General features: G+C 65.7%; 63 protein-coding genes and 3 tRNA genes (1 of these 66 only partly in view). 18 read left to right on the top strand and 48 right to left on the bottom strand.

Annotated elements, in window-relative coordinates:
- The 19 genes from secY to rplC all read right to left on the bottom strand — a co-directional run.
- On the bottom strand, positions 1 to 942 hold the 5' portion of the coding sequence (secY, locus tag QZ186_RS05540) for a preprotein translocase subunit SecY (RefSeq protein ID WP_010314968.1). Its footprint begins 375 nt before the window's first position; only the first 942 of its 1,317 coding nucleotides appear in the window; the start codon lies at positions 940 to 942; the stop codon falls past the left edge of the window.
- A 90-nt stretch (positions 943 to 1,032) separates the two neighbouring features.
- Entirely contained in the window at positions 1,033 to 1,485 is a 453-nt protein-coding gene (gene rplO, locus QZ186_RS05535; protein WP_010314964.1) for a 50S ribosomal protein L15, read from the bottom strand.
- A gap of 8 nt (positions 1,486 to 1,493) precedes the next feature.
- Positions 1,494 to 2,138 carry a 30S ribosomal protein S5 gene (rpsE, locus tag QZ186_RS05530; protein ID WP_010314962.1) on the bottom strand — a complete coding sequence of 215 codons (645 nt, stop codon included), beginning with the start codon at positions 2,136 to 2,138 and terminating at the stop codon, positions 1,494 to 1,496.
- A 14-nt stretch (positions 2,139 to 2,152) separates the two neighbouring features.
- Positions 2,153 to 2,518, bottom strand: a complete 366-nt coding sequence (gene rplR / locus QZ186_RS05525; RefSeq protein ID WP_010314960.1) for a 50S ribosomal protein L18 — start codon at positions 2,516 to 2,518, stop codon at positions 2,153 to 2,155.
- A gap of 32 nt (positions 2,519 to 2,550) precedes the next feature.
- The gene (gene rplF / locus QZ186_RS05520) at positions 2,551 to 3,090 is read right to left on the bottom strand and encodes a 50S ribosomal protein L6 (protein ID WP_010314956.1); all 540 of its coding nucleotides are present in this window, start codon (positions 3,088 to 3,090) and stop codon (positions 2,551 to 2,553) included.
- Between the two features lie 16 nt (positions 3,091 to 3,106).
- Positions 3,107 to 3,508 (bottom strand): 30S ribosomal protein S8, encoded by a 402-nt coding sequence (gene rpsH / locus QZ186_RS05515; protein ID WP_010314954.1) that lies wholly within the window; start codon positions 3,506 to 3,508, stop codon positions 3,107 to 3,109.
- A gap of 20 nt (positions 3,509 to 3,528) precedes the next feature.
- The gene (gene rplE / locus QZ186_RS05510; RefSeq protein WP_010314952.1) at positions 3,529 to 4,068 is read right to left on the bottom strand and encodes a 50S ribosomal protein L5; all 540 of its coding nucleotides are present in this window, start codon (positions 4,066 to 4,068) and stop codon (positions 3,529 to 3,531) included.
- A gap of 64 nt (positions 4,069 to 4,132) precedes the next feature.
- The gene (gene rplX, locus QZ186_RS05505; RefSeq protein ID WP_010314950.1) at positions 4,133 to 4,489 is read right to left on the bottom strand and encodes a 50S ribosomal protein L24; all 357 of its coding nucleotides are present in this window, start codon (positions 4,487 to 4,489) and stop codon (positions 4,133 to 4,135) included.
- Position 4,490: 1 nt separating this feature from the next.
- Complete coding sequence (gene rplN / locus QZ186_RS05500) at positions 4,491 to 4,856, bottom strand: 50S ribosomal protein L14 (RefSeq protein WP_010314948.1); 366 nt, start codon at positions 4,854 to 4,856, stop codon at positions 4,491 to 4,493.
- Between the two features lie 12 nt (positions 4,857 to 4,868).
- Positions 4,869 to 5,120, bottom strand: coding sequence for a 30S ribosomal protein S17 (gene rpsQ, locus QZ186_RS05495; protein ID WP_185186182.1), 252 nt, complete (start codon positions 5,118 to 5,120; stop codon positions 4,869 to 4,871).
- Between the two features lie 17 nt (positions 5,121 to 5,137).
- Positions 5,138 to 5,347: a 50S ribosomal protein L29 gene (gene rpmC, locus QZ186_RS05490; protein WP_010314946.1), complete on the bottom strand. Its 210-nt coding sequence runs from the start codon at positions 5,345 to 5,347 to the stop codon at positions 5,138 to 5,140.
- A gap of 2 nt (positions 5,348 to 5,349) precedes the next feature.
- On the bottom strand, positions 5,350 to 5,814 hold the full coding sequence (gene rplP / locus QZ186_RS05485; protein ID WP_296416106.1) for a 50S ribosomal protein L16: 465 nt from the start codon (positions 5,812 to 5,814) through the stop codon (positions 5,350 to 5,352).
- Between the two features lie 16 nt (positions 5,815 to 5,830).
- Positions 5,831 to 6,559 (bottom strand): 30S ribosomal protein S3, encoded by a 729-nt coding sequence (gene rpsC / locus QZ186_RS05480; RefSeq protein ID WP_010314943.1) that lies wholly within the window; start codon positions 6,557 to 6,559, stop codon positions 5,831 to 5,833.
- Positions 6,560 to 6,578: 19 nt separating this feature from the next.
- Positions 6,579 to 6,932: a 50S ribosomal protein L22 gene (gene rplV / locus QZ186_RS05475; RefSeq protein ID WP_029626117.1), complete on the bottom strand. Its 354-nt coding sequence runs from the start codon at positions 6,930 to 6,932 to the stop codon at positions 6,579 to 6,581.
- A gap of 4 nt (positions 6,933 to 6,936) precedes the next feature.
- Positions 6,937 to 7,212, bottom strand: coding sequence for a 30S ribosomal protein S19 (gene rpsS / locus QZ186_RS05470; RefSeq protein WP_010311665.1), 276 nt, complete (start codon positions 7,210 to 7,212; stop codon positions 6,937 to 6,939).
- 35 nt (positions 7,213 to 7,247) lie between these two features.
- A complete protein-coding gene (gene rplB / locus QZ186_RS05465; protein WP_010314938.1) occupies positions 7,248 to 8,111 on the bottom strand; it encodes a 50S ribosomal protein L2 in 864 nt (287 codons plus the stop codon).
- A gap of 15 nt (positions 8,112 to 8,126) precedes the next feature.
- The gene (locus QZ186_RS05460; protein ID WP_010314935.1) at positions 8,127 to 8,429 is read right to left on the bottom strand and encodes a 50S ribosomal protein L23; all 303 of its coding nucleotides are present in this window, start codon (positions 8,427 to 8,429) and stop codon (positions 8,127 to 8,129) included.
- Entirely contained in the window at positions 8,422 to 9,057 is a 636-nt protein-coding gene (gene rplD / locus QZ186_RS05455; protein ID WP_010314934.1) for a 50S ribosomal protein L4, read from the bottom strand. The genes QZ186_RS05460 and rplD overlap by 8 nt, the downstream gene beginning before the upstream one ends.
- 11 nt (positions 9,058 to 9,068) lie before the next feature.
- The gene (gene rplC, locus QZ186_RS05450; RefSeq protein WP_010314932.1) at positions 9,069 to 9,716 is read right to left on the bottom strand and encodes a 50S ribosomal protein L3; all 648 of its coding nucleotides are present in this window, start codon (positions 9,714 to 9,716) and stop codon (positions 9,069 to 9,071) included.
- A gap of 392 nt (positions 9,717 to 10,108) precedes the next feature.
- On the opposite strand from rplC, the gene QZ186_RS05445 reads away from it, so the two are divergent.
- From QZ186_RS05445 to recA, 6 genes are all read left to right on the top strand, one after another.
- The gene (locus QZ186_RS05445; RefSeq protein ID WP_247479628.1) at positions 10,109 to 10,576 is read left to right on the top strand and encodes an NAD(P)H-quinone oxidoreductase subunit N; all 468 of its coding nucleotides are present in this window, start codon (positions 10,109 to 10,111) and stop codon (positions 10,574 to 10,576) included.
- Positions 10,537 to 11,589: an LdpA C-terminal domain-containing domain gene (locus QZ186_RS05440; protein WP_296416105.1), complete on the top strand. Its 1,053-nt coding sequence runs from the start codon at positions 10,537 to 10,539 to the stop codon at positions 11,587 to 11,589. Before QZ186_RS05445 ends, QZ186_RS05440 begins: the two co-directional genes overlap by 40 nt.
- 16 nt (positions 11,590 to 11,605) lie before the next feature.
- The gene (locus QZ186_RS05435) at positions 11,606 to 13,276 is read left to right on the top strand and encodes an AAA family ATPase (protein WP_296416104.1); all 1,671 of its coding nucleotides are present in this window, start codon (positions 11,606 to 11,608) and stop codon (positions 13,274 to 13,276) included.
- 109 nt (positions 13,277 to 13,385) lie between these two features.
- Positions 13,386 to 13,457 (top strand) — tRNA-Gln (locus tag QZ186_RS05430).
- 40 nt (positions 13,458 to 13,497) lie between these two features.
- Positions 13,498 to 14,247 carry an HAD family hydrolase gene (locus tag QZ186_RS05425; protein WP_296416103.1) on the top strand — a complete coding sequence of 250 codons (750 nt, stop codon included), beginning with the start codon at positions 13,498 to 13,500 and terminating at the stop codon, positions 14,245 to 14,247.
- A gap of 151 nt (positions 14,248 to 14,398) precedes the next feature.
- A complete protein-coding gene (gene recA / locus QZ186_RS05420) occupies positions 14,399 to 15,511 on the top strand; it encodes a recombinase RecA (RefSeq protein ID WP_247479634.1) in 1,113 nt (370 codons plus the stop codon).
- A 65-nt stretch (positions 15,512 to 15,576) separates the two neighbouring features.
- Here recA and QZ186_RS05415 read toward each other — a convergent pair whose 3' ends face one another.
- From QZ186_RS05415 to QZ186_RS05405, 3 genes are all read right to left on the bottom strand, one after another.
- Positions 15,577 to 15,918, bottom strand: coding sequence for a DUF1815 family protein (locus QZ186_RS05415; protein ID WP_010314909.1), 342 nt, complete (start codon positions 15,916 to 15,918; stop codon positions 15,577 to 15,579).
- Between the two features lie 79 nt (positions 15,919 to 15,997).
- On the bottom strand, positions 15,998 to 16,240 hold the full coding sequence (locus QZ186_RS05410) for a DUF2839 domain-containing protein (protein ID WP_296416102.1): 243 nt from the start codon (positions 16,238 to 16,240) through the stop codon (positions 15,998 to 16,000).
- A 46-nt stretch (positions 16,241 to 16,286) separates the two neighbouring features.
- Positions 16,287 to 17,723, bottom strand: a complete 1,437-nt coding sequence (locus QZ186_RS05405; protein WP_296416101.1) for a helicase — start codon at positions 17,721 to 17,723, stop codon at positions 16,287 to 16,289.
- Positions 17,724 to 17,764: 41 nt separating this feature from the next.
- Between QZ186_RS05405 and QZ186_RS05400 the strand changes: the two genes are divergently transcribed.
- Positions 17,765 to 18,619, top strand: coding sequence for a prephenate/arogenate dehydrogenase (locus QZ186_RS05400; protein WP_296416100.1), 855 nt, complete (start codon positions 17,765 to 17,767; stop codon positions 18,617 to 18,619).
- Here the strand turns inward: QZ186_RS05400 and crtD are convergent.
- Positions 18,616 to 20,118 (bottom strand): C-3',4' desaturase CrtD, encoded by a 1,503-nt coding sequence (crtD, locus tag QZ186_RS05395; protein ID WP_296416099.1) that lies wholly within the window; start codon positions 20,116 to 20,118, stop codon positions 18,616 to 18,618. The two genes, QZ186_RS05400 and crtD, sit on opposite strands and share 4 nt — an antisense overlap.
- On the opposite strand from crtD, the gene QZ186_RS05390 reads away from it, so the two are divergent.
- Positions 20,111 to 21,061, top strand: coding sequence for a fructosamine kinase family protein (locus QZ186_RS05390; RefSeq protein ID WP_296416098.1), 951 nt, complete (start codon positions 20,111 to 20,113; stop codon positions 21,059 to 21,061). The genes crtD and QZ186_RS05390 overlap by 8 nt on opposite strands.
- Before the next feature lie 9 nt (positions 21,062 to 21,070).
- Here QZ186_RS05390 and QZ186_RS05385 read toward each other — a convergent pair whose 3' ends face one another.
- Complete coding sequence (locus tag QZ186_RS05385) at positions 21,071 to 21,436, bottom strand: CAAD domain-containing protein (RefSeq protein WP_010314878.1); 366 nt, start codon at positions 21,434 to 21,436, stop codon at positions 21,071 to 21,073.
- 42 nt (positions 21,437 to 21,478) lie between these two features.
- On the opposite strand from QZ186_RS05385, the gene QZ186_RS05380 reads away from it, so the two are divergent.
- Together QZ186_RS05380 and moeB are read left to right on the top strand one after the other, a co-directional pair.
- A complete protein-coding gene (locus tag QZ186_RS05380; protein WP_296416097.1) occupies positions 21,479 to 21,955 on the top strand; it encodes a M67 family metallopeptidase in 477 nt (158 codons plus the stop codon).
- A 25-nt stretch (positions 21,956 to 21,980) separates the two neighbouring features.
- Positions 21,981 to 23,153 (top strand): molybdopterin-synthase adenylyltransferase MoeB, encoded by a 1,173-nt coding sequence (gene moeB, locus QZ186_RS05375; RefSeq protein ID WP_247479653.1) that lies wholly within the window; start codon positions 21,981 to 21,983, stop codon positions 23,151 to 23,153.
- A 50-nt stretch (positions 23,154 to 23,203) separates the two neighbouring features.
- Here moeB and QZ186_RS05370 read toward each other — a convergent pair whose 3' ends face one another.
- Positions 23,204 to 24,403 carry a cob(I)yrinic acid a,c-diamide adenosyltransferase gene (locus QZ186_RS05370; protein WP_010314872.1) on the bottom strand — a complete coding sequence of 400 codons (1,200 nt, stop codon included), beginning with the start codon at positions 24,401 to 24,403 and terminating at the stop codon, positions 23,204 to 23,206.
- An 80-nt stretch (positions 24,404 to 24,483) separates the two neighbouring features.
- Between QZ186_RS05370 and larE the strand changes: the two genes are divergently transcribed.
- On the top strand, positions 24,484 to 25,299 hold the full coding sequence (gene larE / locus QZ186_RS05365; RefSeq protein WP_367268117.1) for an ATP-dependent sacrificial sulfur transferase LarE: 816 nt from the start codon (positions 24,484 to 24,486) through the stop codon (positions 25,297 to 25,299).
- Here larE and QZ186_RS05360 read toward each other — a convergent pair.
- From QZ186_RS05360 to recF, 3 genes are all read right to left on the bottom strand, one after another.
- On the bottom strand, positions 25,289 to 25,558 hold the full coding sequence (locus QZ186_RS05360) for a Rho termination factor N-terminal domain-containing protein (RefSeq protein ID WP_010314868.1): 270 nt from the start codon (positions 25,556 to 25,558) through the stop codon (positions 25,289 to 25,291). The genes larE and QZ186_RS05360 overlap by 11 nt on opposite strands.
- Positions 25,559 to 25,670: 112 nt before the next feature.
- Positions 25,671 to 26,147 carry an adenosylmethionine decarboxylase gene (gene speD / locus QZ186_RS05355; protein ID WP_010314867.1) on the bottom strand — a complete coding sequence of 159 codons (477 nt, stop codon included), beginning with the start codon at positions 26,145 to 26,147 and terminating at the stop codon, positions 25,671 to 25,673.
- A 26-nt stretch (positions 26,148 to 26,173) separates the two neighbouring features.
- The gene (gene recF, locus QZ186_RS05350) at positions 26,174 to 27,352 is read right to left on the bottom strand and encodes a DNA replication/repair protein RecF (protein WP_010314865.1); all 1,179 of its coding nucleotides are present in this window, start codon (positions 27,350 to 27,352) and stop codon (positions 26,174 to 26,176) included.
- 29 nt (positions 27,353 to 27,381) lie between these two features.
- On the opposite strand from recF, the gene QZ186_RS05345 reads away from it, so the two are divergent.
- Positions 27,382 to 27,455 (top strand) — tRNA-Arg (locus tag QZ186_RS05345).
- Positions 27,456 to 27,514: 59 nt separating this feature from the next.
- Here the strand turns inward: QZ186_RS05345 and QZ186_RS05340 are convergent.
- From QZ186_RS05340 to QZ186_RS05305, 8 genes are all read right to left on the bottom strand, one after another.
- On the bottom strand, positions 27,515 to 27,982 hold the full coding sequence (locus tag QZ186_RS05340; protein WP_010314864.1) for a hypothetical protein: 468 nt from the start codon (positions 27,980 to 27,982) through the stop codon (positions 27,515 to 27,517).
- Between the two features lie 12 nt (positions 27,983 to 27,994).
- Positions 27,995 to 30,985: a phosphoenolpyruvate carboxylase gene (gene ppc / locus QZ186_RS05335; RefSeq protein WP_296416120.1), complete on the bottom strand. Its 2,991-nt coding sequence runs from the start codon at positions 30,983 to 30,985 to the stop codon at positions 27,995 to 27,997.
- A 32-nt stretch (positions 30,986 to 31,017) separates the two neighbouring features.
- Positions 31,018 to 32,175 carry a glutamate--cysteine ligase gene (gshA, locus tag QZ186_RS05330; RefSeq protein ID WP_296416096.1) on the bottom strand — a complete coding sequence of 386 codons (1,158 nt, stop codon included), beginning with the start codon at positions 32,173 to 32,175 and terminating at the stop codon, positions 31,018 to 31,020.
- On the bottom strand, positions 32,172 to 33,692 hold the full coding sequence (locus tag QZ186_RS05325) for an anthranilate synthase component I family protein (RefSeq protein ID WP_296416095.1): 1,521 nt from the start codon (positions 33,690 to 33,692) through the stop codon (positions 32,172 to 32,174). The genes gshA and QZ186_RS05325 overlap by 4 nt, the downstream gene beginning before the upstream one ends.
- A 98-nt stretch (positions 33,693 to 33,790) precedes the next feature.
- The gene (locus QZ186_RS05320; RefSeq protein ID WP_185186211.1) at positions 33,791 to 34,213 is read right to left on the bottom strand and encodes a photosystem I reaction center subunit II PsaD; all 423 of its coding nucleotides are present in this window, start codon (positions 34,211 to 34,213) and stop codon (positions 33,791 to 33,793) included.
- Positions 34,214 to 34,334: 121 nt separating this feature from the next.
- Positions 34,335 to 35,687 (bottom strand): sensor histidine kinase, encoded by a 1,353-nt coding sequence (locus tag QZ186_RS05315; protein WP_296416094.1) that lies wholly within the window; start codon positions 35,685 to 35,687, stop codon positions 34,335 to 34,337.
- The gene (gene rodA, locus QZ186_RS05310) at positions 35,687 to 36,973 is read right to left on the bottom strand and encodes a rod shape-determining protein RodA (protein WP_247479663.1); all 1,287 of its coding nucleotides are present in this window, start codon (positions 36,971 to 36,973) and stop codon (positions 35,687 to 35,689) included. The genes QZ186_RS05315 and rodA overlap by 1 nt, the downstream gene beginning before the upstream one ends.
- Positions 36,973 to 38,073: an Mrp/NBP35 family ATP-binding protein gene (locus QZ186_RS05305; RefSeq protein ID WP_296416093.1), complete on the bottom strand. Its 1,101-nt coding sequence runs from the start codon at positions 38,071 to 38,073 to the stop codon at positions 36,973 to 36,975. Before QZ186_RS05305 ends, rodA begins: the two co-directional genes overlap by 1 nt.
- A 161-nt stretch (positions 38,074 to 38,234) precedes the next feature.
- Here QZ186_RS05305 and hemF point away from each other — a divergent pair, with 161 nt between their 5' ends.
- Positions 38,235 to 39,335, top strand: coding sequence for an oxygen-dependent coproporphyrinogen oxidase (gene hemF, locus QZ186_RS05300; RefSeq protein WP_367268116.1), 1,101 nt, complete (start codon positions 38,235 to 38,237; stop codon positions 39,333 to 39,335).
- Here hemF and QZ186_RS05295 read toward each other — a convergent pair.
- From QZ186_RS05295 to QZ186_RS05285, 3 genes are read right to left on the bottom strand one after another with little or no spacing between them, the layout of a single operon-like run.
- Complete coding sequence (locus QZ186_RS05295; RefSeq protein WP_296416092.1) at positions 39,294 to 40,115, bottom strand: dehydrogenase; 822 nt, start codon at positions 40,113 to 40,115, stop codon at positions 39,294 to 39,296. The genes hemF and QZ186_RS05295 overlap by 42 nt on opposite strands.
- Positions 40,116 to 40,129: 14 nt before the next feature.
- The gene (locus QZ186_RS05290) at positions 40,130 to 40,684 is read right to left on the bottom strand and encodes a cofactor assembly of complex C subunit B (protein WP_010314849.1); all 555 of its coding nucleotides are present in this window, start codon (positions 40,682 to 40,684) and stop codon (positions 40,130 to 40,132) included.
- Positions 40,602 to 41,060, bottom strand: a complete 459-nt coding sequence (locus QZ186_RS05285; protein ID WP_363155080.1) for a Pex protein — start codon at positions 41,058 to 41,060, stop codon at positions 40,602 to 40,604. Before QZ186_RS05285 ends, QZ186_RS05290 begins: the two co-directional genes overlap by 83 nt.
- A gap of 140 nt (positions 41,061 to 41,200) precedes the next feature.
- Here QZ186_RS05285 and QZ186_RS05280 point away from each other — a divergent pair, with 140 nt between their 5' ends.
- A complete protein-coding gene (locus QZ186_RS05280; protein WP_247479674.1) occupies positions 41,201 to 41,878 on the top strand; it encodes a ribonuclease D in 678 nt (225 codons plus the stop codon).
- 9 nt (positions 41,879 to 41,887) lie between these two features.
- On the opposite strand, the gene QZ186_RS05275 is transcribed toward QZ186_RS05280, so the two are convergent.
- Both QZ186_RS05275 and QZ186_RS05270 read right to left on the bottom strand, forming a co-directional pair.
- On the bottom strand, positions 41,888 to 42,145 hold the full coding sequence (locus tag QZ186_RS05275) for a hypothetical protein (protein WP_010314843.1): 258 nt from the start codon (positions 42,143 to 42,145) through the stop codon (positions 41,888 to 41,890).
- A 36-nt stretch (positions 42,146 to 42,181) separates the two neighbouring features.
- Positions 42,182 to 43,432 (bottom strand): lipid-A-disaccharide synthase-related protein, encoded by a 1,251-nt coding sequence (locus tag QZ186_RS05270; RefSeq protein ID WP_296416091.1) that lies wholly within the window; start codon positions 43,430 to 43,432, stop codon positions 42,182 to 42,184.
- 43 nt (positions 43,433 to 43,475) lie between these two features.
- On the opposite strand from QZ186_RS05270, the gene QZ186_RS05265 reads away from it, so the two are divergent.
- Positions 43,476 to 43,546: transfer RNA gene (locus QZ186_RS05265), tRNA-Cys, on the top strand.
- Positions 43,547 to 43,564: 18 nt separating this feature from the next.
- Here QZ186_RS05265 and QZ186_RS05260 read toward each other — a convergent pair.
- Both QZ186_RS05260 and QZ186_RS05255 read right to left on the bottom strand, forming a co-directional pair.
- Positions 43,565 to 44,053 (bottom strand): hypothetical protein, encoded by a 489-nt coding sequence (locus tag QZ186_RS05260; protein ID WP_296416090.1) that lies wholly within the window; start codon positions 44,051 to 44,053, stop codon positions 43,565 to 43,567.
- A gap of 2 nt (positions 44,054 to 44,055) precedes the next feature.
- Positions 44,056 to 44,229, bottom strand: a complete 174-nt coding sequence (locus QZ186_RS05255) for a hypothetical protein (RefSeq protein WP_247479684.1) — start codon at positions 44,227 to 44,229, stop codon at positions 44,056 to 44,058.
- A 25-nt stretch (positions 44,230 to 44,254) separates the two neighbouring features.
- On the opposite strand from QZ186_RS05255, the gene QZ186_RS05250 reads away from it, so the two are divergent.
- The gene (locus QZ186_RS05250) at positions 44,255 to 45,223 is read left to right on the top strand and encodes an aldo/keto reductase (protein ID WP_296416089.1); all 969 of its coding nucleotides are present in this window, start codon (positions 44,255 to 44,257) and stop codon (positions 45,221 to 45,223) included.
- A gap of 4 nt (positions 45,224 to 45,227) precedes the next feature.
- On the opposite strand, the gene QZ186_RS05245 is transcribed toward QZ186_RS05250, so the two are convergent.
- Together QZ186_RS05245 and purM are read right to left on the bottom strand one after the other, a co-directional pair.
- Complete coding sequence (locus QZ186_RS05245; protein ID WP_050778426.1) at positions 45,228 to 45,920, bottom strand: 2-hydroxyacyl-CoA dehydratase; 693 nt, start codon at positions 45,918 to 45,920, stop codon at positions 45,228 to 45,230.
- 176 nt (positions 45,921 to 46,096) lie between these two features.
- Entirely contained in the window at positions 46,097 to 47,131 is a 1,035-nt protein-coding gene (gene purM / locus QZ186_RS05240) for a phosphoribosylformylglycinamidine cyclo-ligase (RefSeq protein WP_010314803.1), read from the bottom strand.
- Positions 47,132 to 47,517: 386 nt separating this feature from the next.
- On the opposite strand from purM, the gene QZ186_RS05235 reads away from it, so the two are divergent.
- Positions 47,518 to 48,018, top strand: a complete 501-nt coding sequence (locus QZ186_RS05235; RefSeq protein WP_296416088.1) for a septal ring lytic transglycosylase RlpA family protein — start codon at positions 47,518 to 47,520, stop codon at positions 48,016 to 48,018.
- A gap of 17 nt (positions 48,019 to 48,035) precedes the next feature.
- A complete protein-coding gene (locus QZ186_RS05230) occupies positions 48,036 to 49,592 on the top strand; it encodes a bifunctional pantoate--beta-alanine ligase/(d)CMP kinase (protein WP_296416087.1) in 1,557 nt (518 codons plus the stop codon).
- On the opposite strand, the gene QZ186_RS05225 is transcribed toward QZ186_RS05230, so the two are convergent.
- From QZ186_RS05225 to QZ186_RS05215, 3 genes are read right to left on the bottom strand one after another with little or no spacing between them, the layout of a single operon-like run.
- On the bottom strand, positions 49,589 to 50,071 hold the full coding sequence (locus tag QZ186_RS05225; protein ID WP_010314797.1) for a low molecular weight protein-tyrosine-phosphatase: 483 nt from the start codon (positions 50,069 to 50,071) through the stop codon (positions 49,589 to 49,591). The genes QZ186_RS05230 and QZ186_RS05225 overlap by 4 nt on opposite strands.
- Positions 50,064 to 50,735, bottom strand: coding sequence for a HEAT repeat domain-containing protein (locus QZ186_RS05220; RefSeq protein ID WP_296416086.1), 672 nt, complete (start codon positions 50,733 to 50,735; stop codon positions 50,064 to 50,066). The genes QZ186_RS05225 and QZ186_RS05220 overlap by 8 nt, the downstream gene beginning before the upstream one ends.
- A 7-nt stretch (positions 50,736 to 50,742) precedes the next feature.
- Positions 50,743 to 51,594 (bottom strand): HEAT repeat domain-containing protein, encoded by an 852-nt coding sequence (locus tag QZ186_RS05215; RefSeq protein ID WP_247476216.1) that lies wholly within the window; start codon positions 51,592 to 51,594, stop codon positions 50,743 to 50,745.
- Positions 51,595 to 51,717: the final 123 nt, after the last annotated feature.

The raw sequence follows: 51,717 nt of genomic DNA, 5'->3' as shown, positions 1-51,717 counted from the left end.
GGTGCTGCTGTTGGGGCTCAGGAAACTGGCGACCTGAATCAGCGTGGGGTTCTTGCTGAAGTTGGCGATCTGCAGCGGCAGGAAGACCACGGCCGAGGCAAAGATGATCGGCATCACGCCACCGGCATTGAGCTTCAGGGGCAGGTAGCTCTGGCGGGCGGAGATCCCGGCCCCGCCCACCTGGCGCTTGGCGCTGACGATCGGGATGCGGCGGCTGCCCTCCTCGACGCAGACGATGCCAACGATGGTGATCAGGAAGACCGCCACCAGGACGACGATGCCGCCAACAGCCTCACGGCCGCCGGTTTGGGCCAACTCGATGGTCGAGCCCAAGGCCCTGGGGAGGGTGGCCACGATGTTCAGGTAGATGACCAGAGACGCGCCCTGGCCAATGCCCCGCTCGGTGATCACCTCACTGAGCCACATCACCACCATCGAACCGGTCACCAGGGCGATCGCCGTCTGCACCACGAAGACCAGATCCGGTGTGCCGGGAAGGGCGTAGGGCCGGAGGATCAGGGCAAAGACGATGCTTTGGAACAGTCCCCAGCCCAGGGCGACATAGCGGGTGTACTGGGCGATCTTGCGGCGTCCCGCCTCGCCTTCGTTCTTCTGCAGATCCTCCAGCTGCGGCAGGGCGGAGGTCAGCAGCTGAATGATGATCGAGGCGTTGATGAAGGGAAGGATCCCCAGGGCGAAAACGCCCAACGCGGAGATGCCACCACCGGTGAAGATGTCCAGGAAGCCCAGCAGGGAGCCCCCCTGGGCAGCGAAGGCCTGGAAGGCCTGGCGGTCGATCCCGGGAACAGGGATATAGATGCCCAGACGCACCAGGAGCAGCAGCCCCAAGGTGATGAGAACCCTGTCGCGCAGATCCTTGGCTTGGACCAGCTGCGTGAGGATTTCACCGGCACTGGGGTTACGCCCCCGGCTGACGACCATGGCAGGTGCAGACGAACAAGAAAAAACCGCCTAGCGATCGATCCGATCACCAGACGGCATTGACCTTAATGGGCCGTGGACAAGCGGAGATCAGATCTCTTCGCAGGTGCCACCAGCGGCTTCGATCTTCTGGCGGGCCGAGGCGGTGAAAGCGGCCGCCTGGACGGTCAGCTTCACGCTCAGTTCGCCATTACCCAGGACCTTCAGGGGGGCCTTGGGGTTGGTCACCAGACCGTCCTTCACCAGGGTGTCGATGTTGACGGTGCTGCCGGCCTTGAGCTCGGACAGCTTGGCAACGTTGATCACCGTGTAGTTCTTGGGGTTGATCACGGTGAAGTGCTTCAGCTTCGGCACCCGGCGGTACAGAGGCATCTGGCCACCCTCGAAGCCAGGACGGGTCGGACGACCCGAACGGGACTTCTGACCGCGCATGCCGAAACCGCAGCTGGCGCCTTGGCCGGCGGCGATGCCGCGTCCCTTACGCAGCTTGCGGCGACGGGCCCCCTTCTGGGGGGCGAGGGACTGGAGATTGAGCGACGTCATGGCGGTCCTCAGGAGTAGATCTGCTCGAGGGAGATGCCACGCTCCTTGGCGGTCTCCTTGTGGGTACGCAGGCCGGCCAGGGCATCCATGGCGGCGCGGGCGTTGTTCAGGGGGGTCTTGGAGCCTAGGCGCTTGGCGAGCACGTTCTTAATGCCGGCAAGCTCAAGCACCGTACGGATGGAACCACCCGCGATCACACCGGTACCAGGGGCAGCGGGACGGATCAGAACGCTGGCAGCGCCGTCACGGCCGTTGCTCAGGGTGGGGATCGAGGAGTGACGGGTCAGAGGCACCTTGACCAGGTGCTTCTTGCCATCGGCGACGCCCTTGCGGACAGCACCGATCACGTCGCCAGCCTTGCCGACGCCGACGCCGACCTGGCCCTTCTCGTTGCCGACGACAACGATGGCCCGGAAGCTCATCTTCTTACCGCCCTTGACGGTCTTGGAGACGCGGCGGATTTGCACCACGCGCTCCTGCCATTCGGAGTCACGCTCCTGGCCACGACGGCCACGGCGGTCGCCACCGCGACGGTCGCCACGGCCTTCGCCGCGACCACCACGGCGCTGGTCCTGCTGCTGACCTTCGGCCGCTGCGGGCACGTCAGCTGCCGCTGGCACGGCGTTGGACTGGGTGTTGTTGGTTTCGGTCATGGTGAGAGCAGGGATCAGAACTGAAGGCCCGCTTCCCGGGCGGCGTCAGCCAGGGCCTTGACACGGCCGTGGTAGAGGTTGCCGCCACGATCGAAGACCACCGATTGAATGCCCTTGGCAAGGGCACGCTTGGCGACCAGCTGACCGACTGCGACAGAAGCATCGCAGGTGGCGCCGATGGTGACGTTGCTGCGGAGCTCTTTATCGACGGTTGAGGCAGAGCAGAGGGTGCTCTGCGCAACGTCGTCGATGACTTGTGCGTAGATGTGGTTGTTGGAGCGGAACACAGCCAGGCGAGGACGCGCGGCGGTGCCGGAGAGATTGCGGCGCAGACGGCGGTGACGCTTTTGTGTCTGCTGCTTGCGGGAAAGGGTGGACATGGAAGTACTGGGTAAAAACGCTTAAGCAGACCTCACTTCTTACCGGTCTTACCGGCCTTGCGGAGGATGCGTTCGCCCGCGTACTTGATGCCCTTGCCCTTGTAAGGCTCGGGGGGACGGATGGCGCGAACTTTGGCCGCTTCGTTGCCCACCAGCTCCTTGTCGGGGCCGGAGACAATCACGGTGGTGTTGCCGTCGACGGCGAAGGTCACGCCCTCGGGGGCGATCATTTCGACCTGGTGGCTGTAACCAGCGCTGACGACGAGCTTCTTGCCCTGAACGGCGGCGCGGTAACCCACACCGACGATCTCGAGCTTGCGGGTGAAGCCCTGGCTGACACCCTCGACCATGTTGGCCACGAGGGTCCGGCACAGACCGTGGCGCTCACGGGAGCGACGGCTGGTGCTGGAGGGGGAGACCACAAGGGTGCTGCCGTCCTGAGCAATGGCCACGCCCTCAGGCAGGGTGCGGCTCAGTTCGCCCTTAGGGCCTTTGACTTTGACGTCAAGGCCGTTGAGGCTGACGGTGACGCCGCCCGGAACGGGAATCGGCGATTTACCAATACGAGACATGAATCAATCCCCCTAATCAGTAGACGTAAGCGAGCACTTCGCCACCGACGCCCTGCTTGCGGGCGTCGCGGTCGCTCATCACACCCTTGGAGGTGGAGATGATGGCCACGCCGAGACCGCCCAGGACTTTGGGGAGCTGACGAGTGTTCTTGTAGACGCGCAGGCCAGGCTTGCTGACTCGCTGCACGGTGCGGATGATCGGCTGGCGATGCTTGCCGCTGTACTTGAGTTCCAGCACCAGGTGCTTCATCACGCCTTCACCTTCTTCGGTGATCTCGGCGATGAAACCTTCCTGTTGCAGCACCTTGGCGATGCTCTGGGCCATGCGCGAGGCAGGCACCTTGGTGGATTGATGACGTTTCTCACTCGCATTGCGAATGCGGGTGAGCATGTCGGAAATCGGGTCGTGATTAGCCATAGGTCGGGTCCGAAGAGGGCTCAGTTGCTGCGGAACGGCATTCCCATCTCGCGGAGGAGGGCCCGGCCCTCTTCGTCGTTACGGGCAGTGGTCACGATGGTGATGTCCATGCCCCGGATGGCATCGATCTTGTCGAAAGAGATCTCGGGAAAAATGATCTGCTCCTTCACCCCGAGGGTGTAGTTGCCACGACCGTCGAAGCTCTTCTCGCTCACACCGCGGAAGTCGCGGATGCGGGGGAGAGCCAGGTTGATGAGACGCTCGAGGAACGCATACATGCGGTCACCGCGGAGGGTGACGGCCACGCCAATCGGCATGCCCTGACGGATTTTGAAGCCAGCGATGGCCTTCTTGGCGCGGGTCACAACCACCTTTTGACCGGTGATGGTGGCCAGCTCCTCGATCGAGGCCTCAAGGGCCTTGGCGTTGGCTGCGGCTTCGCCGAGACCCCGGTTGACGGTGACTTTCACCACCTTGGGGACTTCGTGAATGTTCGAGAGACTGAGATCCTTAAGCAACTTGGGCTGGATCTTCTCCCGATAGTTCTGTTTAAGGGACATGACGGGGAAAGGAGATGCGCTTCTGGGCTTGGTCAGAAGGCGGACAAGGTCGATGTAAGAGAGATCAGTCGAGGATCTCGCCGGTTTTCTTGAGGCGGCGCTTCTTGGTGCCGTCCTTCTCCACCACGATTTCCACGCGGCTGGCCACCTTCTTATCGGTGGAATACAGCATCACGTTGGAAGCGTGCAGGGAGGCCTCTTCGGTCACGATGCGACCGGTTTCGCCTTCCTGGGTGGGCTTCATGTGACGGGTGCGCAGGTTGATGCCCTGCACAACCACGCGGTTCTCATAGGGAAGGGTGCGCAGGACCTCACCGGTCTTGCCCTTGTCCTTACCGCTGATCACCTGGACGGTGTCGCCCTTCTTGATGCGCATTTTGGCGCGCACCTGAACTTTGGCTTTAGGGGTGGCAGTCGCCATCTCAGATCACCTCCGGAGCGAGGGACACAATCTTGGTGAAGTTGCGGTCACGCAGTTCGCGAGCCACAGGACCGAAGACGCGGGTTCCCTTGGGGTTGTTGTCAGTGCCGAGGATCACGGCAGCGTTGTCGTCAAAACGGATCGAGTTGCCGTTGACGCGACGCATGGTGGCTTTGGTGCGAACCACCACAGCCTTGACCACGTCGGACTTTTTCACGCCCATGTTGGGCATGGCGTCCTTGACGGCGGCCACGATCACGTCGCCCACGTGGGCGTAGCGACGGTTGGTGCCCAGCACGCGGATGCACTGGATGCGCTTGGCGCCGCTGTTGTCAGCGACGTTGAGGAACGTTTCCTGTTGAATCATCGGGAGGTCTCCTCAGCTGGCGCTGCTGTTGTTCAGCACCTCGGCCACGGACCAACGCTTGGTGCGGCTGAGGGGACGGGTTTCGGTGATGCGGACGCGGTCACCCACCTTGCAGGTGTTGGCCTCATCGTGCGCCTTGTAGCGCTTGGTGCGGCTCACCGTCTTTTGATAGATGGGGTGGGGGAAGCGGTTTTCCACCGCCACCACCACGGTTTTATCCATCTTGTCGCTGACGACGGTGCCGACCCTTTCCTTGGTTGCCATAACGGTTACTTAGGGGATCAGGAAGCGGCGGAGCTCTTGCGCTCCGTTTGCACCGTCAGCAGCTGGGCCAGCTTGATGCGGGCGGCCTTGAAGCGGTGCGGGTTCTCGAGACGGCGGGTGGCCTGCTCGAAACGAAGGGTGAACAGTTCGCGACGGGTGTCGTCGATCTGCGTGGTGATGTCGCCGTCGGAAAGCTTGCGCACCTCGGCGATGTCGGGACGGGCCATGGTCAGGACTCCACGGTGGTGGCGGCCGCGGCGGCAGCCTGGTCAGCTTCCTGATCCGCCAGGGTCAGGAACTTGGTCTTCACGGGCAGCTTGTACTGCGCCAGGCGCATGGCCTCTTTGGCGATCTCGGGGGTGATTTCGTCACCGCCCATCTCGAAGAGAATGCGGCCGGGCTTGATCACAGCCACCCAGAACTCCGGGTTGCCCTTACCGGAACCCATCCGGGTCTCGGCGGGGCGCATGGTCACCGGCTTGTCGGGGAAGATCCGGATCCAGATCTTTCCGCCCCGCTTGACGTAGCGGGTCATGGCACGGCGGCTGGCCTCAATCTGGCGGGAGGTGATCCACCCGCACTCTTGGGCCTGCAGAGCGAACTGACCGAAGGCGATGGTGTTGCCACGGGTGGCGACACCGCGCATGCGGCCGCGCTGCTGCTTACGGAATTTGACGCGTCTTGGACTCAGCATGGTTCAGGCCTCCTGATCACTCTTCGTTCGAACGGTCTTCGAACTGTTGGGGCCGGCGGCTAGCGCGGCGCTTGGGCGCAGCACCCACGGGCACCTTGTCCTGAGTGCCGGGAAGCACTTCCCCTTTGAAGACCCAAACCTTGATGCCCAGCACCCCGTAGGTGGTGGTGGCCACTTTGGTTGCGTAGTCGATGTCGGCGCGGAGGGTGTGCAGGGGCACCCGACCTTCACGGCTCCACTCGGTACGGGCAATTTCTGCACCGTTGAGGCGGCCGCTGACCTGAAGCTTCATGCCCAGGACACCAGCGCGCTGAGCACGCTGGATGGCCATACGCATGACGCGACGGAAGGCAACACGCTTCTCGAGCTGTTGAGCGATGTACTCAGCCAGCAGGAAGGCGTCAGCGTCAACGCGCTCCACTTCCACCACGTTGATCCGCACCTGACGGGCGGAGTCACCAATGGTTTTTTGGATGCCGCTGCGCAGCTCTTCAATGCCGCTGCCCTGGCGGCCGACGAGAACGCCGGGGCGGGCAGTTTTGAGCTCAACCTCAAGCTGATCGGCCTTGCGGGCGATCACAACGTCGCTGATGCCAGCGGCGCCGTACTTCTTGTGGATGAACTTACGGATCTGATCGTCTTCCTTCAGGAGAGACGGATAGGTCTTGCTGGGGGCGTACCAGCGGGACCGGTGTTCCTGGGTGATCCCCAGGCGCAAGCCGGTTGGATGGATCTTGTGTCCCATCGATCGGTGTCCTCGGGGGTCAGGCGGCAGGAGCCACAGCAATGCTGATGTGGCAAGTCTTTTTCTGGATCGCGTAGGCGCGACCCTGGGCACGGGGGCGATAACGCTTCATCACCGGACCCATGTCAGCCGTAGCGACAGAGATCACGAGAGAGGCGGGATCGAGACCCAGGTTGTGCTCGGCGTTGGCCACAGCGCTGCGCAGGACCTTGGTGATCGGTCCGGTGGAGCGGTAGGGCATGAACTCGAGCATGATCAGCGCGTCGCGATAGCTGCGACCGCGGATCTGGTCGAGAACCCGGCGAACCTTGGACACGGAACCGCGGATATAGCGGCCGTGTGCCTGGGCAGTCGTGGATGAGGTGTTTGCCATGTCCTCAGCGGCCTCCTTTCTTGTCCTTGATGTGGCCGCGGAAGTTGCGCGTTGGCGCAAATTCCCCCAGCTTGTGGCCCACCATCTGCTCCGTCACGTAGACGGGCACATGGGCCTTGCCGTTGTGCACGGCAATGGTGTGGCCGATCATCATCGGCAGGATCGTGGAAGCACGTGACCAGGTCTTGATCACGGACTTGTCATCGGCGGCGTTCTGCTTTTCAACCTTCCGCAGAAGGCTGTCGGCAATGAACGGACCTTTTTTGAGTGAACGTCCCATAGCGGTTTAAACGAACAGCAAAGCGGTGAGGTTGATCAGGAATCGCGTCCGCCACGGCTCCGCTTGGAGGTGCGGCGACGTTTCCGGAGCACAAACCGATTGCTGGGTTTGTTCCGCTTGCGGGTCTTGAGGCCCAGTGCAGGCTTACCCCAAGGAGTGACAGGGCCAGAACGGCCGATCGGAGCGCGGCCCTCGCCACCACCGTGGGGGTGATCGCAGGGGTTCATCACGCTGCCTCGGACCTGGGGGCGACGACCCAGCCAGCGGCGACGGCCGGCCTTGCCCAGGCTGGTGTTCCGAACCTCAGCGTTACCCACTTCGCCGAGGGTGGCGTAGCACTCACGACGGACCAGGCGCACCTCGGTGGAGGGCAGCTTGAGGGCGACGTAGTCACCTTCCTTGGCCATCACTTGAGCGCTGGCACCAGCGGTACGAACCATCTGGCCACCGCGACCGGCGTAGAGCTCAACGCAGTGAACGCTGGAGCCCAGGGGGATCGCCGAGAGGGGCAGGGCATTGCCGGTCTCGATCGGAGCATCGGGGCCGGAGACCACGGTGGAGCCCACGGTCACGCCAGCCGGAGCCAGGATGTAGCGCTTCTCGCCATCGGCGTAGAAGAGCAAAGCCAGGCGGGCGTTGCGGTGGGGGTCGTAGTGGATCGCTGCCACCTTGGCGACCACACCATGCTTATTGCGGCGGAAGTCGACCAGGCGATAGAGGCGCTTGTGGCCACCACCGCGATGGCGGCAGGTGATCACACCGCGGTTGTTGCGACCTTTGCGTTGGTGCTTGGCCACCACCAGGCCCCGTTCGCGACCACGACCGGTGACTTCAGCGAAATCGCTGGCGACACGGGTACGGGTGCCGGGGGTGATGGGGCGGTACTTACGGATTCCCATAGTTCTTCAGACCCCTCAGGCTTCAGGGAACAGCTGGATGGCATTGCCATCGGCAAGGCGAACCACAGCCTTCTTCACCTGGGCACGCTTGCCGGCGAATCGGCCCACGCGGCGGGAGCGGCGAGGGGGGTTCATGGTGCTCACACCAACGACTTTGACGTCGAACAGTTGTTCAACGGCAGCCTTGATGTCGGGCTTGGCAGCCCGATGGTCCACCTCAAAGGTGTACTGATTGAGCTCGATGGCGCGGGTGGCCTTCTCAGTAATCAGGGGCCGACGGATCACATCCGCCAGGCGACCTTGAAAGCGTTCAGTCATCGCCGTAGACCTCCTGAATCTTCGCGAGTGCTTCCTCGCTCACCACCAAGGAATTGGCGTGGAGCAGGTCGAACACGTTGAGCTGATCTGCGGCGATCAGCTTCACCTTTTCGAGGTTGCGCACCGAGCGGCGCACCACCTCGCTGGGGGCATCCAGCACCACCAGCACCTTGGAGCCAGCGGCGATGCCGAAGCGGCTCAGGGCAGCGGTGATTTCTTTGGTCTTCGGGGTTTCAAGACCCGAAGCAAAGCCCTTCACCACAGTGATGTCAGCGGCGCGGCTCATCAGCGCAGTGCGCAGAGCCAGGCGACGCTCCTTGCGGTTCATCGCAAGGTTGTAGGTGCGGGGCTTCGGCCCGAACACCACACCACCGCCGGGACGCAGGGGGGTCCGGATCGAACCCTGACGGGCGCGACCGGTGCCCTTCTGCTTGTAGGGCTTGCGGCCACCGCCGGCCACCTCAGCGCGGGTGAGGGTGCTGGCCGTGCCCTGACGGGCATGGGCGAGCTGACGCACCACAGCGCGGTGCACCAGATCGTTAGCGGAGCTTTCCTTAGCGACTTTCAGGTCAAGGCTGGCCTTGCCGGCCTCTTTGCCTTGCCAGTCGCGAACAACACAGTTAGCCATCTCTGTCCTCCTCAGTTCGCGGCTTTGGCGCCCACCCGCTTAGCGGGGAGGATGTTCAGCAGGGCTCCGGGCTTACCGGGAACCGAGCCTTTCACCACGAGCAGGTTGCGCTCAGCATCCACCTTGAGGATGGTGAGGCCGCGGGTGGTGATTTGCTTGCCGCCGTAGCGACCAGCCATGCGCTTGCCGGGGTACACGCGGCCGGGGGTCGTACCCGCACCGGTGGAGCCAGGCTCGCGGTGGTTCTTCGAACCGTGGGTCATGGGACCGCGGCTGAAGCCGTGGCGCTTCTGGTAACCAGCGAAACCACGACCGATGGTGTCGCCGCTCACATCGACCTTCTGGCCCGCCTCAAAGGCGGCCACGGTGACGTCACCACCGAGTTCCAGACCGTCGACGGAGTCAACGCGGTATTCCTTCAGGTGGCGCAGCAGCTCGTCGCCCGACTTAGCCAGGTGGCCCTTAGCGGGCTTGCTGACGAGCTTTTCGCGGATATCACCGAAGCCCAGCTGAACGGCGGTGTAGCCGTCGGTGCTGTCGGTTTTGAGTTGGGTAATGCGGCAAGGACCTGCCTCGATCACGGTGACCGGGATGGCCCTGCCTTCGTCGTCGAAGAACTGGGACATGCCCAGTTTCTTCCCAAGAATGCCGATGGACATAAGGAGGGAGATACGCCAGCTGGACCACCACTCACAGGGAGTGGCGTGACTGAATCGAGTGGCGCAAGAAACCGATGGAGCTGAAATTTCCGGTTAACCCGGAACTGCAGTGGACCAATGCGGCGGAGCTAGCGACTCGAATCAGTGGGGGCTGGGACTTGCTCAGAAGAAGAAGCCAAAGGCGTCTTCAAGGTTGAGCAGTATCCCGGCGACTCAGAAGAGCCACACGGGCCCGGGAAGGCCGCCACCACTGGCGACCTTGTGCATTGCCCTGGAGGCCCGGCTAGCGGACGGGCACAGTTGCAATTGCACAAGCGAACACCATACCCCAGCGCATAACACCCTTCCCCTGCGATCAGCTGCCAGACTTCCGCAAGCGCTGATCCGCCCCCATGCCCCTGCTGCTCACCGGCCGCGGTTTCCGCCAGGAGCTGGAGCGGGCGGGCGCCTTGGCCCTCTACGCACCATTAGAAGGTGGCGCCGAGACCAGGCTGCTGCGCCGGATGCGCGCCGCTGGCTACCGGGCCCAGCTCACCTCCGCACGCGGCCTGGGGGATCCAGAAGCCTTCCTTCTGCAGTCCCACGGCGTGCGTCCTCCCCACCTCGGGCACCAAAGCGTTGGCCGCGGCGCGGCCGTTGGCGAGGTGCAAATGGCCACCCCACAACTGGGACACCTCTTTGAGGGCGACGCCCCTGTGCTGCTTTGGCTGCTGGAGGGGCAGGTCCTCTCCACCGCTGAGCTCGAGTCGCTGATCAACCTGACCCAACGGGAGCCCCGCCTGAAGATCGTCGTGGAGATGGGCGGCGCCCGTGCCCTGCGATGGCAGCCCCTGAGCTCCGTGCTGACCGCAACCGTTTGACCCCAGAGGCGGCCCTTCAAAACGGCCGCTGGGTCAAATTGATCTGCGGCGCCGGGAATCAAGACCTGGCGGCCATCGAAGACCTCTGCGCGCTCTACACCGCAGCGGGCATCCACTGCATCGACATTGCCGCCGATACGGGCGTTGCGGAGGCCGCCAGGCGCGGCGTGGACTGGGCTGTGGCCCGGGGTGCCCAGCGCCCCTGGCTGATGGTCAGCCTCAGCGACGGCGCCGACCCCCACTTCCGCAAGGCCAGCTTTGACCCCAGCCGCTGTCCCAGCGACTGCCCCAGGCCCTGCCAAAAGGTCTGCCCGGCCTTGGCCATTGGCGATCACGGCGGCGTCCAGGCTGAGCGCTGCTATGGCTGTGGGCGCTGCCTGCCCGCCTGCCCCCTGGGCCTGATCGATGAACAGCAGCAGTGGCTCAGCGCCGAAGCGGTCCCCGAACTCCTCCGAAGCATCAACCCGGATGCGGTTGAACTGCACACCCAGGCGGGACGGCAGAGCGCCTTCGAAGCCCGCCTGAGCCAGCTCAAGGCCAGCGGTGTGCCCCTTCAGCGCCTGGCGATCAGCTGCGGACTCGAGCGGGGCGCCGGCAGCCAGGAGACCACACCCCTGAGTAGCCGGGAGCTCGCCAGGGAGCTCTGGCAGCGCTTTGGCGCCCTGCGCCAGGCGGGCTACCGGCCGCTCTGGCAGCTCGATGGTCGTCCCATGAGCGGGGATGTCGGAGTGGGGACCGCCCGCTCCGCCGTGAAATTGCTGGAGGCGATCGCCCCCTGGGCACCGCCAGGCCCGCTGCAACTGGCCGGGGGAACCAACGGCAAAACAATTGAGCTCCTGGGCCCCAGCCACCGGGCAGCCGGTGTTGCCTTTGGCGGGATGGCCCGCAGCCTGCTGCAACCCTGGCTGCAGGAAGCCGATGAGCGCGGGCAGCCCCTGAGGGACATTCCCGAGCTCGAAGCGATCGCCAGCACCAGCGTGATCGCCCTCATCCAACCCTGGCTGGAGCGCTAATCGCTAGAACGCCCCCATGGCTTCAGCACCGATCAGCCCGCAACGCATCACGGACGACCTCGATCGCCTGCTCGAGGTCTTGCCCGAGGCCGTGCGCAGTGCCCTGGGCTCAGCTGAAGCCCGTGAGCAATTGCTTGAGGTCGTCCTCGATCTCGGCCGGATCCCTGAGGCCCGTTACCCGGGACGTGCCGTCCCCCTTGGGGCGAACCCGATTGAGCGCAGCGACCTGGCGGCGGTGGTCGAACAACTCGGAACCTTTGGAGGCGACAACCGAGCGGGCATCGAGCGGACCCTGCACCGCATCAGCGCCATTCGCAACCGCAGCGGCGACGTCGTCGGCCTGACCTGCCGGGTCGGCCGAGCGGTCTTCGGCACCGTGGCCATGGTCCGGGACCTGATGGATTCCGGTCAGTCGCTCCTGCTGATGGGGCGCCCAGGCGTCGGCAAAACAACCGCCCTTCGAGAGATTGCGCGAGTTCTGGCCGATGAGCTGGACAAGCGGGTGGTCGTGATCGACACCAGCAACGAAATTGCAGGCGACGGGGACATCCCTCACCCCGCCATCGGCCGGGCCCGGCGCATGCAAGTCACCCGGCCGGAGCTGCAGCACCAGGTGATGATCGAGGCGGTGGAGAACCACATGCCCGAGGTCATCGTGATCGATGAGATCGGCACGGAGCTGGAGGCCCAGGCGGCGCGCACCATCGCCGAGAGGGGCGTGATGCTGGTGGCCACGGCCCACGGCAACGAGCTCGCCAATCTGGTCAAAAACCCCACCCTCAGCGACCTGGTGGGGGGCATCGAATCCGTCACCCTCGGCGACGAGGAGGCCCGGCGGCGACGGACGCAAAAGACCGTCCTCGAGCGCGCCGCCGAACCCACCTTCCCCATGGCGGTGGAAATGCACAGCCGCGACCGCTGGCTCGTGCATCGCGACGTCGCCCGCACCGTGGACCTCCTGCTACGCGGTCAACTGCCGCGGCCCCAGGTCCGGCAGCTCGATGACCAGGGGCGCTTGCAGCTGAGTGAGCCGCTGGCGCCCAAGGCCAGCCCCCGGCCGTCCCCCGCCGCCGCACCGGTTCGGCGCATCCAGGAACCAGCTGGAGTCTCAGCGCAGCCCAACCTCGCCCTGCGTCCCCTCCCGGATCCGGAAGCGAGCCCGCCAACCGAGACGCCAAGCGCACCCCTGCATCTGTTCAATGCAGGGCTGAGCGAACCCCTGATTGACCAGGCCATCCGCAGCCGGCGTCTCCCCGTGCAATTGGTCGAAGCGGTGGAGGAGGCCGACGTCGTTCTGGCGGCGCGGCAACAACTGGGCCAGCGCCCTGAGCTGCGCCGGCGAGCCCAGGATGCAGGCCTGCCGATCCTTGTGATCAAGGCCGACACCCTGCCCCAGATTCAACGGGGCCTGGAGAGGCTGCTGCAGCGCCGAGAGGATCGCCCAGAGGCCACCAATGCCGCGGCACGCCCCGCAGCCGCCAGCTCCAGAGACGATGCGCTCGAAGCCCTCGAGGAATGCCGCCTGGCCGTCGAGCAGGTCGTCCTGCCCCAGGGGCAGCCGGTGGAGTTACTGCCCCGCACCGAGGCCATCCGGCGGATGCAAGCGGAACTGGCGGCCCGCTACCAACTGACTTCCGCCGAGTTCGGCAGTGGCAGCCAGCTGCGCCTACGGCTCTTCCCCCGCTGAGCCACTCGGCCGAGATGGCCCAGTGAGATTGACGAAGGTCGACCCGTTGTGGGTAACTATCTGAGTGCTGATGACACCGCCAGTTCCTGGGGGTTCGCAAGCAGCGCGTTGGGCCGTCGCCAAGTGGTAAGGCAGCGGGTTTTGGTCCCGCCATTCCTAGGTTCGAATCCTAGCGGCCCAGTTTCACAAGATCCAAGCCACCGCAAGGGCTTTGGAGCGTCATGAGCCTCCAACCACTGCTGGTCTTTGACTTTGATGGCGTCCTGGTCGACGGGATGCGCGAGTACTGGTGGAGCGCCCGCAGGGCCGCCCAATTCCTGGCGCCCGAGTGCCACCTGCCGGAAGGGGCTCCGGAGGCCTTCGGCGCCCTCAGACCACTGATCCACAAGGGCTGGGAGATGGTCCTCGTGGCCCTGGAGCTCTCCCGCAGCGATCTCGACGTCGGCCACTACGTCAGCGCCTACGAAGAGCACACGCAAACGGCTCTGGCGCGCTGGGGCTTTTCAGCGGAGCAGCTCCAAAGCGCCCTGGAGGACCTCCGCAGCGAAGCGATCCAGCAGGACCCCAGCGGCTGGAGGGCATTGCACAGCCCCTATCCAGGCATCCCCGAGCGACTGCGGGCCCTGGAGAGCGAAGGCAGCCCCTGGCTGGTGCTGACCACCAAAGGTGGGAACTTTGCTCGGGAGCTGCTCACGGGCTACGGCCTGCATCCCCAGGCGGTCTACGGCCACGAACAAGGGAGCAAGCCAGAGGTTCTGCTGCGACTCAGGGAGCAGGGCCGCCCCCTCTGGTTTGTCGAGGACCGGCGGGTCACCCTGGAAACCGTGCGCCGCACACCGGGGCTAGAGGCGGTGCGCTGCTTTCTGGTCTCCTGGGGCTACCTGGGCCCCCACGACCGCGAACAACTGCCCGAGGGCATCCAACTGCTGGAGCCCCAGCGCTTTGCCGGGCCCTTGGCGAGCTGGCCCTGAGCCGCTAGGGTACGCCTGTACTACAGGCCAGGGTTCGCTCCGGTGAAACACCTGGCGCCTGGGGTGGCACTTCTTTCACAGAGGTCGCCCAGGATGGCTCCACCGAACTGGCCTACCCGCTGCGCGGCCGCTCCTTCAACCCTTTCGCGATATGCCTGCTGACGACAAGAGCACCAGCGCCAAAAGTCCTGAGCGGGACAAGGCCCTTGGCCTCGTTCTGAACCAAATCGAGCGCAACTTCGGCAAGGGCTCGATCATGCGCCTGGGGGATGCCTCCCGCATGCGGATCGAGACCACCCCCACCGGCGCCCTGACCCTCGACCTCGCCCTCGGCGGTGGCTACCCGAAGGGACGGGTTGTTGAGGTCTATGGCCCGGAGAGCTCTGGTAAGACGACCCTCACCCTGCACGCCATCGCTGAAGTGCAGCGCCGCGGAGGCGTAGCCGCCTTCGTCGACGCCGAGCACGCCCTGGACCCCGTCTATGCCGCGGCCCTGGGCGTCGACATCGAGAACCTGCTGGTCTCCCAGCCGGACACCGGCGAGATGGCCCTGGAGATCGTTGATCAACTGGTGCGCTCCGCAGCCGTCGACATCGTCGTGGTGGACTCAGTGGCAGCGCTGACGCCCCGCTCGGAAATCGAGGGCGAGATGGGGGACCTCGCCGTCGGCAGCCAGGCCCGCCTGATGAGCCAGGCGATGCGCAAAATCACCGGCAACATCGGCAAGTCCGGTTGCACCGTGATCTTCCTGAACCAGCTCCGCCAAAAGATTGGCGTGACCTACGGCAACCCTGAGACCACCACCGGCGGTAACGCCCTGAAGTTCTACGCCTCAGTCCGCCTCGACATCCGCCGCATCCAGACCCTCAAGCGGGGCACCGAAGAATTCGGGATCCGCGCCAAGGTGAAAGTGGCCAAAAACAAAGTGGCCCCGCCCTTCCGGATCGCGGAATTCGACATCCTCTTCGGCCGTGGAATCAGCACCGTGGGCTGCCTGCTCGATCTCGCCGAAGAGCACGGTGTCGTTGTTCGCAAAGGCGCTTGGTACAGCTACGAAGGCGACAACATCGGCCAAGGGCGCGATAACACCATCACCTGGCTCGAGCAGAACAGCACCGAGAAAGAGGCCATTGAAGTGAAGGTGCGTCAAAAACTCAGCGAAACCACCGACTCGCTGAAGCCCGTCGCCACCGCCGCTGCCAAGTTGGCCGCCGCTGGAAGCGCCAGCGCCGACAAGGACCAGGCCCTACCCGCCGCCAGCTAAGGCCTCCAGGCACAACAAAGCCCCCGGGTGAATCACCCGGGGGCTTTTTGCTGGTTGGCTCGGGCCTAAGAAACCGGCGCCGCGGCCACCGAAGGCTGAGCGAGGGCGCGGAGGTTGGCGCTCAGGCGCTCCAGCTCCTGAATGGCCTCAGCACCCTCAAGCTTCACCAGCTCATGGCCGTTGCGGGACTCCACCCAGCTGATGCCGAAATCCGAAACCAAAAAGCGCACCATGTGCTCATCGCCCAAGCTGGCGACGAAGGATGCGCCGTGGCCGTCCTGACCATCGCCGCAGACATAGCAAGTGGCGGCAATTCCCTGACGCTGCAGACCCTCAGCAAGAGCACGCAGGCTCATCACCAAGTCCTCAACAACGGAGCGGTACTGCTCAGCTAGGCGCGCGAACATGACCGCCGCAACTCAAGAATAAATCGATCCTAATCTTTTCTTCAGATTTGCGCGAGCAAGGATGTTCGCCCCCTGACGATTAACCGTCGGCCAGGGTCCACCAGCCCAAGGCGGGGCCGAGGAAGCGCACCGTCAGCCAGAAGAGCACCAGTGCACCAATGCCGATCCAGGCGCCACGGGTGGTGACGGAGACGAACTGCTCACCCTGGCGCTGGGTCAAGGGCAGCCAAGGAGCCAGACGCGGTGAGGTGTCCTTGGCCTTCTCGCTCTTCTTCTCGCGGGGGGGCAGACCCTGTTCCGAGCGACGCTTGGCCTCTCCCATTGCTGCTGTGCTGCGCGGCGCGGTCAGGCTACGGGGACTAGGCCACTTACGGGTTGGGGAGCAGTCGATGCAGGGCCACCCAGGGCTCCAGGGCCTCGAGCACCTGACGGCCCCAACCCCGGCGCCTCAAGCGGCCGTCAAGGACGGCCAGACGACCGCCGTTGCGCCGTAAACCAGCAATCGAGCGCTGCAGTCGGCCCAGGGCTTCAGGCAGCAGCAGCTCCCGGAACCAATCACGACCCTGCAGCCGCAGAGCCGCCACCCGAGCCGCCGTGAGCGGGTCCTCCAGGCTCGAGATGGGCAGGGTGGCCGCGATCAGCTGACAGGGCAACGGCAATCGCTGTTGATGCTCAAGCCACCAACTCCAGCTGCAGCAGAGGACGCCATTGGCCTCAGGAGCAGTGAGCTCATGGCCCACTCGACTGCCGAATTCCGCCGCCAAGGCACTGGTCAGTCCCAGCCTCAACCCCTCGTCATCAAGCACAACCACCGTCAGGCCGGCCTGCCCCAAGACCAAGCGGCGGCACTGATCCAGCAGATGGCTGGGGTAGTGGGGAGCATTCGGCAGGGCCTGCCCCTGGGGAGCAAACAGGGGCAAGGGATCCAGCAGGGGCGGATCCGCGAGGCTCACCTCCACCTGGGGCTCAATCCCGAGTCCTGAAGGGGCCGGTTGCGGCCAGGGGCCAACCACCACCAAGCCACGGCCGCTGAGGAGCCCGGGCATCACGGTGCAGGGATCCAGGGGCTGGCGATGCAGGGTCCACTGCAGCAGGGTTGGATTGACCGAGGCCCAACTGGTCCAGTCCTCGCCCGCCACCGCAAGCCACTGGGGCCAGGGCTCCGGCAGGGGAGACAGGACCCCCAGCAACTGCCGCAAGGGGGCCTCATCATCTGGAGTGATGGGAACCCGCTGATGGGGACCGCAGGGCCGGGCCAACAGCCGGCGACTCAAGCGTTCATGCAGCTGCAGCAGGCTGGGGGCAGCGGCGGGAAGGCTGCGGCGCAACTGCTCCCAGTGCTCCGTTTCAATCACCACCTCCAGGGCCTGCCGCAGCAGCGGCTGCAGCAGCTCCCCCTCCGGGACCACAAGCTGGCGGTCCGCCAGTTGACCGCTGCGCCAGGCCGCCACCAGGGCGTCGTGCTGCAGCAGCCAGAGCGGTGCCGACTCCGGTGCCGTCGTGCCCTCCCAGCAGGGGAGGTTCAAGCCAACGGCCTGGAGCCGGGGCAACTCCACCGTCAACAGACGCTGGCGCAGGGCCGGGCTGACCACCAACGCCACGGGGCTGTTGTTGAGAGCCAAGGGCACCAACAGGCCCAGCAGCCAGCTGGGATCACTGCCGGGGGCCAGACGCACCAAGGTCTGATCCGAGCGCCGCAGGCTGCGGGCCACCAACCGGCTCAAGGTGAGGTGGTGGGGCCAGCGGGTTTCCCCCTCCAGGCGGAGGAGCGCCTTGAGCTGTTGGTGGGCCTTGGCTTCCAACATCGGGGAATCGTAGGAAGCTGGGACGAGACAACTGTTCAGCGATGACAACCCACTGGCGAGAGCGACCCATCGGGATCGTGGGCCTGGGGTTGATCGGCGGATCCCTGGGCCTGGATCTGCAAGCCCAGGGACTCGAGGTCCGGGCCTTGGTCCATCGCCGCAGCACCGCCGAGCGGGCCCAGGAGCGGGGGCTGGCCCAGAGGATCGACACCGATCCGGCGGTGTTGCAGGACTGCGGTTTGGTGATCCTGGCCTTGCCCTTGGATCGCCTGCTGGAACCAGACCCCAGCCTGGTGGCGGCCCTGCCGGCCGACGCCGTGATCACGGATGTGGGATCGGTCAAGCAACCGATCCAGGAGCGCTGGGCATCGCTGCACCGGCGCTTCGTGCCGAGCCATCCGATGGCGGGGACGGCCCAAGCCGGGGTGGAAGCGGGCCTTGCCGGTCTCTTTCAAGGGCGTCCCTGGGTTGCCACCCCCACAGCCGAGACCGATCCAGAGGCGCTGACGGCGGTGCGCGGCCTGGCGGAGAGCATCGGCGCCCACTGGCTGGAGTGCCCCGCCGCGGCCCATGACCAGGCCGTAGCCCTGATCTCCCACATGCCGGTCCTCGTCAGTGCTGCACTGCTGCAGAGCGCCGATCAAGGCGGAACCGCGGCCCCAGCCCTCGTGCGGGCCCTGGCCTCCAGCGGCTTCGCCGACACCAGCCGCATCGGCGGCGGCAATCCCGAACTGGGCACCTTGATGGCGCGCACCAACCGCGCCGCCGTCCTCAGCGCCTTGGAGCAGTACCAACGGCAACTGCAACAGCTGCAGAGCTTGGTGGAGGGAGAGCAGTGGGAGGCCCTGCAGCAGGAGCTGGTGCACTGCCAGGCCCTGCGACCTGAATTCCTCTAGCTGCTGAGCACCAGGGAGCGCCCCTTGCTCTGCAGTAACTGGCGGCAGGCCATCAAGGCCGAGAGGCTCACCCCAGCGGTGCCCTCACCGGGATAGATCGCGTCGCCGCAGAGCCAAAGCCCCGCCAGGGGAGTCCGGCTAGCCAAACCAAAGGGACCAAAGCGGCTCGGGTGCTGGCCCAGGCCACCGACAAAGCCGAAGGGTCGGCCCGTCCAGCCCGCAAACCCCCGCGGGGTAGCCAGCTCAGCATGGCGGTAGTCCTCCAGCCTCAGACCCAAGAAGGCCTCCAGCGCCGCCTGGATCCCCGCCATCGCCTGCTGTTTTTTGCGCTGGTACTCAGGCTCAGGCAGATCAAACCAAGGCTTAGCCGGGGTGAAGACACTCGCAATCAAGGTCGCCTGCCCCGCCGGGGCCCGTCCATCGCCCTCGGCGCTGAAGGAGAGAAAGACACTGCCGGGGTCCTGCCAATCCAGCTGGGCATGCAGCCCCAGTCCCTTGGGCAGGCGATCGCGATCCACCGCGGCATAGAGCACCAAGGCACCCGATGGATCCGGGAAGCCGGCGATGCGACGGCCATAGGCCGCTGGCAGGGACTCTCCGAGCAGAGCCGGCAAGGTCTGAGGCGGCAGCGCACAGACCACATCGGCCGCCTCCAGCGCAAAGGGCTTCTGGCCTGGCCCCTCACCGCTCAGCTGCCAACCACTGCCGCCAGGGCGCATCTGGCTCAGCCGATGGCGCAAGCGCAGGCTCCCCCCCCTGGCCTCCAGGACCTGCTCGAGGGCCTGGCAGAGCTGCTGCATCGAGCCGTGGAGGTGCCAAAGCCCAAGCGGCTCCTGGGCCATCGCCAACACCGTGGCCCCGTAGAGGGCCGCCGTCTGGTCGGCGGGCTCCTGGGAATAGAGGCGCAGCTGAAGATCCAAGAAGCGCCGCAGGCGCGCATCCCCCGCGCAGCCGCTGAGCACCAGCAAATCGGCAACCGTGGCGGTCGTGAACAGGCCACTGGCCAAGGTGCCGGCCCCCAGGGCCCCCAGCAGTTGGCGCAGATCCCAAAGCGTGCGCGGCGGAAGCACCGGATCACGGGCGGCGAAGGCCCAATTGCTGCTGTGCAACAGGGCACAGAGGGCCCAAAACCGTTCACTTCCTGGGAACTGGCGCTCGCGCTCCTGGCGCCAACGCTCGGGATCCCGCCAGAGGTGCACCGGTTCCTCAGCGGTGCTGAGCTGCACGCTGCAGCCGGGATTCAAGGGAGTGGCCTCGGGCAGAGGGACACCGAAATGGGCCATCAGCCGCTGATGGATCCCCCCCGGCTCAAACCCCGCCACCTGGGTCGCCCCCACATCAAAGACGTAGGGACCACGGCGAAAGGTTCCAGCGCAGCCACCGGTCTGGCTGTGGGCCTCCAGCAACTCCACCTGCAGGCCTTCTGCGGCCAGCAGTGCGGCTGCGGTCAGGCCGGCAATGCCCCCTCCAACGACTGCAACATCACAGGATTTGCCCATCGCGGCATGCTGGCAGCGCCCCTCCCTCCACCGCGTCGTGGCCATCCCGCAGGCGTTCTCAGACTGGATCGAGGCCACCAGCGGGGCCCGGCTGCTGAAGCGCTCACCGGTGGGTGGAGGCTGCATCCACAGCGCCTGGCGGCTGGCCCTGGCCGATGGGCAGGAGCTCTTCGCCAAAACCAACCGCGCCGAACTGCTGCCGGTGCTCGAGGCTGAAGCCCAGGGGCTGGAGGCCCTGGCCAGGGCCATCGAGCAGGGGCAATCGAGCCTGCGCGTTCCGCGGCCCTGCGGCCTGGGCCTCGCCGGCGGCGAAGCCGTGTTGCTGCTGAACTGGCTGGAGCTCGGCACGCCAACGGATCCAGCCCAGGCCTGGGAGGCACTAGGGGCCGGACTGGCCCAGCTGCACCGGGGCAGCCTCATTGGCCATGACGGACGCTTCGGCTGGGAGCGCGACAACTTCATTGGCTCTGGCCCCCAAGCCAACCGCTGGGGAGAGACCTGGGGCGCGTTTTTTGCCGAGCAGCGCCTCAGGCCCCAGCTCAGCTGGGCGGCCGACTCAGGACACGCGCTTCCTGGAGCCGAGGCCCTGCTCGAGCGGGTACCGCTCTGGCTCGCGGAGCACCCAGCTGAGCCCTCCCTCGTCCACGGCGACCTCTGGAGCGGGAACGCTGCGCTACTTCAGGGCGGCGGCGGCGCCATCTTTGATCCGGCCGTCTACCGCGGGGACCGGGAGGTGGATCTAGCCATGGCCCAGCTCTTCGGCGGTTTCCCCCGCAGCTTCTTCCGCGGCTACGAACGGGAATGGCCCCTGGAAGCGGGCCACCAGCGGCGGGTCGAGCTCTACAACCTGTATCACCTGCTCAACCACGCCAATCTCTTTGGCGGTGGCTACTGGCAGCAAAGTGCCGCCAGCATCACCGCGCTCCTGCACACCTGGCCGTAAGGGACTGAGTCAGCCCAGGTATTCCTTGCGCAGACCCTGGACCTTGTTGATCACGGCGGTGCGCTTGTCGCTGGTGGTGAGGTTTTTCCAGCTCCACTGACCCACGACCACCAGGCCCAGCAGCTCCAGCAGACCAGGAACCACAGGCAGCAGGTTGATGGTGTCCAGCACGCCCTTGATCAGGACCTGGGCGACGATCACGATCACCAGAACGCCCACACCCTTACCGATGCGGCCCATCTGGTTCCAGTCCACCTTGTCCAGGGTCTCGTTGACCTTGGAGAGCACCTCGGTGTAGCGCTCGGTGAAATTCGCGCCGGCCTCTTCTGCAGCTGGAGTTGCCGATTCCTTCAGATCGTTGCTGTCGTCGGTCATCAGGATGGGCTTGGATTAAAAACCTCGACACAAGGTATCCGGGTGACTGCCCAAGCGCCAGACCAGTTGCGCGTTGATGGTCATTGGCTGATGGTTTTGGAGCGCACCCTCAACGCCGCCCTGCCGGAAGAGGGTTGTGCTCTCCTGCTGGGCAAAACCAAGGGCAAAAGCCTGGAGCTGCATCGGGTTTGGCCCTGCTGCAACCGCTGGGAACCGGCCCGGGAACGGGACCACCGCTTCCTGCTCGATCCCCGCGAGCAGCTGCTCGCGCAACGCTGGGCCCGGGAGCATGGGCTCCAGGTGATCGGTTCAGCCCACAGCCATCCCACCAGCGCCGCCATCCCGTCCCAAACCGACCGGGAGCTCTGCTTTGGGCCCACCTTGATGGTGATCGCCTCAGGCCTGGGCAACGAGCGCTGGCGGGCCTGGTGGCTGTCCGGGGATGACGACGCCTGCGAGCCCCGTGAATTGCCTTTGCGACAGGGGCTGGCCGCAGGGGACCAGCGTTTGGGAAAGTAGGGAGCTGGAAAGCGATCGGCACTCCATGCTTCCCCTTGACACCACCGGCATCGAGCTGAGCCCCGATGAGGTGGCCCGTTTTGCGCGCCACCTGATCCTGCCGGAAGTGGGCATGGAGGGTCAAAAGCGGCTCAAAGCCTCTTCTGTCCTCTGCGTGGGCACCGGCGGACTGGGCTCCCCTCTGCTCCTTTATCTGGCTGCGGCTGGCGTCGGCCGCATCGGCATCGTCGACTTCGACGTGGTGGATCACTCCAACCTGCAGCGCCAGGTGATCCACGGCACCAGCTGGGTCGGCAAACCCAAGATCGAATCGGCCAAGGCGCGAATCCTCGAGATCAACCCCCACTGCCAGGTCGATCTCTACGAGACGGCCCTCAGCAGCGAGAACGCCCTCGACATCGTTCGCCCCTACGACATCGTCTGCGACGGGACCGACAACTTCCCCACCCGCTACCTGGTGAACGACGCCTGCGTGCTGCTGGGCAAACCCAACGTCTACGGCTCGATCTTCCGCTTTGAAGGCCAGGCCACGGTGTTCAACCTGGATGCCGAAAGCCCCAACTACCGCGACCTCTTCCCTGAGCCCCCGCCGCCGGGCATGGTTCCCTCCTGCGCCGAGGGCGGCGTGGTGGGCGTTCTGCCCGGAATCATCGGCGTGATCCAGGCCACCGAGGCGGTGAAGATCATCACCGGCATCGGCACCACCCTCAGCGGGCGGCTGCTGCTGTTTGATGCCCTGGGCATGAAGTTCCGGGAGCTCAAGCTGCGCCCCAACCCGGAGCGCCCGGTGATCGACAAGCTGATCGACTACCAGGAGTTCTGCGGGGTCGGCGGCACCGCACCCGGCCAAGAGGAAGCCGGCTCCGTCGAAAGCATCAGCGTCAGCGAACTGAAGACCCTGCTGGATGGGGACACCTCCGGCATGGTGCTGATCGACGTGCGCAACCCGCCCGAAGCGGAGATTGCGGTCATCCCAGGAGCCGAGCTGATTCCCCTCGACCACATCGAGAACGGAACCGCCGTGGAGCGGATCAAGCAGCTGGCCGACGGCAAGCAGCTCTACGTCCACTGCAAGCTCGGGGGCCGCAGCGCCAAGGCCCTGATTGCCCTCAAGCGCCACGGCATTGAAGGCATCAACGTGGCCGGTGGCATCGATGCCTGGAGCCAAGAGGTGGACAGCTCAGTCCCCCGCTACTGATTGCAAGCCCTCAGCCCGGGGACTCCCCGGGCTTTTTTCATGGTCAGCGCTCAGTAATCCACGCCGCGCTTGAGGTCCACCCCACGTTCGGCGTAGTGCTTGTGGCAGACCATCTCGGAGTGGACGCTGGCCAAATCGAAGTAGGCCGGGGGGTGCTTGCAGCGTCCGGTCAGGATCACTTCAGTCTCAGCCGGCTTGCGCAGCAGGGTTTGCACGATCGGCTCCACCGGAATCAACTCCAGATCAACGGTGGGGTTGATCTCATCAAGGATCACGGTCTTGTAGAGACCACTGGAGATCGCCGCACGGGCGATTTCCCAAGCGCGCTCGGCCTCGACGTAATCAATCGGTTGCTGCTGACCGCGCCAGACGATGGCGTCCCGGCCCGAGCGCAGGTGATCCACCAGATGGGGGTAGCTCTCCCGTAGGGCCGCAATCGCCGCGTCCTCGGTGTAGCCGTTGCCCCCCTTGAGCCACTGCAGGATCAACACCCTGTGGCTTTTGTCCTGGGAGATGCCGCGGCCAATGGCCTGCAGGGCCTTGCCCAGGGCACTGGTGGACTTGCCCTTGCCCTCGCCGGTGTAGACCTCAACCCCCTCGAGGCCCGCCAAGACCGGCTCACCGGTTTGCTCCTCGAAGGCCGGGGTATCGGGGCGCCGGTGGGCGCGCATCTCCGAGTGGAGGTCTGCAATCTGCACCAAGGAGCGAGGAGCGCCCCGACCGGTGACGATCACCTCCATGCCGGCGGGCTTGGCCGAGAGGGTGCGCACCACCTCCTCGGCATCCAACAAGCCGAGATCCAGCACGGGGTTGAGCTCATCGAGCACCACCACCGAATAGAGCTCGCTGGCGATGGCCCCCTTGGCGATGGTCCAACCCCGCTGGGCCTCTTGCACGTCCACGCGGGTGACCTCATCGGCGCCAAAAAATTCGCCGCGGCCGGTGCGGACCTGGTCGATCAGATGGGGGAAACCCTGCTGCAGGGCTTCGATCGCCGCGTCTTCGTCGTAGGAGCGACCGGGCCCCTTCAGAAAACGCAGCAACAGCACCCGGGTCTGCTTCTGCTCGCAGATGCCCAAGCCAATGGTCCGCAGGACGACCCCGAGGGCCGCCTGACTTTTGCCTTTGCCTTCGCCGTCGTAGACGTGAACCTGGCCGCGACTGCGCTCGCTGCCATCGGCGGCGGTTCGGATCCCAATGCCGCGTCCGGTGCTGCGACTAGTGCTGGCAGAGGTTGCCTGCGGAGCCATCGACGAGCCTCTTACCGTTGGATCCTAACGAGAGTGTTTTGAAGCCAGGGCACCCCATCGTTGAACAACTGGAGCCTCCCTTGGTGGAGGCCCTCGGGGCCCTGCGGCAGCGCATTGCGTCGCTTCCGGCGGCCATCGTCGCCTACTCCGGCGGAGTCGACAGTGCCTTGGTGGCCGCCATCGCAGCTGAACAGCTGGGCGATCGCGCCCTGGCGGTCACCGGCATCTCACCGGCCTTGGCACCCCACCTCCGAGCAGAAGCGCAGCAGCAGGCGGCCTGGATGGGCATCCAGCAGCAGGAACTGCCCACGGCCGAGTTGAACGATCCGGCCTACAGCAGCAACCCAGAGAACCGCTGCTACGCCTGCAAGCGGGAACTCCACAGCGTGATCGCTGAACTGGTCGGCCAACTCGACGAGCAATGGCGCGGTGCCAGCGTTCTCGATGGCGTGAACCGCGACGACCTCGGCGACCATCGCCCCGGCATCGAGGCGGCGCGGGAGCGGGGGGTCTCATCGCCCCTGGCGGAACTGCAGATCGACAAAGCCGGGGTGCGTGCCCTCTCGCGGGCCCTGGGATTCCCCTGGTGGGACAAGCCCGCTCAACCCTGCCTGGCCTCACGTTTTCCCTACGGCGAAGGCATCAACGCTGAGCGACTGCAGCGGGTCGGCGCCGCCGAAGCCTGGCTGCGGCAGAGGGGATTTCAGGAACTGCGGGTGCGCAGCCAGGGGGAAACGGCCCGCATCGAGGTGCCCCCCTCAGCCCTGCAACGCCTGGTGGAGGAGCCCAACCGCACTGCCGTTGTGGAGGCCCTACTGGGCCTGGGCTTCAGCGCCGTCAGCCTGGATCTTGAGGGCTTGGTGAGCGGAAAGCTCAACCGGGCCCTCAAGCGCTGAGCAACTCCTCAATCAGATCTGCCTTGCGCAGGCGGCTCACTCCGGAGAGCCCCCGGGCACGGGCCAGCTGCTGCAGTTGCACCACCGTCTGGCCCTCCAACTGGGTGCGCGGGGAGGGACGGTGGTCAAGCTTCGGTGGCGCGGGGGGAGCGGCGAGCGCCTGATCGGCGGCGGCGGGGACCCGGGAGGCCAGGGTCAACAGCGCCAAGCTGCCGCCGGTGATCAGCGCCGCCTCGATGGCAAAGGTGATCTCCTGCATGGGGGGAGAGATCCAGATTGGCGGCATTACAGCCAATCCTTCCAAGACACGCCACTGGTGCACGGGCACAAAAAAGCCCCCCGCTGGCGGGAGGCTCGGTGTTCGATCGCAATCAGGCTGCGATCAGATCGGGTTCACGCTCGGCGTCGGCCACAGCCTCAGGGGTCTCGCGGCGGAAGCTCTTGAGCTTGTAGTTACCTGCGTTGAGCTCTTCGCTCAGCACGATGCAGGCCCGCTCGGGCATGGTGTGGTCACCGCAGGTGAACACGTCCACAGCGGCGTAGCCCGACTCGGGCCACGTGTGGATGGAGATATGGGATTCGGCCAGAAGGGCCAGCCCCGTCACACCCTGAGGTTGGAAGTGGTGGGTGATCAGATTGAGCAGGGTCGCGCCAGCACGCTTCGCAGCGGTGGTGAGGGCGTTCCTGATGAAAGCTTCGTCGTCGAGCTTGTCAGCGTCGCAGTTGTACAGCTCGAGGATGCAGTGTTTACCCACCATGTCGGTGGCACTGGGTGCTTGGGGGCTAGCGGAGAAGGTCTCAGCTCCAGTCCATCCCGGGTTGGGGTGGAGACAGGCTGCTTGGCTCATCAACGTGAGGCAAAGAGTTCAAGACTTTACTGGCCAGGGAGCACCATTCCTGCCTCAACGGTGACCACCTGAGAACCCTGATGCCAACCGCCGTTAAAGGCCCCCAGGTGGGTCGCGCTCACCAGGCACTGATGCCCCTGGCCCACGGCCTCCAGCAACAGCTCTTGCCGCCCGGGGTCGAGCTCCGCCAAGACGTCATCCAGCAGCAGCAGTGGTGGCTCGCCCCAGAGTTGATGCACCAGCTCGAGCTCCGCCAGCTTCAAGGCCAGGACCAGGGTGCGCTGCTGTCCCGCTGATCCATAGCGGCGGGCCGGCTGGCCGCCCAGCTCCATCGCCACCTCATCGCGATGGGGGCCGACGCTGCACTGGCCCAGTCGCAACTCCTGGGGGCGCTGCAGCAGCAACTGCTCCGCCAGGGCATCCCGCCAGGGGGCTTCCGCCTCCTCACCCTCGAGCTGACTGCCGGGGCAGTAGCGCAGACCCAAGAGTTCACGGCCATCGCTGAGGCGGTGCTGCCAAGCCTGGGCCAGGGGTTCCAGCCGCCGCAGCGCCCGCAGCCGCCGGCGGTGCAGCCGGGTTCCGATCAAGGCCATCTGCTGGTCAAAGGCATCCAGCAGCCCCTCAAGCTGGGCCTGGGGGAATCCCCGCCGCAACAGCTGGGAGCGCTGCCGCAGCAGGCGGCCGTAGCGACTGAGCAACTCGGCATAGACCGGCTCGAGCTGCAGCACCACCCGATCCAGCCACTGCCGGCGCAGGGCAGGCTCACCGCGCACGAGCTCCAGGTCCAGGGCGCTGAAACCGACGCAGCGCAGGGGACCAATCAACTCGTGCTGACGCTCCAGCACCTTGCCGTTCCGGCGGGCCTGCCGCCCCCCCTGCCGGCGCAATTCCAACTCCAGGCGATCGCCGCCGTCACAGTCGGCGGCGATCAACCCCTGCCGCTCCCCCTGCTGAATCAAATCCCGGTCGCTGCTGCAGCGGTGGGAGCGAAGACTGCCGAGCAGCTCGACTGCCTCCAGCAGGTTGGATTTGCCCTCCCCATTGCGGCCAATCACCAGCAATCGCGGGGCCTCGAGGGTGAGGCTCAGCGCTCCGTAATTACGGAACTGACGCAGCTCCAGGCGGTGCAGCCGAATGGGTCTCTGGGGCCGTCTGACCAGTAAGGTAAGGCGGTGACGGTGGTCTGCTGCCTGCACACGACCCATCTGAGCAACAGATCTTGCTCAGGCCGCATGGGCATGTAGCTCAGTTGGATAGAGCATCAGATTCCGGTTCTGAGGGTCGGGGGTTCGAGTCCCTCCATGCTCGTGATCAGGTCCTAGACCCGTCACCGACATCACCCCGCTGCGGCGGGGTTTTTTTGTGGCCTAGAGGCGCAGACCCATGGCCCGAATACCGCCGGGGTCCACGACAAATCCGTTTTGCTTGAGCGCCTCGAGGGCCACGCTGGGGGCCGCCACCGAAATGCTGCATCCGGGCAATTCGCGCCGTAGCCGCGCCATGGCGGCATGGACGATCACCCGAAGCACCTGGGCCTGCTCAGGGTCTTGTGGATCCGCTGAGAGATCCCAAAGATTGGCATTGAGGGCCAGGTCGCTGGTCGCTCGCACAAAACCGACCAAGACACCAGTGGCATTGCGCACGCTGAACTGCCAGGCGCTGCGGGAGAGGGCCTGCTCGAGCCGCTCCTCCAGCCGCTGGGGATCCCCGCACTGCACGAGCAGTCGGTTGAGTTCTGCCCCACTGGGGGACTGCTGACCCTCAAGGCTGTAGCCCAGGGGCAACGCCGGCGGCTGGGGCTGCGAGCGGAAGGGGATCAGAAGCGAATCAAGCAAGGCCGCCGCGCCTCAACCGGTATTGCGCATGCCCGCGGCAATGCCATTGATCGTCAACAACGCGCCGCGCAGCAGCTCACTGCGGCTGTAGGTCCGGCCGTCGTCGCGGGCCGCCTCTTCGCTCATGGGCGGCTGGCGGTTCTGATCCCGCAGCCGCCGCAACAGGGCCACCTGCAGGAATCCCAGCGGGATGATCGTGCGGTTGCGCAGCTCAACCGAGAGCTGCAGGGCCGGATCCCCATCGAGCAGACGCTCATGGCCGGTGATGGCCAGGACCAGATCCCGGGTGAGCACGAACTCGCGGGCAATCACCGCGAAGATCTCCTCAAAGGCCTCGCGGGACTCCGGGCGTCCCAGGGACTGGACGTAGTGGTGGGCCAGATCCAGGTCGACCTTGGAGAGGGTCATCTCCACCTTCGAGATCAGCATCCGGAAGAAGGGCCAGCGCTGATAGAGCTGCTGGAACAACTCCATCTGACCGGGGTCCCCGCTGAGTTCCTCCTGCAGGGCCGTGCCCACACCGAACCAGCTGGGCAGCAGGAAGCGGCTTTGGGTCCAACCAAACACCCAGGGGATGGCGCGCAGGCTGGAGAGATCCTTGGCACCGCTCTTGCGCCGGGCAGGACGGCTGGAGATCTGCAATTTGCTGATCTCTTCGATCGGGGTGCACTGCTGGAAGAAGCCGACCAGATCAGGGTTGTCGTGGACGAGGGAGCGGTAGTGGCTGCGGGAGCGCGCCGCCAGCCGAACCATCAGCTCATTCCAGTCCGGCGTGTCATCCACGTGGCTGGTGACCAGGCTGTTCTGAATCACCGCGGTGGTGACCGTCTCCAGGTTGTAGAGCGCCAGCTCCGGCAAGGAGTACTTGGAGGCCAAGACCTCCCCTTGCTCGGTGATCTTGATGCGGCCATTCAGGGTGCCGCTGGGTTGCGCCAGGATCGCCTGGTAGGCCGGACCACCGCCCCGTCCCACGGAGCCGCCGCGGCCGTGGAAGAGGCGCAGGCAGACGTCATGGCGTCTTGCCAACTGCTGCAGAGCGATTTGGGCCTGGTGGATCTCCCAGTTACTGGAGAGGAAGCCGGAGTCTTTGTTGCTGTCGGAGTAGCCGAGCATCAGCTCCTGCAGCGGCCGCCCGTTGGGGCTGGAGCTCGCGATCAGCTGGCGATAAAAGTCCTCGCTAAACAGCCGCTCCATCACGCCAGGAGCAGCCTTGAGATCCTCCACCGTTTCAAACAGGGGGATCACCAAGAGGTCGGAGCGCTGGGCGGTCGGATCCACCAGGCCGGCCTCCTTGGCCAGCAACAACACCTCAAGCAGATCCGACACCGTGTGACTCATCGAGATCACGTAGGTGCGGCAGATGCGGGAGCCGAACTCCTGCTGCAGCCGTTTGACGACGCGCAGAACATCAAAGGTTTCAGCCGTCAGGGGGCTCCACTTGACGGCCGCAGGGATGAGCGGACGGCGAGTCTGTAGCTCAGACATCAACCAGCTGATCCGCTGCTCCTCGTCCATCTCCCCATAGGGAGTGGGCATCTGCAGGTAGCGGGTCAGCTCATCGAGGGCATCGCTGTGGCGGGTGCTCTCCTGGCGGATATCGAGGCTGGCCAGGCAGAACGCGAAGGTATGCACCTGGGCGATCAGGTTGTCCAGGGGCTCACAGCTCAAGCCGCTGCCCTGCAGGCTTTCGTTGATCAGCTCCAGATCGGTGCGGAACTCATCGACCGTTCCGTAGTGCAGCTCCGGTGCGGGGGGAGCGGGCATGGCGCCCTGATTGCCAAAGTCGGGCTGGGCCGGCCGCGGTTCGTGGGGAGCATCCCAGCCGGCAGCCGCCTGCTGCTGGTTGCGGGCCAAGGTCAGCCGCAGCCGCTCAATGACGTAGCTGATTTTGAGGCGATAGGGCTCCAGCCGGTAGCGGGCCGCCCGCTCTTCGTAGACCTCCGGGAAGCGAAGGCGGTCCATCTCGAGGGACTCGAGCAGGGGAGCGCTGACCTGGCTCCACTGCATCGAAATACTCAGCTGATCGCGGAGGTCCTCCACCGCAGCCAAGTAGCGATCGAGCATCAGCTGACGCTGATAAGACGCCGTCCGCCAGGTGATGTCCGGGGTGACCGAGGGGTTGCCGTCGCGGTCGGATCCAACCCAAGAGCCAAAGGTGCAGAAGGCGTCGCTCGGGGGCAGAACATCGGGGTAGTTGGCACCCAGGGCCGTGCGAATCCGCTGGCGCAGCTGGGGCATCGCCTCAAACAGCACCTGCTGGAAGTAGTGCAGGGCGTAATCGACCTCATCGAGGACGGAGGGCTTGAACTGGTGCAGCTCGTCGGTGCGCCACCAGAGGCGGATTTCCTCCTCCAACTGCTGACGCAGGTTGTCCCGTTCCTCGGGATGCAGCAGCTGACTCTTCTGGAGCTGTTGGATCAGGGAGGCCACCCGGCGCTGCTTGTGGCGCACGGTGTGACGAACGATCTCCGTGGGGTGGGCGGTGAACACCAGCCGGATATCGAGCTCCTGCAGCAGCTGCTCGATCTGGGCCGGAGGAACGCCAAGGCCCCGCAGCCGGGTGAAGAGCTCTCGGAAGGTCGCGGGCGAGCTCTGGCTCGCCAGGGGCGGAACAAAGGGATCGCTCAGCTCTTCAGCGTGGTGGGGCCGAAGGCTGGCGAGATAGCTGTCCTCCTCGATGTGCTGCTCAAGGATGTTGACCAGCTGGAAATAGAGGGAAAAGGAGCGAGCGGCAGCAATGGCTTCAGCCAGATCCATGTCGCGGATCAGCTGCACGATCTCCTCGGTCGCCGCCTCGGATGCCTGGTCGGGAGCGCCGCCGTCGATGCGGTTGCTCAACGCTTTCATCCGCAGCAACCGTTCCGCCTGGGGGGCAGGACATTCACTGCGCAGCACCGTCTGCCAGAGGTCCTCCACCAGCTCCAACCGATCGCCAAGAAGTCGTGTGACCCGAGGCTCAGCCGCAGGAGCAGAGGCTTCAGTTGCGGCGAGGGTGGGCCCCATAGAGGCGGTTTCGGCAGGGGTGCGCTGCATGATCATCCCAAAGTGCCTGCCTCGTTGATGGTGCTTTGCGCACCAAGACGGGTTTCCAACTGCTCGAGATCCGCTGCGGCCGAGGCAATCAGCTCTGCCACAGACGCGCCCTGGGCATGGGCCTCCAGCCATTGCATCGCCTGGTTGCCCTGGCTCAACACCTGCTGAAGCGGCAGCAGCAGCTCAGCCAGACCCAGCTCCCCGGCCAGGGACTGCAGACCGGCGAGCTCAGCGGCAATCCATGCGCGGGCCGTGATCGGCGCACCATCACGCCAGTGGCGGAGTTCAGCGTCCAGGCTGCTGCGCGCCGCCGCCTGATCATTGGCATCGGCAAGGGCTGCCAGGGCTTGGGGATCCAAGTCACTGGCCTGCAGCGGGTCGCAGGCCGCAGGATCTCGGAGGAGTTGGTGAATGCGCAGCTCCACAAACGCCGTCAGGGCCAACAGCAACTGGGGATCCGCCACCAGGTCACAGATGCGAATCTCCAGGCGATTGAGGTCGTAGGGGCGCCGCTCACCGTTGGGGCGTACGGAGGTCCAGAGATGGCGCACGTTTTGCATCGTGCCCAACTGCAGCTGCTGCTCCACCCAGTCGATGTAGTGCCCGTGGTTCAAGAACAGGGGCACCTGCTCGGGGGTTAGCGGGAACTGGAGCCAACGCTGGGAATGGGCGCCCGTGACCTGCCCATCGACGAAGGGCGAGCAGGCACTCAAGGCCAACAGCAAGGCCGCCTCACAACGCACCAGGCGGCAGGCCGCAAACAGCTGATCCGGATCGGTGAGCCCCAGGTTGATGTGGACACTGGCGGTCACGACCCGGGTGCCGTAGGTGGCCTCGATGTAGGCGTGATAAGGGTTCTTCGGATCTGAGCGCTCAAAACGCTGGCTATCCCCGGTGCTCAAGGTGCTGCCCGGCAGCAGGGTCAGTCCCCGTTGGGCCAGCCAAGGGCGCAGCCGCCGCCGGGGCTCCAGCAGCAGGGCCAGCTGGGTGGCGTAGCTGGCCGCAGGGGGGGTGATGTATTCGAGATTGCGGCAATCGGGCTCGGTGACAAACCCCTCGAGGGCCGCCGCGACTTCAGCCGAACATCCCACCACCGTCCCGTCGGGACGGCCGGTGTAGAGCTCGACCTCAAAACCCTTGAGCAACAGAGGGCTGCTCATGCCAGGCAAGCCAGAGCCTTCAGCATGCCCCGGGCTTTGTTGAGGGTCTCTTGGAATTCCGACGCAGGCACCGAATCAGCCACTAAGCCAGCACCGGCCTGGACCTGAACCCGCCAGCGACCGTCCCCATCGGGCAGGACGACCATGGTTCGAATCGTGATCGCCGTGTTCAGCGCTCCGCTGAGATCCATGGCGCCATAGACCCCGGAGTAGGGACCCCGGGCATCGGGTTCCAAGGCATGGATCAACTGCATCGCCCTGATCTTCGGCGCACCGCTGACGGTGCCAGCCGGGAAGGAGGCCATCAACAGATCCCAGACATCCCGCTCTGGATCGAGCAATCCCTCCACCTCACTGACGATGTGCATCACGTGGGAGTAGCGCTCAATCACCATCAACTCGCTGACGCTGACGCTGCCCGGCACACAGACCCGGCCCAGGTCATTGCGGCCGAGGTCCACGAGCATCACGTGCTCCGCGCGCTCCTTGGGATCGGCCAAGAGATCCTTCTCGAGCGCCAGGTCCTCCGCTTCACTCCGTCCCCGGGGGCGGGTGCCCGCAATGGGCCGCAGGGAGGCCTTCACCCGGCCACTGCCATCGGCCATGGGCTCGGCCTTCACCATCACCTCAGGGCTGGAGCCAATCAGGTACCAGCCTCCAAAGTTGAAGAAGGCCATGTAGGGAGACGGATTCACCATCCGCAGGCTGCGGTAGAGCTCAAACGGCTCCCGCTCAACCGGCGTTTCCAGGCGCTGACTGATCACCAGCTGGAACACATCCCCAGCGGCGATGTGCTCTTTGGCCGTCAGAACAGCCGCTTCAAACTCATCGCGACTGCGGTTGCTGCTGGTGGGCAGATCCACCGCATCGGCATCCCGCCAATCCAGGGGAGTCACCCCGGAGGGCAGGGGCTGGTGCATGCGCTGCTCCAGCGCGTCCAACCGCGCGACCGCGGCGTCGTAGGCAGCGGTCGCGTCGGGTTCGTCGTGGAGATTGACGTAGGCCACGGCCGTGAGCTGACGCTTGACCTGATCGAAGGCCAGCAGGCTGTCAGCGAGCATCCAGCAGCCATCGGGCGGCCCCTCCGGATCGGTGGGGTGAATCGGAACGCTGGGCTCAATCCAACGAATCAGTTCGTAGCCCCAAAAACCAAACAGTTGACCCAGGGGAGGCAAACCCGGAACCGCCGGGGCGTCGTAGGCCGCCAGGGTGTCCCGCAACAGATCAAAGGGGTTCCCGCTGAGGGCGCTGCTGCGTCCATCGCGCCAGCGCTGTTCCGCCGACTCACCGCGCACACTGAGGGTCCAGAGCGGATCGCTGACCACAAAGCTCCAGCGGCCGATCCGCTCACCGCCTTCGACGGACTCCAGCAAGACGCCGTGGTCACTGCCGGCACCCACCTTCAGCCAGGTGGTCAGGGGCGTCTCCAGGTCCGCCGGCCAGGTGCGCCAGATCGGGATGTAATTGCTGCCCGCCTTGGCCTGGGCCAGAACTGTCGCGCGGTCAGGGGAGGGCATCACTACGACGACGGGCAGGCAAAAAAAACGGGGCGCTTAGCCCCGCCTTTATAGAGGTTGAAGCACCGCCCGTTGCTCGAAGCAGTGCAGGTCCTGAATCAGGAATCGAAGGTGTTCTTGCCGGTGAACTTGATGCTGGCGGGGTTGCCGTTCTGGCCAATGCGGCGGGCGTTGTGGCCCACCATCTGACGACCCTCGTTCACCTTCTCGGGGAACACACCATCTTTGGGGTGCAGGAACTCGGTGTCACCGCCGGGGAAGATCCGGTAGATCTTGTAGTCCTCGATCCGGGGCTTGAACTTGGTGCGCAGCTGGGTGCCGAGGGCCAGGCACTGCTCCTTGCGGGCGAAATACATGAGGTTCTCGCCCTCATTCATGTGAGCCGCACCGCCGGTGGGGAGCTCAAAGACTTGCTCTTTGGCGCTGGTCCAGGTGATGGCGTACTTCTCTTCGGTCTCAGCGGCGTTGAGCAGACCGCCGGTGCTGCCGATGTACTTCGGGAGTTGACCGCTCAATGTCATGGCTGTTCCGGAGGGGGTGTCGGCAGACCGCAGACCGTTTCAAGCGGAAGCTAGCACCGTGTTTTGGGGTGAACTGGGGGTGCCGCTGCTCTCTTCACACCCGTCAACATTGGTGCCGGTTTTAGGCCACCGGGAAAAAGACCGTGAGGTCATTTCCAGAGCGCTCCGCGAGCCGTCCCCCCAGGCTGTGGAACAGGCGCTGGGTGGCCTGACGGCTCAGCTGCAGGCTGCCGGTGCCGGGGTTCCAACTCAAGACTGGGCCGACCCGCTCTTGCAGGTCCTGCTCACCCTCACCCGTGGGCAAGGCCGCAGCACTGAGGCGCAACTTCAACCGGGCCCCCGCGGGCTGAAGGCTCAGTTGCACCACCGCTCCGGCGGGCAAGCCGCGACTGAAGCGATCCATCAGTCCGCCCAAGACGGTTTCCAGCCGCGCTGGGTCGGAGAGGACGAACGGCAGCTCCGGCGTGAGCAACAGCTCCAGGTTCAGCCCACGGCGCTCCAGCTGCTGCTGCCAGCCGGCCTCAAGCTGACCCAAGAGCTGGGCGAGATCGGTGCGGGCCAGGGCCTGGGCCGGCTCATCGAGCACCGGCTGACGCTGCAACTCAGCCGCCAGAAAAATCAAGCCGAAGCGATCAATCTGCTCGCTGCATTCCCCGTCGATTTGATGCAGGCGCTTGCGCACCAACTCCGTGAGATCGCCGCGCCGCAGCAGCGAACGAATCAAGGTGCGAATCGTGGCCAACGGCGTGCGCACCTCATGGGTGAGGGCCTCGAGCAGGGCCAACTCACTGCTGGGGCTGGAGCTGCTGTCTGAGCCACTGCTGCGGTGCACCAAGGGCTGCAGGGTCAGGCTGGGGGCCATCGCCGCCAGCCGCTCAGCCAGGCGGGGCCAAAACAGCTGCGCCAGCTGCTCGTCGTTGTGCAGTCCACCCAGGGCCTGGATGGACTGGCGCAGGGCCTGCCCCTGCTGGGGATCGCTCTGCTGCAGGCGTTCATCGAACAGCGACAGCGCGGCAGAGAGGGTGGGCGGGTCAAACCGAACCACCAGTTGGCGCTCCTGGGCCGGGCCCACCAGGGCCATCGCCATCTGCAACTTCGGCGTAATCAGCACCAGCAGTGGATCCGTTCCATCGGCCTCCTCCAGGGCCAACCGCTGAAATCCACCACTGACCGACGGGCTGGCCGCCGCGGCCGGAAGCAAGGGGGCGTTGCTCTGCAGCAGGTCCTTGAGTTCAGAAGGCGCCCAGACCCAGCCCTGGAACTGCTGCAACAGGGAGGGTTCGTAGAGGGCGGGCAGGGGGGAGGCCAGCCAGACCCCGGGCTGAGCCCCCAGGGGCAGCAAAAAATCCTCCTGGAGGGTGGCCAGGGCGGCCCACCACTGCCGGCGCACGCTGTCCTCATCGCAGCGACCGGCGGGCATCTGCTGGGTCAGTTGACGCCGGAGCGCCTCAAAACTGCAGCCCAGGACTCCCATCAGCGGCGTTTGGCCGGTTGCTTAATGCCCCGGGCCACCGAGGCGCATAACCCCAGGCCGATGAAGTTCACCAACATCGCGGAGCGGCCGTAACTCAACCAGGGCAAGGGGATCCCGGTGATCGGCCCCAGACCGATGGTCATGTTGATGTTCACGACCACCTGGAACATCACCATCGCCCCCACGCCAATCACCACTAGGGACTCCACATCCGTGCGGGCCTGACCGGCGATCTTGAGCAGCCGCCAGATCCAGGCGACAAAGCCCAGAACCACCAACGCCGAACCCAGAAATCCCGTTTCTTCGCCCAGGGCGCTGAAGATGAAATCGGTGTGCTGCTCTGGGATGAAGCGCAGCAGGGTCAGATGGCCCTGGAGCAGACCGGTGCCGAACCAGCCTCCCGAGCCAATGCCCACGGTGCTCTGCAGCAGGTGGTAGCCGCCACCCAAGGGATCCTTGTTGGGATCCAGGAAGAGGGTCAGGCGATCCCGCTGGTGGGGCTGCAGAAAGTTGTTCCACAACCAGGGGGTCCCCACAGCGAACAACCCCTGAATGGCCACTACGGCCATCGGTGCCAGGCGTTTCCAAGGCAGCGAACGGGCGGCCACAACAGCCATGGCCGGAATCCAGAGCACCAACAGCCACGGGACGACCCCGGCGAGCACCGAGGTGACCACCGGCGAGATCAGGAGCACGACCCAGGCCCCCGGCATCCCGGACCAGAACATCATCACCAGCAGCACCGCGCCAAACACCAAGGAGGTGCCCAGGTCGGGCTGGATCAAGACCAGCAGCCAAGGGACGCTGATGGTCGCCACCGGCCGCACCAGGTCCACGGGCCGCTCAACGGGATGGCGCGACAGGACCTGCGCCAATAAAAGAATGGCCGCGATCTTGGCGAACTCAGAGGGCTGGACATTGAAGCCAGCGATGTTGATCCAGCTCTGGGCCCCCAAGGCGCTCACCCCGATCAGGCGCACCGCGATCAAGCTGGCGACCATGGCGCCATAGATCGGCCAGGTCCAGCGGGAGATGCGCTCCACTGGAACCTTGGCCAGCAGCAGGGCAATGACCAAACCCACAGCCGCCGTCACCCAGTGCTGGTACCAATCGGCGTAACCGGCCTGGCGCTGGGTGCTGGCGATCAGGAATCCGGCGACGAAAATCATCGCCAGGGGGATCCACCACAGGATCTTGTCGACGCCGGCGAACCAGCGGCGCCGGCGTCCATCCCGTTTGAACAGCAGGCCCCCGCGGCGGCGATCCCAGAAGCCCGAGAGCGTCATCAGCGCGTGGCCACCGGAAGGCGGCCCGCCAGCGCGGCAAAGGCGGAGGCCGTCGCCGACTCCGGTGCACTGACGGTCACAGGCCGGCCGCCGTCACCGCCTTGAACCACCGCCAATTCCATCGGCAACTGGGCCAAGAGCGGCACACCGCTCTCATCGGCCAGGCACTGGCCGCCACCGGAGCCAAAGAGCTCGTAGCGCTTCTCGGGGGCATCCGGCGGGATGAAGGACGTCATGTTCTCCACCACACCCAAAACCGGAACTCCCAGTTGCTGGAACATCGCCAAGCCACGGCGAGCGTCCTGCAGAGAGACCATTTGGGGTGTCGTGACAATGATCACGCCAGCCATCGGCACGGCCTGGGCCAGGCTGAGCTGGGCGTCACCCGTCCCCGGAGGCAGGTCAACCACGAGCACATCCCGCTCACCCCACTCGACTTGGTAGAGGAACTGGCGAATGATGCCGTTGAGCATCGGGCCGCGCCAGATCACGGGTTGATGGGCATCAATCAGCAGGCCCATCGAGACCATCGCGATGCCGCAACTCTCAATGGGGGTTAAGACCTGGTCGTTGCCGCTGCCCCGCACCTGCGGGGTTTGATCGGCCACGCCCAACATCGTCGGGGCATTCGGGCCATAGATGTCGGCATCGAGCAGACCGACCTTGAGTCCGCTCTGGGCCAGGGCACAGGCCAGGTTCACCGCCACGGTGCTTTTGCCCACGCCCCCTTTGCCACTGCTGACGGCGATCACCTGCTTGACGCCAGGAATGGCCTGGCGCTCAGGACCACCGCCGCCATGACCAGCCGCGCCGATGGGAGCGCCCCCCTGGGCGGGGGCCTGCGGGGTCGCCTGGGTCAACTCGATTTGAACGTCATCAATCCCGCCGAGCTGGAGCAGGGCACCACGGGCATCGGCGGCGATCCGGTCCCGCTGGGAGCTGGCGTATCCGGGCAACGCCAGCTGGAACACGACGCGGTTGTTCTGGACCCGAACCTCTTGGATCCACTGCAGATCCAGAAGGCTGCGGCCGGTGCCGGCATCTTTCAGGGGCTCGAGGGCGGCGAGGGCCTCTTTCAGGGCCTGGTCTGCGCTGGCCATCGGGCGATTACACGGTGCTCCGGATCCTAAAAGCGTTGGCCCAGAGAGGCATCCCCAAGGCCAGGGCCCGGCGGGATCACGAACCCTCTCGAAAACTTGTGCAGCGGTGGGTCGGACTGAAAAGGTGGTCCGATTCCCCCTGCCCCACGGCGCGAGCATCGATGTTGAAGGGTCTGCTGTCCCGTGCCAAGGCCAAGCTGGCGAGTGAGACCTCGGCAACCTCCGGCGCCGTCGCCCTCGAGGCTCCCCCCGCCAACTCCCGCGAGCGGGCGCGCGCCCTGGTGATGGGGCTGCAGGATTCCATCTGCGCTGGCCTGGAGCAGTTCGACGGCGGCGGGCGCTTTGAAGAGGAAAGCTGGGTTCGCCCCGAAGGCGGTGGTGGCCGCTCCCGCGTGATCAAAGGCGGCCGGGTGTTTGAGCAGGGCGGCGTGAACTTCTCCGAGGTGGAGGGCACCGAGCTCCCCCCCTCGATCCTCAATCAACGGCCCGAAGCCAAGGGCCACCGCTGGTATGCCACCGGCACCTCGATGGTGCTGCACCCCCGCAACCCCTTCATCCCCACCGTTCACCTCAACTACCGCTACTTCGAGGCCGGTCCCGTCTGGTGGTTTGGCGGCGGTGCTGACCTGACCCCCTACTACCCCTTCCTGGAGGACGCCAAGCACTTCCACCAAACCCTGAAGAACGCCTGCGACAGCGTCAATCCGGCCTACTACCAGGTGTTCAAGCCCTGGTGCGACGAGTACTTCTATCTGAAGCACCGCGATGAGACCCGGGGTGTGGGCGGGATCTTTTACGACTACCAGGATCCCCGCGGGGTGCTCTACAAGGGCCAGGCCCCCGAGGGACCGGCTGCCGCCGCAGGACAAGGGGTCGGCCCCATCCAGCAGAGCTGGGAGCAGCTCTTCAACCTGGCCAGCGCCTGCGGCAACGCCTTCCTTCCGAGCTATCTGCCGATCGCTGAGAAGCGGCAGCACACCCCCTACGGCGAGCGGGAACGTCAGTTCCAGCTCTATCGCCGCGGCCGCTACGTGGAATTCAACCTGGTGTTTGACCGGGGCACGATCTTTGGCCTGCAAACCAACGGCCGCACCGAGTCGATCCTGATGTCCCTGCCCCCCTTGGTGCGCTGGGAGTACGGCTACAAAGCCGAGGAAGGCAGCCGCGAGGCCCTGCTGACCGATCTGTTCACCAAGCCCCAGAACTGGCTGGGTGATGACTCACTGGTTGGTCGCTGCCAGCCCCACGGCGCCGTGAGCTGAGACGGGAGGTGGAGCCGCCACCAAGCGGTGGCGGCCCAAGCCGGCCTCCAAGGCAGCCACAACCCGTTCACTGATCACCGCCAAGGCCTGATCGCGGCTGCGGGGATTGCGCAGGGCAGGCTCCAGGGGAGCCTCGAGCTTGCCGATCTCCAGCAGGGTGATGCCCCGTTTGGGACCACCCAATCCACCTCGGAAGCGCAGGGGATAGCCGCCAAAGGCAACCGCGAGGCTCTCATCCAGGGAGCTCAAGGGGCGATGCAGGGCCGGGATGACCCCCGAGCCGATGCCATCGGGGCCATAGGCATCGAAATGGATCTCCATCGCGTAGCCGCCGGCCTCCGCATGGGCCTTGCCCACGCTCCAATTCGTGCGCGGATCATCGCCATCGACGATCGTGCGCGCCGGAGGGTCATAGAAGCGGATGTTCAACCCCCGCTGACGGCCCAGCTGGACGACACGGCGTGCGACCTCCAGATTCCAATAGAGCTCGTCGCGGATGCCCTGCTGCATGGGCTTGGCACCACGGATATCGACCGAGTAGCCGGAGGTCCCGGATCCCGGAATGGCCTGGGAGTCAGCGTGGCCAGCCATGACCAGGATCGGGGTGGTGCTGGCGACTTGCCGGACCCCAATCCAGTCCCGTCCCAAGCGCCCGCGCGGGCCGGTCAAGGCATCGGCGGCACCGGGAGCTGGGGCCGGAGCCTGCGCGTCAGCGGCCAGGGCCAAGCTGGCGGCAGCCAGGCTGGCCAACAACAACGTGCGGCGCCGGGGAAACCTCATCGGCCCATCCTGGCTCAGATCGGCGAATGCAACAGATCGCCCACACCAAAGAGCCCCAACTGGGGCCCCATCTCCTGCTCCAGGGCGATCAACTCATCGCGATGGGCCCGCATCTGCAGCGCACTGCCGGTGGCCTCGTCGTGGCTGATCAGGCGCAATTCCACGGTTTCAGCCCGCGCCGCGCGGCGGCGATAGACCACCCCAGCCAAGGGACCCAGCAGGGTCAAGAGCAGGGGCCACCAGGCCAGGGCGGGCAACAGCTGACAGAGCACCAGGCCCAGACAGGCCGCACCGACCCCTCCCAGCACAGAGAGCAACAGCGCCAAGGCGCCACTGGCCTCCACCTGACCGGAGAACTTCAGCAAACGGCGCTCCGGGTTGGCCTCCTCGGCCACCCAGCCGCGCCCCTTCAGCCACTCCGCCAGGGCCGGAAGCACCTCGAGCGGAGGCTTCGAGGAGCGGATTTCAACAACGGTCGTGCGGTCCTTACTGGCGGCCCGCAGAAAGAACACCAGACCGACAACCAGCAGCAGGGTGAGGGGCAGGGTGGAGCCCAGGGCCTGGGGCATGGCTGCTGGCGTGAAGATTTCGCTCATTCTCCTCGAGCCAGTGGCGCCATGGCGGCATCAACTGCTCAGCGTCGCCGCGCCGGGTCTCGAGAAGATGCAACATCCGCCGCGGCCGCCCGCGGCTAGGGCAGCGCTGGGCGTAACTGGCGATCGTGCCGTCCTGGTCCAAAAAGCCCAAGGCCTGCTGCAACACGGTCTCCGACAGTCGCAACTTGGGATGGGAGGCCGAGAGGTCCTGCATCAGGGCCGTCGGGTAGGTGTCGGCCTCGAGCAGCCGCTCCAAAATCCAGCAGACGGCCAACTCCAAACTCAAGTGCTGGACAGGCGGACGCTCAAAAAAGGCCCGAATGGACTCCAGACCAGGCCGTGGGGGCAAGGGACGAGAACGCATTGAAGGAGAGGGGCCACGCGCTGACCAACTGCTAGCGCGATCTCACTTTGATACGCAAAAGCGACAGATGATCTTGAGATTTGCCGTCGGTCCGCGACGATGGATCGCAGTTGAACCATCCCCCCTTGAGCAGCGCCGCCTCCGCCGTCTCCGCCCCTGCCGCGGGATCGAGCCCTGCTCGCTTTGCCGTCCTGGATCACGATCTGAACCCTGAGTGGCGCGCCCTACTCGGGGCCTCCAGCGCACTCGCGGTGGACACCGAAGCCATGGGCCTGATCCACGGCCGCGATCGCCTCTGCCTGGTGCAAATCAGCGACGACCACGACAACGTCTGCTGCATTCGCATCCACCGCGGCCAAACCGAGGCACCCCTGCTCAAAGAGCTGATGGAAGCAGCCGGCATCGAGAAGGTCTTTCACTTCGCCCGCTTCGACGTCGCCGCCCTCGCTGAAGGCCTGGACATCCACGTCAGCCCCATCTTTTGCACCAAGATCGGCAGCCGCCTGGCCCGGACCTACACCAACCGCCACGGCCTCAAGGACCTGGTCAACGAGCTCTGCCACGTCGAACTCGACAAAGGGGCCCAGAGCAGTGACTGGGGACGGGTTGAGGAACTGAGCGAGTCCCAGCTGGCCTATGCCGCCAATGACGTGCGCTATCTCCTAGCCGCCCGGGCCCGCTTGATCGAGATGCTCGTGCGCGAAGAGCGGCTGGATCTGGCCCAGCGCTGCTTTGCCTGCATCCCCGTGATCTCGGATCTGGATCGCGGCCGCTTCGGCGCGATCTTTGAGCACCGCTCTTAAGGAAGGGGCTCAGTCATCCCCGAGATACATCTCCTCCTCCTTCACCGCCTCGAGCAGCACATCCAGGAGCTGACGGGATTCCTGGCCCACGCCCTGGGCCTCCAGCAGGAGGCGCTGGGCGATCAGCAGACGCCCCTCGTTGTCGCGCACTCCCTCCTTGGCCGCCACCAGATCCACCTTGCGGCGGGCCGAGGCCAGGCTGATGCTCAAGGCACTGGCGAGCTGTCCGCAGGCTTTTGCGTAGTCCTTGTCCTGGGGAGCTGCCATAGGGGCGAAGCAACGCGGCGGTTGATCAAGCCCCCATCATCCCGTTGCGCCGTCCGCGCTCCCCAATAGGCGCTCCTCGATCGCCCGCGAGAGGGCGACGCTGCCGCCCGCCATCCCCATCCGCTGGGTCCCGATGGCCCCCAGCTGCCGGGCGAGACCCGGGTCACCCAGGAGCAACTCGGCCCGCTCCGCCAGTACGGCAGAGGAGCGGCAGACCGCCACGGCACCGCCGAGCAAACGGCTCTGGCGCTCCGCAAACCCCCGCTTGAACTGGGGCCCGGGGCCAGGCAACGACAGCGCCGGAATCCCGAGTCCAACGAGCTGCTCTGTGGCCGTTCCCGCAGAGGCCAGGCCCAATTCCGCCCAACAGGCCCAGCGCGAAAAACAACCGGGGCCAATCAACAACAAGCGGCGGCCGCAGGCCCAGGCCGCGGCTGCCCCCAGATCCGCCAGGGCCTCTGGAGGCTCGATGGGCTCGTAGCCCAGGTCCAGCAGCAGCGGTTCCCATTCATGGGGAGCCGGGCGTGAGCCGGTCGGCGCCAACACCAGCAGGGGAGCCCCGCTGGGCACCAAGGCGAGGGACTCCAGCAGGCGCTTGAGGTTGCCCGCCGCCTCGGGCATGCGACTGCCGCCCAGCAGCAAGACACGCCGCCAATCCCGCAGGGCCAGCGGCAGGGTCCCCAGATCCAGGCCGTCCATCATTGGATTGCCCGGGGCAATGGCCGCCACCCCATGGCGCCGCAGCCCCCGCGCCGTCAGGCGATCCCGCATCGCCGCCAGACGGCAGCGGGGGCCTGCCATCAGAGCCCATTCCCAGGGGTCCCACTCACTGCCCTTGAGCCGGTGATACAGGGCCGCGATCCCCGGCGCGCCGGCCCAGGTGTAGTCGCTCTTGGGGGTGCCGATGAAGCCATAGGGCCCGCCGCCAGACCAGGCCAGCAGCAGGGGCAGCAGATCCCCCACCGCCAAAACGGGATCACCCGCCTTGCCCCAACGGCGCACAAAGCGCCACTGCCGCAGGGTCAAGCCCAGAACCCCAGCGCCAAGATCCGCCAGGAGCCCCCTCAGGCTCTGATTGCTGAAGCCACCGCTGGGCAGTTGACGGCGCGGCCCCACCCGGCGCAGCAGCCCCTGCTCCTCAGCCCCCCGGTAGGCGGCACCCTCTCCGACCATCGGCAGCACCGCCACCTCGATCTCGGGGCGCCTCTGCTTCAAGGCCTGGATGACCCGCAGGGCGATCAGGTCTTCCCCATGGCCGTTGCTCAGGACCAGCAGGCGGCCAGGCATCCCGTGACTGATACGATCCGTCCCTGGGAGTTTGCTCCCAAGCGGCGGCATGGCCAAGTGGTAAGGCAGAGGATTGCAAATCCTTTACCCCCAGTTCGAATCTGGGTGCCGCCTTTGAATCGCGCTCGCGGGTCAGGGCAGATCGGCTTCCGCTGACCAGCGTTCGCCGAATTGCGTCTGCGCATCGCAACGGGCCTGGGGGCCATCGATGTCACAGGTGCCAGCCACCGGGAAGGTTTTCGGGAAGCCCACCACCAGACCACGGGGGTTGAACTGAGCGAGGCGCAACAAGCGCACGCGCAGCAGCACGGAGCCATCGAGCTTGCAGACACCATCGCTGCAGCGCAGGGGCTGCCCAGAGCTCACCCGCTCCCCCACAAAACTCACCTCCTGGAGCAGGTCCTGCTGGGGCAAAGGCGCCATCCAACTGAAGCGCAGCACCGATGGGTTGCGCTGATCCAGGCGCACGCTGCTGCAGGGCCCTGGAGCCTGGCCAAACAGGGTCAATTCACAACGCCTGGGCTCCACCTGCCAACGTCCAAAACCCTGTTGCTTCTCTTCAGCCGCCAGCACGGGAGCAGCGGCGCCGAGGCAGAGGGCCACCAGCAGCAGACGCGCCACGCTCAATAGCCGGAATCCGCCACGCACATCCCGATACAGACCAAGCCATTGCTGGCCGTGCGGCCGCAGTGACCGCAGAGCACCGGATCCTGCTCCTGGCGCGCGGGCGCGGACTCCTCAGCCTGGGGCGGCGGATCGCTGGTCTGGGCAGCCGGGCTGGGCAGAGAATTCAGCACAGTGCAAGTCCGCGATGGCTCGATCATGACAAGTGAGGCGGACCAACCGGGCATCGGCGTTGGCACCTGGGCCTGGGGCAACCAGTTCCTCTGGGGCTATGACCCGCAGCGGGACGACGCTCGGCTGGAGCAAACCTTTCAGCGTTGCCTGGCACTGGGCTTTCGCTTCTTCGACACGGCGGACTCCTACGGGACCGGCCGACTGAATGGCCGCAGCGAGATGCTGCTGGGGCAATTCGCCATGCGCGCCACCCCCGACGAGCGCCAGCAGCTCTGCATTGCCACCAAGTTGGCCCCCTTCCCCTGGCGCCTGGGCCGGCGGGGCTACGACCGGGCCTTTGCCGCCTCCCAGCGGCGCCTGCAGGGCCAAATGAAACGGGTGCAGCTGCACTGGAGCACCGCCCGCTACGCCCCCTGGCAGGAACCGGCGCTGATCGATGGCCTGGCGGACCTGGTGGAGAGCGGAGCGGTCCCCAGCCTGGGGCTCTCGAACGTGGGGCCCAAGCGGCTGCGAACCATCCACCGGACACTCCAAGAACGAGGAATTCCCATCAGCAGCCTGCAGGTGCAGTTCTCGCTGCTGGCCCCACAACCCCTTGCAGACGGGGGGATCGTGGCCACCTGCCAGGAGCTGGGAATTGAGCTCATTGCCTACAGCCCCCTGGCCCTCGGCCTGTTGGGCCGCAGCGCTGGGGACCCCAGACCGCTGCCCCAAGGAACGCGCGGCAGCCTCTTCCGCCGTCTCGAGAGCTCCCTGGCCCCCTTGCGCCAAACCATGGAGGAGATCGCCAACGGCAGGCCGGGGGGCTTAGGGGCTGTGGCCTTGAACTGGTGCAGAGCCCATGGGGCCATGCCGATCCCCGGGCTCAGAAGCAGCGATCAAGTTGAGCAAGCCGCGGCGGCTCGGAGCTGGAGCTTGAGCAGCGATGAACGGCGCAGCCTCGATGCCCTCGCGGCCGCGCGCATGCCTGCCAATCCCTTTCAGAGCGCCTGAGCGCTTAGTCACCACCCATTTCAGGGGAGGGATCGGGGGTGAGCACAACGGTCATCTGCTCACGCTCCGGTGCCTGGGGGGTTTCGATCCGACGGACCATCGGCACGACACGAGCCCGGGGGGGCTCAGGCGCGACCGGCTCAGGCGGCGTGACCTCCTCAGGCTCAGACGCACCCTCGTCACAGGCGGAGAGCGCCTCCTGCAGCAGCGAATCAAAGGTGGCACCAGGCAGACGGTGCCGGGCGATCTCCAGGAAGGCGCGGGCCAAGGATTCGCCAGCCGCAGCCTTCAGGGCCGGGTTGGTCCGGCGCTGCTCCTGCTCCTCCTCAACGGCACGGATGAAGCGATCCGTGACATCCCGCTTGGTGGCCGCACGAATGCGCGTCTCCTGCTCCTGGGGGTTGAGGCTGAGCTGTTGATCGAGTTCCTCAAGGCGCCGGCAGAGGCTCTCCATCACCTCCTTGGCTTCTTTGCCCACATGGGCGAGCTGGCCATCGGAGAGGCGAGGGAGGTCAGCAACAAAGACCTTGCCGTGGTCCCTCAGGGTCAAGAAGGTGGGCCGGACATTGCTGCGACCGGAATAGGGCTCGCGGCGCAGGGGACGATTGGGGGCCACCGGTCCAGCGGAGCTGCGGCGGCGGGTGATTCGCCCGGAGTTACCTACAAATGCAGCAGAAGATTGCGCGTTGAAAGACATCTCAAACAACCCTATAAACAACAGAACCTTGAACAGAAAGAAATCTGAACAACGGCCAATAGAACTGAATTACGGAACAACCACAAAACAGCTTGCGCGGAACCTAGGCAACAACTCAGGAGAAGGTGCCTTGTTCGTGCATGACTGAAGCAATTTGGCAGGTCCAGGCCGCCGGTTCAATACGGCAAACCCGCCAAGGGCTCTGCCCCAGCCTCGCCGGCCTCAACACTGCCCAGCAGCCAGGCGCGGTGCCCCGCCTCCTGGCAGACCGCGATCGCCCGCTCCACCTGAGCCTCAGGCAGCACAAGCGCCAGCCCCACCCCCAGGTTGAAGGTGTTCCAAAGATCCCGCTCTGGGACCTCGCCCTTCTCCTGCAGCCAGCGGAAGAGCGCGGGGCGCTCCCAGCTCCCCGGGTCAATGCGGCCATGGACACCGGCAGGCAGGGTCCGCGGGAGGTTCTCCGGAAGCCCGCCCCCCGTGATGTGTGCCATGCCGTGGAGCGCCAACCCGTCCTGGAGGAGCCGCTGCACAAGTGCCGGGTAGAGCACGGTCGGCTCCAGCAGGGCATCGAGAACCGGCAGGCCAGCCCCCTCCAGCGGGGTGGAAGCGGTCACTCCATGGGCCTCGAGGATGCGGCGCACCAGGCTGAAGCCGTTGCTGTGCACACCGCTGCTGGCCACAGCAACGATGCGATCACCGGCCTGGACGCGGCTGCCATCAATCAGGTCATCCTCATCGACCACAGCCACACAAAAACCGGCGAGGTCGTAGCGACCAGGCCCGTAAAAGCCAGGCATCTCTGCGGTCTCACCCCCCAACAGGGCACAGCCGCTCTGGCGACAGCCATCGGCAATGCCCTCCACCACTTCCGCCATCGCTTCAGGCGTGAGCTTTCCGGTGGCGATGTAGTCCAGGAAAAACAGGGGCTGGGCGCCGCTGGTCACCACATCGTTGACGCACATGGCGACCAGATCGATGCCGACGCCGTGGTGACGGCCGTGGGCCTGGGCCAACTCCAACTTGGTGCCGACGCCGTCGGTCCCGGAGACCAACAGGGGCTTTTTGATCCCTTCAGGAATTCGGCAGAGCCCGCCAAACCCGCCCAGGCCGCCGACCACCTCAGGTCGGCGGGTGGACTCAACACTCGAGCGGATGCGCTCCACAAAGGCGCGCCCAGCCACCACATCAACGCCAGCGGTGCGGTAGTCCATGCCCTAGACGGCCGATCACTTCTCTGATCCTGCCCCGTCAGCCACCCCTAAGACCCAAAAACAAGTGGACAATTCCAAAATTGCACCACATTTCAATCAGTCGCACTGATGAAAGCCATGACTCCTGCTGATTAAAGAGTCGCAGCGCGTTGTCGCTCAACCCAGGCGGGAAGAGTGTTTCCCAGTGAGATTGCCAATCCTGATGAATACGACCACGCCGAAATATCAGGGAACGTTGATGCAAGTCCGACTAACTTTTGCCAGACCTTCTCAGTTCCAAGGAACACCTCAGCGCATCAGCTACAGAAACCTCGCGTTTTTGACGCTGATTCCAACGAGTTGCAATCCAACCAGTCGCCGCTTCGCGACTAGGTGTTCCGGTTGTTATGCGTCGTCTTTCTCTCCTCGGCGGATTCGCACTCCTGCTCTCGGGCAGCAGCAACGCCAATCCGGTCTTGGCCACCAAGAGCCCTGCGATCCCTGAGATCCCAGCGGCCAAGTCGGTTGCCCTGCGGAACGTCGAGACCCCAGGAGCTGAGTCCGAAACCCTGAAGAAGCCCGCCGCGCCGGCTCTTCCGATCGCGGTTCGCTCCGTCAGCACCGGTGAGGCCAGTTGGTACGGCCCCGGTTTCTACGGCAATCGCACCGCCAACGGCGAACTCTTCCGCCCCGGCACCTTGACCGCGGCGCACCGGACCCTGCCCTTCGGCACCAAGGTCCGCGTGACCAACCTCTGGAACGGCCGCAGCGCCATCGTTCGCATCAACGACCGAGGCCCCTTCCATGGCCGCCGGGTCATCGATCTCGCCCACGGTGCCGCCAGTCAGCTGGGTCTGATCTCCAGCGGAATCGCCCAGGTGAAGCTTGAGGTGCTGCAAGCTCAGTAGGGATTCAACCCTTCGCTGTGCAGCTGCTGCGAACCCGCGCCGAACTCGAGGCCTGGCGCCGGGCCTGCGCTGATCGCAGCTTGCACTGCGTCCCCACGATGGGGGCCTTGCATGGGGGCCACGCCAGCCTGATCCGCCGGGCCAAGCAGCCAACCCCAGTGGATTGCAACCCACTGGTGCTGACCAGCGTGTTCGTGAACCCGCTGCAGTTCGGCCCCAACGAGGACTTCGCCCGCTACCCGCGCTGCCTAGAAGCTGATCTGCAGATCGCCCAGCAAGCCGGAGCCGACGCCCTTTTCGCACCAAGCGTGGAAGAGGTCTATCCCGAGGGGGAGTGTGAACTCACCCGCGTACAACCGCGGCCTTCGCTGCAAGCGGGACTCTGCGGCCGACACCGAGCCGGACATTTCGATGGGGTGGCCACGGTCGTCGTGCGCCTGCTGGCCCTGATCCGCCCCCAGGTTCTGCTGCTGGGCGAGAAGGACTGGCAGCAACTGCAGATCCTCAAGAGCGTCGTCCAGGATTTGGGCTTACCGGTCCAGGTCTGGGGTTGCCCCACCCTGCGCGAGGCCGATGGCTTGGCCATGAGCTCCCGCAATCGCTACCTCTCCAGCGGCGAGCGCCAGCGCGCCTCCGCCCTGCCCCAGGCGCTGCAGAGAGCCGCCCAGCGCTGCCTCGGGCAGCCGGAGCTCGAGCTCGCGCCAGTGCAAGCGGAGGTCCAACGGGCCCTGGAGGAGGCCGGCATGGTGGTGGACTATGTGGAGGCGCTGAAGCCCCAGAGCCTCCAGGCCCAACCCCGTCTGGGGGGACTGACCCTGCTGGCGGCAGCTGCCCACTGCGGCCCCAGCCGACTGATTGACCACGTCTTTCTCATGAGCCGAGCCCCAATCGTTGCCATCGATGGCCCTGCCGGCGCCGGCAAAAGCACCGTGACCCGAGCCTTTGCCGAACGGCTGGGGCTGATCTATCTGGACACCGGGGCGATGTATCGCGCCGTGACCTGGTTGGTGCGGGACCGCGCTGTCGACCCCAGCAAGGCTGAGGAGGTCGCTCCTCTCCTGGCCGATCTCGATCTGCAGCTCAGCAGCACCTCCAGTGGTCAACGGGTGAGCGTCAATGGCGTGGATGTCACCGATGCGATCCGCTCCCCGGAGGTGACGGCCCAGGTCTCTGTCGTTGCAGCCCACGGCTGCGTGCGCGAGGCCCTGACCCAGCAGCAACAGGCGATGGGCGCGCGCGGCGGCCTGGTGGCGGAAGGCCGCGACATCGGTACGGCCGTGTTCCCAGATGCCGAACTCAAGGTCTTTCTGACCGCCACCGTGAGCGAGCGGGCCCGGCGCCGGGCCCTCGATCTGGAAGAGCGTGGTTTTGAGGTGCCGGAACGGGCGGATCTGGAAGCGCAGATTGCCGAGCGCGATCACCTGGACTCCACCCGGGCCGTGGCCCCCCTCACCCAAGCGGAAGATGCCCTTGAGCTGATCACCGATGGCCTGGCCATCGACGCGGTGATTCAGCGGCTCGTGGATCTGTTCCGCGAGCGCGTTCCCCACGACGCCTGGCCGGACCCCAACTAGTCCCGCGTCAGGGTCTCCAGCAAGCCTGAACAGGCGTCCTCGAGCAGATCGAGGACGTGCTCAAAGCCCTGCTCACCGCCGTAATAGGGATCAGGGACTTCCTGATCGCCAAAGCGGCGGCAATGGCTGGTCATCGGTTCCACCAGGGCCAAACCGGGGCGGGAGCCCAGCTCCGCCGCGAGGGCGCGAACGGCCTGCAGGTTGTCGTCATCCATCGTCAGGATGCGATCAAAACTGCTGAAGTCGGCCAACTCGATCTGGCGGGCGCGGCTGGGGAGGTGAATGCCGCGGCGCTCGGCGGCGGCGCGCATACGCCGGTCCGCTGGGTGACCGACGTGCCAGCCGCCGGTGCCGGCACTGTCGACCACGAAGCGGTCCTCCAGACCCGCTTGGGCGATCAGGTGCAAAAAGACCCCCTCGGCGGCAGGCGAGCGGCAGATGTTGCCGAGGCAGACAAAGAGCAATCGTTGTTCAGCCATGGGCTTCCTCCAGCCGCTGCAGGGCGAGCGCAGCGCGCAGCTGCACCACCGCCGCTTCCTCCTCAGGGTTGTCCTGGAGCTGCCGCAGCGCCTGGCGCAGGGCCAACTGATCAGAGGCCTGAAGGGCCGTGAACCAGGTCTTGGCCAGATGCTCTAAACCGACGATGACGGCGTAGCGCACCACCCATTCACCGTCTCGGCAGCCATCGAGAAGAACGGCCAAACAGCGGCTCAGGCTGGCGCTGCGCTCTTCAGCGCTCAGGGCCTCCAAGCGCAACTGCCCAAGCCCGCGGGCCGCGGCACGACGGACGCTCGGACCAATGTCCTTACCCAGGGCATCCTCAAGCACCTCAAGGCCGCGGACATCACCGATGCCCGCGAGGGCGCGGACGGCCCAGGCCCGGGCGCCGTAGTTGTAGCCGTCAATGTTGGAGAGGATCGTCTCGACCGCCGGGGTGCCGATGGCCACCAGGCCATCGACGGCGGCCACTGCCGCTCCAGGGTTATTGAAACCAAGGATTTCCACCAGACAGGCCGCGCCATCGGGATGGGCGCTGGCGGCCAGGGCCTGGGTGGCCTGAAGCAGACCCAAGGCACTGTCAGCGCGGCGCACGGCCTCCACCAACTCAGCCACCTGGGAGGGGCTCATTGACATCGACGTCATGGCGGGATCAGAGCAGGTCATCCATGGCCTCCAACACCGCCACCGTGGAGGCATCCAACTGGGAGGGAGCCCCAGCGTCCTGGTTTTCCACTAAACCGCGCAGGGCAATCAACTTGAGGCTGTTCTCCGCCAGGGTCGCCGCAATGGCCGGCAGGGCTGGCCGCCAGCCCGCGCCCCCCAGATCCATCAGGGCCGCGCGGCGCACCTGCAGTTGCTGGTGTTGAAGCAGCGCCAGGAGCTGCTCTCCCCAGCGGGGCTCCTGGGTGAGTTGGAGTAGGGCGCGGCAGGCGGCGCTGCGGATCAGGGGACGCTCGTGCTGCACGAAGGGTTCAATCACGGCCACCACCTCAGCGGATCCCTCACCGATCTCACCGAGGGCCTCCAGGAGCGCTTCGCAGGGTTCCTGCAAGCGGGGGGTGCCGCTGCGCTGCGCGCCAGCGACCGCAGGACCACTGGCCAGACGCCGCTGCAAAGCAGGGACAGCACGCCGGGCTTTCAGTTCGCCCAGGGAGCGGGCCGCGGCTTCCCGCAGACCATCGTCCTCGTCCTCCAGGGTCGCCAGCAGATCGTCAATGGCGGCCTCGGCCGCCCCCCCCAGCTTCCCCAGGGCCCGGGCGGCATTGCGGGCCACGGCGTTCTCCTCCACACCGGCGCCGGCATCGCGGGGACGGCGTTGGCGCAGGGCCTCCTGCAGCAGCGGAACCGCATCGGGATGGCTGCTGCGATTGCGGCCCAACCACCAGGCGGCGTAGTACTGGGCGGAGGGGTCATCGCTCAGGCGCAGACGACGCAGGGCCTCCTCCTCAGAGATCGGATCGCCGTTCCCGGAGATCGGCGGGTCGGCGGGGCCGGCAACCATCGGTTTCCACAGGTTGCGGCGATGCTGCCACCGCCAGGGACCATCGCAGGGCTTCCGGGCAGCGAACAGCAACAAAAAAGCCCCCCTTGCGGGGGGCTCGCGTCGAGACTTTGCCGTCTCTGC

It is taken from the genome of Vulcanococcus sp. DEBay_Sum29NL08_54, assembly GCF_017859255.1.
Lineage (GTDB): Bacteria > Cyanobacteriota > Cyanobacteriia > PCC-6307 > Cyanobiaceae > Vulcanococcus.
The sequence above is the reverse complement of the archived record's forward strand: the minus strand, read 5'-3'. Positions and strand labels throughout refer to the sequence as shown.

What these genes read in the sequence shown, in the direction of transcription:
- QZ186_RS05315 (WP_296416094.1), bottom strand. Translation starts at nt 35,687, where the DNA reads ATGGGAGTCCTGGGCTGCAGTTTTGAGGCGCTCCGGCGTCAACTGACC.
- QZ186_RS05225 (WP_010314797.1), bottom strand. Translation starts at nt 50,071, where the DNA reads ATGGCTGAACAACGATTGCTCTTTGTCTGCCTCGGCAACATCTGCCGC.
- QZ186_RS05440 (WP_296416105.1), top strand. Translation starts at nt 10,537, where the DNA reads ATGGCAGCCCCTGAGCTCCGTGCTGACCGCAACCGTTTGACCCCAGAG.
- rpsQ (WP_185186182.1), bottom strand. Translation starts at nt 5,120, where the DNA reads ATGGCAACCAAGGAAAGGGTCGGCACCGTCGTCAGCGACAAGATGGAT.
- QZ186_RS05220 (WP_296416086.1), bottom strand. Translation starts at nt 50,735, where the DNA reads ATGACGTCGATGTCAATGAGCCCCTCCCAGGTGGCTGAGTTGGTGGAG.
- QZ186_RS05245 (WP_050778426.1), bottom strand. Translation starts at nt 45,920, where the DNA reads ATGTCTTTCAACGCGCAATCTTCTGCTGCATTTGTAGGTAACTCCGGG.
- rplO (WP_010314964.1), bottom strand. Translation starts at nt 1,485, where the DNA reads ATGACGTCGCTCAATCTCCAGTCCCTCGCCCCCCAGAAGGGGGCCCGT.
- QZ186_RS05270 (WP_296416091.1), bottom strand. Translation starts at nt 43,432, where the DNA reads ATGCCTGGCCGCCTGCTGGTCCTGAGCAACGGCCATGGGGAAGACCTG.
- QZ186_RS05415 (WP_010314909.1), bottom strand. Translation starts at nt 15,918, where the DNA reads ATGTTCGCGCGCCTAGCTGAGCAGTACCGCTCCGTTGTTGAGGACTTG.
- rplV (WP_029626117.1), bottom strand. Translation starts at nt 6,932, where the DNA reads ATGGCAAACACCTCATCCACGACTGCCCAGGCACACGGCCGCTATATC.
- recA (WP_247479634.1), top strand. Translation starts at nt 14,399, where the DNA reads ATGCCTGCTGACGACAAGAGCACCAGCGCCAAAAGTCCTGAGCGGGAC.
- QZ186_RS05320 (WP_185186211.1), bottom strand. Translation starts at nt 34,213, where the DNA reads ATGACATTGAGCGGTCAACTCCCGAAGTACATCGGCAGCACCGGCGGT.
- rplC (WP_010314932.1), bottom strand. Translation starts at nt 9,716, where the DNA reads ATGTCCATCGGCATTCTTGGGAAGAAACTGGGCATGTCCCAGTTCTTC.
- rplB (WP_010314938.1), bottom strand. Translation starts at nt 8,111, where the DNA reads ATGGGAATCCGTAAGTACCGCCCCATCACCCCCGGCACCCGTACCCGT.
- rplN (WP_010314948.1), bottom strand. Translation starts at nt 4,856, where the DNA reads ATGATTCAACAGGAAACGTTCCTCAACGTCGCTGACAACAGCGGCGCC.
- rplP (WP_296416106.1), bottom strand. Translation starts at nt 5,814, where the DNA reads ATGCTGAGTCCAAGACGCGTCAAATTCCGTAAGCAGCAGCGCGGCCGC.
- QZ186_RS05385 (WP_010314878.1), bottom strand. Translation starts at nt 21,436, where the DNA reads ATGACCGACGACAGCAACGATCTGAAGGAATCGGCAACTCCAGCTGCA.
- rpmC (WP_010314946.1), bottom strand. Translation starts at nt 5,347, where the DNA reads ATGGCCCGTCCCGACATCGCCGAGGTGCGCAAGCTTTCCGACGGCGAC.
- QZ186_RS05275 (WP_010314843.1), bottom strand. Translation starts at nt 42,145, where the DNA reads ATGGCAGCTCCCCAGGACAAGGACTACGCAAAAGCCTGCGGACAGCTC.
- QZ186_RS05405 (WP_296416101.1), bottom strand. Translation starts at nt 17,723, where the DNA reads ATGTTGGAAGCCAAGGCCCACCAACAGCTCAAGGCGCTCCTCCGCCTG.
- moeB (WP_247479653.1), top strand. Translation starts at nt 21,981, where the DNA reads ATGCTTCCCCTTGACACCACCGGCATCGAGCTGAGCCCCGATGAGGTG.
- ppc (WP_296416120.1), bottom strand. Translation starts at nt 30,985, where the DNA reads ATGGGGCCCACCCTCGCCGCAACTGAAGCCTCTGCTCCTGCGGCTGAG.
- QZ186_RS05215 (WP_247476216.1), bottom strand. Translation starts at nt 51,594, where the DNA reads ATGGTTGCCGGCCCCGCCGACCCGCCGATCTCCGGGAACGGCGATCCG.
- rpsH (WP_010314954.1), bottom strand. Translation starts at nt 3,508, where the DNA reads ATGGCTAATCACGACCCGATTTCCGACATGCTCACCCGCATTCGCAAT.
- rpsC (WP_010314943.1), bottom strand. Translation starts at nt 6,559, where the DNA reads ATGGGACACAAGATCCATCCAACCGGCTTGCGCCTGGGGATCACCCAG.
- QZ186_RS05360 (WP_010314868.1), bottom strand. Translation starts at nt 25,558, where the DNA reads ATGCAGGAGATCACCTTTGCCATCGAGGCGGCGCTGATCACCGGCGGC.
- rplD (WP_010314934.1), bottom strand. Translation starts at nt 9,057, where the DNA reads ATGGCTAACTGTGTTGTTCGCGACTGGCAAGGCAAAGAGGCCGGCAAG.
- rpsE (WP_010314962.1), bottom strand. Translation starts at nt 2,138, where the DNA reads ATGACCGAAACCAACAACACCCAGTCCAACGCCGTGCCAGCGGCAGCT.
- QZ186_RS05410 (WP_296416102.1), bottom strand. Translation starts at nt 16,240, where the DNA reads ATGGGAGAGGCCAAGCGTCGCTCGGAACAGGGTCTGCCCCCCCGCGAG.
- rpsS (WP_010311665.1), bottom strand. Translation starts at nt 7,212, where the DNA reads ATGGGACGTTCACTCAAAAAAGGTCCGTTCATTGCCGACAGCCTTCTG.
- rodA (WP_247479663.1), bottom strand. Translation starts at nt 36,973, where the DNA reads ATGACGCTCTCGGGCTTCTGGGATCGCCGCCGCGGGGGCCTGCTGTTC.
- QZ186_RS05435 (WP_296416104.1), top strand. Translation starts at nt 11,606, where the DNA reads ATGGCTTCAGCACCGATCAGCCCGCAACGCATCACGGACGACCTCGAT.
- purM (WP_010314803.1), bottom strand. Translation starts at nt 47,131, where the DNA reads ATGGACTACCGCACCGCTGGCGTTGATGTGGTGGCTGGGCGCGCCTTT.
- rplX (WP_010314950.1), bottom strand. Translation starts at nt 4,489, where the DNA reads ATGGCGACTGCCACCCCTAAAGCCAAAGTTCAGGTGCGCGCCAAAATG.
- QZ186_RS05425 (WP_296416103.1), top strand. Translation starts at nt 13,498, where the DNA reads ATGAGCCTCCAACCACTGCTGGTCTTTGACTTTGATGGCGTCCTGGTC.
- QZ186_RS05400 (WP_296416100.1), top strand. Translation starts at nt 17,765, where the DNA reads ATGACAACCCACTGGCGAGAGCGACCCATCGGGATCGTGGGCCTGGGG.
- QZ186_RS05235 (WP_296416088.1), top strand. Translation starts at nt 47,518, where the DNA reads ATGCGTCGTCTTTCTCTCCTCGGCGGATTCGCACTCCTGCTCTCGGGC.
- QZ186_RS05445 (WP_247479628.1), top strand. Translation starts at nt 10,109, where the DNA reads ATGCCCCTGCTGCTCACCGGCCGCGGTTTCCGCCAGGAGCTGGAGCGG.
- QZ186_RS05460 (WP_010314935.1), bottom strand. Translation starts at nt 8,429, where the DNA reads ATGACTGAACGCTTTCAAGGTCGCCTGGCGGATGTGATCCGTCGGCCC.
- speD (WP_010314867.1), bottom strand. Translation starts at nt 26,147, where the DNA reads ATGAGCCAAGCAGCCTGTCTCCACCCCAACCCGGGATGGACTGGAGCT.
- QZ186_RS05295 (WP_296416092.1), bottom strand. Translation starts at nt 40,115, where the DNA reads ATGAGGTTTCCCCGGCGCCGCACGTTGTTGTTGGCCAGCCTGGCTGCC.
- recF (WP_010314865.1), bottom strand. Translation starts at nt 27,352, where the DNA reads ATGGGTCGTGTGCAGGCAGCAGACCACCGTCACCGCCTTACCTTACTG.
- gshA (WP_296416096.1), bottom strand. Translation starts at nt 32,175, where the DNA reads ATGAGCAGCCCTCTGTTGCTCAAGGGTTTTGAGGTCGAGCTCTACACC.
- QZ186_RS05370 (WP_010314872.1), bottom strand. Translation starts at nt 24,403, where the DNA reads ATGGCTCCGCAGGCAACCTCTGCCAGCACTAGTCGCAGCACCGGACGC.
- QZ186_RS05290 (WP_010314849.1), bottom strand. Translation starts at nt 40,684, where the DNA reads ATGCCCCAGGCCCTGGGCTCCACCCTGCCCCTCACCCTGCTGCTGGTT.
- hemF (WP_367268116.1), top strand. Translation starts at nt 38,235, where the DNA reads ATGTTGAAGGGTCTGCTGTCCCGTGCCAAGGCCAAGCTGGCGAGTGAG.
- QZ186_RS05250 (WP_296416089.1), top strand. Translation starts at nt 44,255, where the DNA reads ATGACAAGTGAGGCGGACCAACCGGGCATCGGCGTTGGCACCTGGGCC.
- rplR (WP_010314960.1), bottom strand. Translation starts at nt 2,518, where the DNA reads ATGTCCACCCTTTCCCGCAAGCAGCAGACACAAAAGCGTCACCGCCGT.
- QZ186_RS05305 (WP_296416093.1), bottom strand. Translation starts at nt 38,073, where the DNA reads ATGGCCAGCGCAGACCAGGCCCTGAAAGAGGCCCTCGCCGCCCTCGAG.
- rplF (WP_010314956.1), bottom strand. Translation starts at nt 3,090, where the DNA reads ATGTCTCGTATTGGTAAATCGCCGATTCCCGTTCCGGGCGGCGTCACC.
- QZ186_RS05325 (WP_296416095.1), bottom strand. Translation starts at nt 33,692, where the DNA reads ATGCCCTCCCCTGACCGCGCGACAGTTCTGGCCCAGGCCAAGGCGGGC.
- rplE (WP_010314952.1), bottom strand. Translation starts at nt 4,068, where the DNA reads ATGTCCCTTAAACAGAACTATCGGGAGAAGATCCAGCCCAAGTTGCTT.
- crtD (WP_296416099.1), bottom strand. Translation starts at nt 20,118, where the DNA reads ATGGGCAAATCCTGTGATGTTGCAGTCGTTGGAGGGGGCATTGCCGGC.